The following is a 44790-nucleotide window of genomic DNA, read 5'->3' as shown; positions in this document are numbered from 1 at the left end:
CGCAGACCCGTGCGTATGCGCGGGTCAGAGCAATCTTGAGAAGCGCTTCCTCCCGGGCGTGAACGCCCGGGGTTCCGCGCTAGATGATGCTGAAGAGGGAACAGGCCCGCCTGCTGGGGCAACGGCACGACAGCTGACCAAATGCAACGACGTCTTGAACCTGCACAGGGACGCCCGGCTGCGGGTGTTCATCGACACCCACGACTGCGTCACCTGTTACTTCCTACCGGCCTGTGCACCGGACCTCAACCGCGTCGAGGGCATCTGGTCACTGCTGCGACGCAGCAGCGAGGCCAACACCGCTTTCACTCACCCTGACCACCTGATGCACGTTCTTCGGCAAGGACTTCGCCAGATCCAGTACTGCAGCAACCTCATCGATGCATGTCTCGCCGAAACCGGCCTCACATTGACGACAACACGCCAACAAGGTCCGCAACCGGGGGACGCCTCCTCCGGTCTGGTCGCCGTGAGGCAGTGGCGGTTTCGGTGGGACGGGTACGCGTCGCCCCGCCGAGGCGGTCCTGCCGCGTCCCGGATCGTCGGACTTCTGGGCGCGGCACGGGGCCGATCTGACAAGAGCTCAGACGGCCATGGCAGCGAGTTTCGACGGGTTCATCATGACGAGCACTCGGTCGATGCCGTCTGGGGTGACGCTCACGGTGAGGACGGCGAACACGGTGCCGTCGCGGTACAGGCTCACCGCCGGCCTGCCGTTGGCCTCGACCGGTTCCACCGCGACGCCGGGCCAGAAGCGGTCGGCGAACGCATGGTAGTACTTCGCCACGCGGTGGCGACCCACGACCGGGAACTTCGAAGCCCGCGCGACCCCCCCGCCGTCGGAGTACGAGACGACGTCTTCCGCGAACAGCTTCTCCAGTACGGCCACATTCCCTTCCTGGGCGGCCGCCACGAACGCTGTCAGGAACCTCTGGTGGTCAGCGACCCCGACGCTTGCCCGTTTCTCCGCGGCCAGGTGCTTCCGCGCCCGGCTCACCAGTTGGCGCGCATTGGCCTGCGTCTGGCCGATGATCGCCGCGATCTGCTCGTACGGGTAGTCGAATGCCTCCCGGAGCACGTACGCCGCCCGCTCCGTGGGGGTGAGCTTCTCCAACAGCATCAACACCGCGACTTCCAGTGCTTCCGCGTTCTCGGCGCCCAACGCCGGGTCGCTGCTGGTGTCGACCGGCTCCGGAAGCCATGGGCCGACATAGGTCTGACGGCGGACCCTCGCTGACTGCAGCACATTGATCGCGAGCCTCGTCACGGTCGTCGTGAGAAACGCCTGCGCGTTTTCCACCTTGGACCGGTCGTAGGTCTGCCATCGGATCCAGGCCTCCTGGAGGATGTCCTCCGCTTCGCTGACGCTGCCGAGCATCCGGTAAGCGATCCCGAACATGTAACCACGGGCGTCGTGGAACGCTGCCTCTGCTTCCCGGAGGTCCTCGGTGTCATCCGCTGAATTGTTCTTCGACGGCATTGGGCACAATCCTTGCTGTTCGGCAAGTGCGACGGCAACCGTAACCTCACGCATGAGCGCGAGGATGAACCACGGGGCTCAGATGGACCGTCGGGAATCTCGGCTGCTTCAGGAGAGCCAGTCCGTGTAGTGGGTGGGGGCGATGCGGGCGTCGTTCCCGGCGGTGAGGATGTCACCGTGGACGGCGGCGTACATGCCGGCGGTGTCATCGGTGACGACGGAGCGCCCATCGCCTTTTGCCGTGAGGGTCAGCCGGCCTATCTCGTCGAGCGGGTAGACGTCGGGGCCGGCGATGTTGAGAATGCCGTTGAGCGGGGTGCCGGCAGCCACTTCGGCGACGATGCGGGAGACGTCCTCGGCGGCGATCGGCTGGATCGGCGTACGCGGCAGACGGACGGTCTCGCCGTCGGTGGTCCAGGACAGGATCGCGTCCATGAACTCCATGAACTGCGTGGCGCGAACGATGGAGTACGGAATCGGACCAGCCTTGAGGATGTCTTCCTGAAGCAACTTGGCCCGGTAGTAGTCCAGCTCCGGCACCTGGTCCACGCCGACGATCGAGAGGATGACGAAGTGTCCGACGCCGCCTTTCCTGCTCGCCGCAAGGAGGTTGTCCATCGACGACCGGAAGAAGGCAGGCGAGGTATCGTCGAAAGTCGGCGAATTCGTCAGGTTGATAACGACATCGGCGTCCGCCACGGCTTCCTCGACGCCCCGGCCGGTCACGAGGTCCACGCCTGTGGACGGAGAGTGCGGGACGGCCTGATGTCCGGCCGCGTCGAGGTTCTCCACGACCCTTGACCCGATCAGCCCGGTTCCGCCGATGACTGCGAATTTCATCGTATTGCCCATCTCCCGATAGTTATGTCCAACACATAGGTTTATGCGTTAAACCTACCCTCGCAACGAGTCGATGCGCCTGGGCGGCATTCGATTGCGGTGCGGCGAGAACACCGTGACGCCAGGCCGCCGCACCGCAAGCGGAAAGGCGCCGGGTGCCGTACACACCACGTGAGTGCGGCGCCTGTCAGCCACATCCTTCATACGCTCCGTCAGCGATGCCTCCGGCGTGACCAGGGGGACGCGATACTCCGGCGCTTGCACTATCAGAGGTTGGAGAAGCGGCCCGCCTGGGCGAGGATCTGCTCGGGGTCCTCGACCGGGGAATAGATCCACAGCGTGTCGACGTCGGTCGACCACTGGCGCACGGTGCTGCACGCGCCGGTGCCCGTGGGCTGACGGGGCTTTCCTGGCGCGGTGCCCACCGCTTGGCTGCCCGTGCGCGGCGCGTCCCGGTGCGAGCGTCGCTCATGAGGTGTTGGCGCCCTTCAGATTTTCCGGGCCTTGGCTGCCAATTGGGTAGAATTTGAGCATATGGGAAGGTGGGTGATCTTGGACGTCTATGAGGCGGTCAGGAGCCGACGGGCGGTGCGCGGATTCACCGACCGGCATGTCCCCAGGGAGGTGCTGGAGCGCGTGCTGTCCGCTGCGGCTTGGGCGCCGTCGGGATCGAACCTGCAGCCGTGGCACGTTTATGTGCTGACCGGCGGGCCGCTGGCCGAGCTCAAGAAGCTCGCCGGCGAGCGCGTTGCCTCAGGCGACCCCTGGGACGAGCGGGAGTACGAGATGTACCCGCCCGTGCTGAAGTCCCCGTACCGCGAGCGCCGAACCGCCTTCGGCGAGCAGCGCTACGGCGCACTCGGTATTTCGCGCGAGGACGGGGAGGCGCGCCAGAGGGCCGCCGCGGCGAACTGGGACTGTTTCGGTGCGCCCGCCGCCCTGTTCTGCTACATCGACCGCGACATGGGCCGGCCCCAATGGGCCGACATGGGCATGTATCTGCAGACCGTCATGCTGCTGCTGCGCGCCGAAGGGCTGCACAGCTGCACGCAGATGGCGTGGTCGGTGTATCGCAAGACCGTCGCGGAGGTCCTGGCACCCCCGGACGACCTCATCCTCTACTGCGGCATGTCGATCGGGTTCGAGGACGGCACGATGAGTCACGCCCGCACGGGCCGGGCGCCGCTCGACGAGACGGTCACGTTCATCCAGGGTTAGCTGGTTAGTGGTCAACCCCGACAAGCTCCGCGGCTGGAATCCCAGCGACCACCAGGGGCACCGCCCCGTCGGGCAAGGAAGATGCGGGTTGTCACAGCCGGGAGGCCACTCCGGTCCTTGTGACTCGCCGACGCCCGCGCAGCCGCCCCCTGGGAAAGGTACCAACGGCCGTGGCCTCTTCCTGGTCGGCCGGCTGTCGCGCAGATGGGGCTCCCGCCCGGTATCGGGCGGCAAGGTCGTCTGGGCTGAACAAGACGTCGCCCCCGCACCCTCACACACGCGGGCCTTCGACACACCCCCCGTACTCGAGGAGCGACCGGACTACACCTCCCCATCGCGAGCCTTCGGCATGCGTGTCAACCAACAAGAATGACTGGGCGTGTGCCGGTCTTGGGTGGCGCCCTGCCACCGGCAGGGACCTGGGCCCGGCCGACCGAAGACGCTCGCCCGAACGGCGACGACTCGGCTGCAAGGGCAGTACAGCGCGTGTCATGAACGCCACGCACGGCTCGTGACGCCGGCCCCCGCAGCCGTCTATCAGGCGCTCCTCGACCCGGACGCGGTGGCGGCATGGCGCGTGCCCGCCGGCATGACCAGCCATGTCCATGCACTCGACCCTCGCGAAGGCGGCGCGATCCGCGTCTCACTCACCTACAACGACGCAGCCCGGGCAGGGAAGTCGGACGACCACACCGACACCTACCGCGATCACTTCGCGCGACTCGTTCTCAACGAGCTGGTGGTGCAGGTGACCGAGTTCGGGACATCCGCCGATCGACTGCGCGGCACGATGACGATGATCACGTCACAACCAGCTCTCGAGAAGCAACTGCGGCAGGCGCTGAACGGTGCCGGGCAGCTCCGCCACCGGCGAGCCGAAGTGCGCAGCGCTGTACGCGGAGGCACACGACTGGCCGAGATGACCACCAGTCCTGGCGTCCTCGTCACGGTGTGTTCTGCCGGAAGCTTCAGGCGGAGTTCGTAACCACCGTCGGCCGTCGGACCCGAGGTGACAGAGCCGCCGAGGAGCGCGGCGCGCTGATGCAGGCCGATCGGACCGTAGTGCGCGCCGGGCAGGGGGAGAGCGGGCCGGGTCGGTGCGGTATTGGTGACCGTGACACGCACGGCGCCGCCCTCGTGGCGCATGCGAACCGCCGCGCCAGCGCCGGGGGCGTGCTTGCGTACGTTGGTCAGAGCCTCCTGAACGGTGCGGTGGATGGCACGCTGGACAGTCGACGGAAGGCCGTCGGGCAGGTGCCGTTCGTGTGCGCCGCACCTGTGTGACGCAGCGATAGATGGGCCCAGCTCAGGTGACCAGCCAGCCCCCACACCGATGAGTCGCCCACCTCGCAGGCGGGCGACTCATCACGATGCTGTTACAGCGTCCGGTCGATCTGCTTCTCCTCGATCTGCTCTTCCACCTGCGTCTGCTCGTCGCGGACGGTGTACTTCACCTTGGGTTCCTGACCCCGGATACCCTGGATCTGGCCCGTGTGCTTCTGGTTGTCCCGCCCCTGGTACTGCACGCGATCTCCCTGGTTGTACTGCATTGCTGTCTCCACCTTTCGAGGTTGACTTGGCCGGGCTCGCCTGCCTGAAGTGCGCGGCCCGCCGCGCATCCGCTCTCGAGAGCGGGTCGCGATGTCATGACACCTCGACTGATGACCGTCGGCCACCGCTGTCGGCCGAACGAGGCAACGCGGCCACGTTGGCCGACTGACACTGCTCAAAATGGCCAATTGCCGCTTCCCGCTCCCCCCTCACCTGCAGTGTTCTGGGCGTGACGGGCTTTCCAATGGCGTTTGTCAAGCCGTCTCGATCATCGGGGGTGTTCTGGTGACATTGGCGGTCGCGGATCAGCACCCTTGTCTGCTTGCCCCATGCCCCCGCGGAGGAGAACCTCGCTTCGGCGAGTCCCGAACTGCTGCGCGCCAGAGTCAAGACGCTCGCCGACGCACGCATGTGCGCGGAGGCCGACGCCCTCAGCGGCGCCGAATACGGGCAGGTCGGCGAAGAGAGAGTCAACCACCGCAACGGCTACCGCTCGCGCGATGGGACAGGCGGGCAGGGACGGTCCAGCCGGCCATCCCCGAGGTGCGGCAGGGCAGTTGCTTCCCGTGCCGGCTCCTCGAACGCCGCCGCCGTGCCGAGCAGGCCCTCATCAGCGTGGCCGCCACCGCCTGTCTGCTGAGCGTCTCCCCCGCCGGTCGAAAATCTCGCTCAGTCCCTCGGCGTGACCCAGTTGTCGGAGAACCAAGGCAGCACAATGGCCCGGCTCCTGGACGAGCAGGTCACAACGGTCCACCAGGAATCAGCACGGCTCAACGCCGTACCTCCGTACGTATCCTGCTGCGATCAGCAGTTCAGCGAATTCCGTCGGTTCCCCCTCACCCGTGTTCGCCACAGGCCCGCGTGGTGGTACCCGTGACGAGCGGGGAGAACAAGGCGGTCGGATGGTCGATCGGCAGTTCCGGAGGCCAGGCCGTGGGGCACTGGGCACTCGAGATGAACAGCCTGTTGGGGAGCCGGTCGAGCGGCCATCATCGCCAGCCACCGACGACCTCGCCGGGTCGATCGGCAGGTTCGCCGTTCCAGGCGTCGACTGCGGCGGCCACGCTCGCGAACACGACCTCCTCGGACTGATCGCGCCGCCAAGTGCACTTCGGCTACGGTCCCTTTGCCGCCCTGCTGTTGCTCCACGGGCTGGGCCAGGGCATGTTCTCCTCGCCGAACACACCGTCCATCGTGGACAGCGTGCCGCCCGCGTACCGGGGCGTCGCCTCGGCATGCGCCCCACGTTCCAGAACTCGTACGGAGACGGCCGGCTGAGGCGTGGGTACCGCGGGCACGGTGACCGTTCGCCGTACGGTCGGTTCCGCTGCCGCCTCGAGCCGGAGCGACTGCCTTTTCCAGGCGCAACCACCCGGGCGGGCACACCCTGAGACAGAAGGGGGCGGCGGACCGCACATCGGCCCGGCTCCACCTCCATGTTCACTACTCCCACACATTTCTGTCACCTGACAGGTACGTGTCCGGTATGCTCCGGGAGCTTCATTCGCACCACTGAGGGGGGATCCTCATGCGTATACGCACTGCCCTGGCTACCGCAGCCGCTGCTGGGACGCTCGCTGCCATTGCCGCTGCCCCGGCGCAGGCCACCGAGTACTCTTCCGCGCTGAAGATCAAGGGCGTCCAGTACGACGCGCCCGGCCGGGACTCCAACAGCTGCTCCACCGGCAACACCAGGGACGAGTACCTGACGATCAAGAACTACTCGGCCGGCACAACCGTGAACTTGAAGGGCTACGTGGTCAAGGACGCCACCGGGAACAAGTTCACCTTCCCCGCGAACCACTACCTCCAGCCCGGCGACTACATCAAGCTTCGCGGCGGCCACGGCACCGACTCCGACGCCAACAACGTCGTCTACCGCCAGAACTGCAACTTCATCTGGAACAACGACAAGGACACCATCTACCTCTACAAGTCCTCCGGTGCCCGCGCCGACGTCCACTCGTACACCAAGTCGGGCAACGACCGTGACGGCAATGGCTACATCACCTATCACGGCTGACCTGGCCTCCACGGGCGGTCACTGACGGCGGAGCCCCGCAACGCGTCGGCCGGGATGGACGGCGCGTTGCACCGCAATGGAGGGCGGAGGGCCGACGACGGCGGTGCCGAGGCGCCGACTCTGACCGCGCCGGCCTTCACCATCGCCGGCAGCGCAACACGAACCGTGCCCAGCGGCCACCGACAGTCAGCTGCGTGCCGGCCCGCGTCGCACGTTTCCGGCGGGCCCGCCTGCCACTGTCCGCTTGCCGGCCATAGCCGGGGCGGGGAGGAGAGTGAGCGCGACGATCACAGCGAGGGCGACTGTCCCGGCCGCGGCCAAGTCCCGTTCGTCAGCGCGGGGATGTGCCGACGAAGGGCAAGCCTGCCAGGGCGATCAAAAAAGGTGAGCCTCAACGAGCATTCAAATCGGCGTGATCGTGTGGAGTGCTCGATTCAACTGCCGGTCGCCGCGAGGCGAAAGCAGCTTCGGAGCGGAAGCGCCCGGGGTGCGACCAGCTGACCAGGACCTGAGCGGCTGTGATGGGCCCAACTCCAAGCAGGACGAGGAGTTCCGGAGCCATCTGCTGCACAATGCTGAGGATCTCGTCCTCGATTCCCTGGCCTCGGCTTGCAGAGCCTTGATCCGTTGGGCGGCAGAACGCAAGGCCCGGACCGTCATGCGGCGTTCAATGCACTGCGTGGGGCGATCCCGGAGTTGGGACTTCATCTCCGGCCACCGAAAAACCTGCTCTCTCACCCGCCCCAGAGCGTGACGTACACCGGGGGGCGGAACCGGGAGGGCGGGACGCCCGCGCCGCGCGCGCATAATGCGGGTCGCGGCGGGGGTGTGGAGGAAGTGCAGGAACGCGTCGGTGGCCGGGGAACGGTGCTCGGCTGCAGGACGGTGGCGTGCCACGTGGCGTCAGACGGCGTGGCCGGGGTCTCCAGCATGCGCAGCTCGTCACGCCGGATCCGGGGCGACACCAGATGGGCCAACGCCGGCGCCACCCCCGCGCCCTCGGCGGCGGCCGCCCAGGTCGCAGCCTGGTTGGGGAACACCCACACGTGCCCCTCGGCCACACCGAGTCGACGCAGCAGCCGCCCGGAGTCCGCGTCCGGATCGGTCCCGGAGGAATCGACCAGCCACTACCACTGCGGCGGCGGACCGGGCGGCCGCGGCGACCTGGCGCCGGTCACTACGACCAGCTGGGTGCGAAACAGCGGCTCGCTGACCAGTTCGCCCTGGCTCACGGCGCCGAGATACGGCCCGAGCGCGACGTCCGCCAGCCGGTTCTCCACCAGCACGCGTATCTCATTGCTGGCGGCCACCCCGAACGAGGTCTCGGTCCTGCGCCCCGAGCGGCCGGCGAAAGCCTCCACGAGCGACGGGAGCACGAACTCGGCCAGCGTGCTCGTGGCGACGACCCGCAGCTCGTCCGGCGCACCCCGTGCCGCCCGTACCGCCACCTCGGCATCGGCGCTGAGCGCGACCATCCGCGACGCAACCGGTAGCAGCCGCGCCCCCGCGGGCGTCAGACGCATCCCACCGCCGCCGGTGCGCCGGATGAGCGGATCGCCGAAGTGGGTGCGCAGCGCGCAGTGAGCGCCTGCGACACCGCAGACTCGCTCACGTCCAGAGTCCGCGCCGCGGCGCCCACCGAACCGAGCCGGGCAACCAGCACGAAGGTGCTGAGCTGCGTGATTGTCACTAGTCGATTTTCCCGCATTTAGAGGGATAAGTTAATGCTTATCGACCCATTGCATGGCCGGTGCGGAAGAGCGCAGCATCACTGCACAACGGGCACAGCGTTCCAGTAGGGCCCGATGCAGGTTCCGCCGCACCGGCAGCGGATCCCAGGTGGACTGGTTCACGAACTGCTGCAGGTTCTGCTCGTTGCCATCTGGCAACCGTTCCGCCATGGCCTGGATGGACTTGCGGCGACCGTCCATCATCAGTCCCCGCAGATAGCAGTCACCCTTCGCCTGCTGATCCTTGCGCGGCACCGAAGCGAACACGTCGGCCACGAATAACGCCAACTTCGCCCGAGCACGGTTCACTTCATGTGCGTCCACACCCCCACCATGCTCTCAAACAGGACCGAGAGGAAGACCTAACGGAGTCCTACTAGATGATCGATTCCAAGGGGTGAGCGCAGGGCGGGCTGTCCTGTGTGGTCGTTGTGTCAGGTCGCGGCGGTTATCGCGAGGATTGGTCGCATAATGCGGGCGACGATACTGCCGGGCGTGCGCCTTCAGTGGGTGAAGAGAGCCGAAGGTGCAGTCCTTTGCCTCAGGGAGGCCCCTGCCTGGGTGCGAGGCTTAACTCACCACATTCATAAGAACTGATCGAGTGCGTATGAGCCGTTCGCTCGGTCACTGCGCTACGACCGTGTCGGCCTGCCGCTGCCGTTCTCGGTGAGAGCCGTGCGCGCGGCCTGCAGCAGCTCTTCGGAGATCGGGTTGCCCCGGGTGGCGCGGGCGAGGACGAGGGCGCCGACCATGGTGCAGAGCTGGACTACGCCGTCGTCATCGCCGGTGGCCAGCCTAGCGGCGCGGTTCCGTACCCCCTTGATGTAGACCTGCTGGGAGCGGGCAGCCTGGTCGGGGTCGCGCCCCAGGTCGGTGGCGAATCCGGAGACGGGGCAGCCGTCCTCGGCGTGATCACGGTGCCAGATCGAGAGGTACTGCTCGATCAGCGTCCGGCGGGCGGCCTCGTGCTCCTCCGCGTGCTCCTCAGGCGCCATCGGCGAGTGCGTTGCCGGATCCTCGAAGGCGTGGGCGATAGCCTTGTCTACCAGGTCGTCCTTGGAGGCGAACTGCTTGTAGAACGCGCCATGGGAGAGCCCGACCGCTTTCATCAGGTCGGCGATGCTGACCGCGGTGCCTCTCTCGCGGAACATCCGGGAGGCGGTGGCCACGACCTCCTGCCGCTTCTCCTGTGCCTGCGCCTTGGACACGCGGCCCACGGAATCACTCTCCTCGAATAGCTGTCACTTGCAATCTATTCTATCCCGGGTTTAGTTTGATGGCGACATCTATTTTGCCAGCGAGGCCACCCGCAGGTCAGGCAGGGCCTTGCGCTGCCTCCCGCAGTCCGAGGCCTACGGCCCCCGGCCCGGCAATCGCAGAACCATCGACAGCACTGGAGACGCCCCGTGGCATCACCACCCACTCCCGCCGAGTCCTCGACACCCGCGCCGACCACGCCATCCGTGCCGCCTTCGCAGCGACGAAGGGTTTCCGAGGTGGTCCACCGCCGGCGCTGGGCCATGCTGGCCGTGCTCTCGTGCAGCCTCCTGGTGGTGATGCTGGACAACTCGATCCTCAACGTGGCGATGAAGACCATCGCCCAGCCCGCTCCCACTGGACTGGGCTCCACCCAGAGCCAACTGGAGTGGGCGGTCAACTCCTACACGCTGGTCTTCGCCGGACTGCTCTTCACTGCGGGCCTGCTCGGTGACCGGCTCGGCCGCAAGAAGGTACTGCTCTTCGGCATGCTGGTGTTCGGTGCGGGATCCGCGCTGTCCGCGCTGTCGGCCTCCTCCGGGCAGCTCATCGCCTTCCGTGCCGTGATGGGCTTCGGCGGTGCCTTCATCCTGCCCGCCACCCTCGCGATCATCATGAATGTCTTCGAGCGCGAGGAGCAGCCCAAGGCCATCGGCATCTGGACCGGCGTGGTCGGTTTCGCCCTGGCCGCCGGCCCGATCGCCGGTGGTGCCCTGCTGCAGCACTTCTGGTGGGGTTCGGTCTTCCTGGTCAATGTGCCGATCGTGATCGTCACGCTGGTCGCGATGGTGGCGATCGTCCCCGATTCCAAGGACCCCAGGCCCGGCAGGCTCGATCCGGTCGGCGTGCTGCTGTCGATCGCCGGTCTGGCGCTGCTGGTCTACGGCATCATCAAGGGCGGCCAACTGGGCGACTTCACCAGGCCCGAGGCATGGGCGACGATCCTCGCCGGCCTGGCGGTCCTCGCCGGTTTCGTGGTTTACGAGGCCCGCAGCGACCATCCGGCCCTCGACGTCACCTACTTTCGCATCCGGCGGTTCTCCGCGTCCGTCGCCGCCATCGGCCTGGTCTTCTTCGCGCTCATGGGCGTCACGTTCTTCAGCGTCTTCTACAACCAGAGCGTCCGGGGCTACAGCGTCCTGCAGTCCGGTCTGCTTGTGCTGCCGCTGGCCGCCTCCCAGATGTTCTTCGCCCCGCAGGCCCGGCTGGTCGTCGACCGCTTCGGCGCTCGATCCGTGTGCGCCGCCGGTCTCATCCTGACCGCCGTGGCCTTCGCCGGCTTCCTGCTGCTCGGCCAGGACACCCCCATCTGGGTGCTGGAGGTGCTGTTCTTCCTGATGGGCACGGGGATGGCCCATGTGATGCCACCCGCCACAGTCATGATCATGTCGTCGCTTCCGCGGGAGAAGGCCGGCTCCGGATCCGCAGTCAACAACACCTTCCGACAGGTCGGCGGGGCCATGGGCGTCGCCGTCCTGGGATCTCTGCTGTCCACCACCTACCGCAGCGGCATCAACAGCCACCTGAACCGCCTGTCCGCCTCCGACCGGCACGCCGCAGGTGAATCCCTCCAGGCCACCCTGGCCGTCGCCGAGAAGCTGGGACCGGCCGGCAGGGCCCTGGTGCAGCCCGCGCACGGCGCCTTCATCCATGCCATGCACATCACGGCGATAGGGTCCGCGGCCGTCGCCCTGGCTGGCGCCGTCGTCGTGCTGGCCTTCCTGCCGGGAAAGGATGCCGCCGTGGCCGCCGGCGGTGACAGGTCCCAGCGCCAGTCCGTCGGAGGCCGACAGTGATCACGAGCCATCCCCGCGAGACACCGAGGGCGACCGTCTGTCCGGGGTGTTCCTGCAGTGCCGCTGCCGACACCGGGAAGATCCGCGGCGACGTCGATCTGGAGCTGTTCGGCGATCTGATCGCGGGGGCCGGTGCTCTCGCACGCGATGTTACGGGTGGGCTCCTCGCTGGAGCAGGGGTTGTACGGGCGGATGGTCGACACGGTGCCCGCAGGTGAGCCCCCGCGGGTGAGGCATGCGTCGGCTTCGGTGCCCCTCACCTCGCCAGGCCAACGCCTTGCTGACAACTCCGCTGACTCTCCGATCACAACACGACTCAGTTATTCCACTACCCCGAAGGAGATCGACTGATGGTGGCCAACAACCTTGTTCTCATCCCCGGTACCGGCGGCGCGGGCCGTACGGTCTTCGAGCACTTGCAGGCTCGGGATGTGCCGGTGCGTTTCATGGTCCGGCGTGAGGACGAACGTGCGGCCGAGCTGCGGGCGCTCGGCGCGCAGGTCGTCATCGGCGACCTGACCCAGCCCGAGACGGTGGCGGCCGCACTGCAGGGCGTGGCGCGGATGTACTTCGCGATGCGCGTGTCGCCGGACCACCTGCTGGCGGCGACCGTGGTGGCCTCTGTTGCAAAGGAGTACGGGAAGCTGGAGGCACTGGTCGACCTGTCGCAGATGACGGTGTCGCAGATGACCGCCATCAGCACCGCGGAGTCGCACCAGCAGCGGCTTCACTGGCTGACGGAGCAGGTACTGAACTGGTCCGGCCTGCCCGTGGTGCACATCCGGCCGACGGCGTTTCCGGCCCAGTCGATCGAGGCGTTCGTGGCCGCCCAAAAGGACTTCTACCTGGGCTGAGCCGCCCCGGCCAAGACCGGCCCCGGGGTGACTGCCATCGCGGAGCCGGCCAGGCCCCGGCCTTGACCACCCGACCAGCTCTCATGCTGCTGCGCAACCTTCGAAGCCTCCGTGCTGAGCCTGTTCCGCTCCCGTCTCATCGAGCACGGGCTGGAGCAGACGACGCTGGAGCTGGTGCTGGAACGCCTGCGCGGGCTGGACCTGCTGAAGGCCGGTGGCCGGCAGCGGACCGATTCCACGCACGTGCTGGCGGCGGTGCGGACGCTGAACAGGATGGAGTTCGTCGGCGAGACGGCGGGCCGCGCTGGAAGCCCTGTCCGTCGCGGCCCCGACATGGCTGTCCGGCCTGGTCACGGCCGAGTGGGCTGAGCGCTACGGGCCGCGCGTGGACGACTACCGTTTCCCCAAGGGCGAAGAGGTCCGTGAACGGTGGTCTGAGCAGGTTGGACGGGACGGATTCGTCCTGCTGGAGGCGGTCCACGCTCCTACGGCTCCGGACTGGCTGCGCGAGATCGAAGCGGTGCAGGTTCTGCAGGTCTCCTGGGTCCAGCAGTACCACCGGGACGAGAAGGGGGTGCGCCGGCGGGAGGGCAAGGATCTCCCGCCGATTCATCACCGGTTGTGCTCGCCCTATGACACCGATGCCCGTTACGGGATCAAGCGCGGCTCGGGCTGGACCGGCTACAAGGCGCACCTGACCGAGACCTGCGAGCCGGACGCGCCGCATGTGATCACGCAGATGGCCACCACTGACGCCGTGGTGGCCGACACAGAGATGACCGAACCGGTCCACCAGGCGCTCGCGGGACGGGAGTTGCTGCCGCACGTGCATGTCGTGGATGCCGGTTACACCACTGCTGCCTTGTTCCTGGCCGCGACCGAGCGGGGTATGGAACTGCTCGGCCCGGCCCCGCACGACAGCAGCCGCCAGTCCCGAGAGGACCAGGGCTTCTCCCGCGCCGATTTCACCATCGACTGGGATGACGAGAGCGCCGTTTGTCCAGGCGGGCACCGAAGTTTCGAGTGGTGGGAGCAGAAACACCACCGCAACGGCACTGCGGTCCTCAAGGTGTCCTTCTCCGCCGAGCACTGTCGCCCCTGCCCGAAGCAGACGTCGTGCACCAAGCCCCCGTCCGGCCGCCGGGGCACAGGCATCACCTTCCTGCCACGAGAACGCCACGAGGCCCTCGAAGCCGTCCGCCAGGCCCAGGAGACCGACGAGTGGAAGGACCGTTACGCGATCCGGGCCGGAGTCGAAGGCACGATCTCCCAGGCCGTCCGCGTCACCGGCCTCCGCCGCACCCGCTACCGCAACCTGCCCACCACCCGCCTCGGCCATGGCCTCGCCGCCACCGCACTCAACCTCATCCGCATCGACCGATGGCTGACGGGCACCCCACTCGGCAGCACCCGCACCTCCCGCCTCGAAGCCCTGATGCTTGCAGCCTGACCACCCGAATCGCGCATTCCTCAGCAGAGTCCTTCAGGGCGGAGAGGAAACGGACTCCTGCGGAGCAGGGCAGGCAAAGACGCCGTCAGGGCGGCGTCTTTCAGCCCCAACTGCCCGCAGGGTGCTACAGGTCACCGGTGTCCTGCTCGACCCTGCGGGTCGGCATACGGTATTCGTGTCCCACACGGCTCTGCACGCCACCGCAGTCCGGCCCCCGACGCGACAAAGGAGTGCGCGATGGGAATGTACGAGGATGTCTTCCGCGCCAGCACCGAAGACCCGGAGGCCTTCTGGCTGAAGGCGGCAGAGGGAATCGACTGGGAGGTCACTCCGCAACGCGCCCTGGACTCCTCGAGCGCGCCCTTCTACCACTGGTTTCCCGACGGGCGGCTCAACGTCTGTTTCAACGCCCTCGACCGGCACGTCGAAGCCGGCCGCGGCGAACAGCCCGCGCTCGTCTACGACTCACCCGTCACCGGCACCCGGCGCACCTACACCTACGCGCAGCTGAGGGACGAGGTGGCAGCCTTCGCCGGAGCACTCGCGCAGCTCGGCGTGGGGCACGGCGACCGGGTCGTGATCTACATGCCGATGGTCCCCGAGGCAGCCATCGCGATGCTGGCCTGCGCACGGATCGGCGCGGTCCACTCGGTCGTCTTCGGCGGATTCGCCCCGCACGAACTCGCCGTCCGCATCGACGACGCCGCCCCCAAGGTGATCGTCTCCGCCTCCTGCGGCATCGAGGGCAAGCGTGTCATCGCATACAAGCCACTCCTCGACCGGGCCATCGAACTCGCGGACCACAAACCCGAAAACAATGTGATCCTCCAACGCCCCCAAGAACGGGCCGAGTTGGGACCCGACGATCTCGACTGGGCCGACCTGGTCGCCACCGCACCGCCGGCCGACTGCCTTCCCGTCCCCGCCACCGATCCCCTCTACATCCTCTACACGTCGGGAACGACCGGAAAACCCAAAGGAGTCGTGCGTGACTGCGGCGGCCACGCGGTCGCCCTGCACTGGTCGATGGGCGCCGTGTACGACGTCGGCCCAGGCGAGACGATGTTCACCGGTTCAGACGTCGGCTGGGTCGTCGGCCACTCGTACATCGTCTACGCACCCTTGCTGGTCGGCGCCACGACCGTCCTGTACGAAGGCAAGCCGGTCGGCACCCCGGATGCGGGCCAGTTCTGGCGCGTCGCCGCCGAGTACCGCGTCAAGACCATGTTCACCGCGCCCACCGCCTTCCGGGCCATCCGCAAGGAGGACCCGAAAGGAACGCTCACCCCGGACTACGACCTCTCCCACCTGCGCTACCTCTTCCTCGCCGGCGAGCGCCTCGACCCCGAGACCTATCACTGGGCGAGCGCTCTCCTGGGCGTCCCGGTGATCGACCACTGGTGGCAGACCGAGACCGGCTGGCCCATCGTCGCCAACCCGGCCGGCATCGAACTCGCCCCTCTCAAGCCCGGCTCCCCCACGCGCCCACTGCCGGGGTGGGACGTCCGCGTCCTCGACCCCTCGGGCGAGCCGGTGCCCGCGGACGTCGACGGTGCGATCGTCGTGAAGCTCCCCCTGCCACCCGGCGCACTCCCCACCCTCTGGAACGACGACGACCGCTACGTCGCCTCCTACCTTGCCGCCTACCACGGCTACTACCTCACCGGCGACAGCGGACACATCGACGACGACGGCTACGTCTTCGTCATGGGCCGCACCGACGACGTCATCAACGTCGCCGGACACCGCCTGTCCACCGGCAGCATGGAAGAGGCCCTGGCCGCCCACCCCGACGTCGCCGAATGCGCCGTCATCGGCGTCGCCGACGCCCTCAAGGGACAGGTCCCGCGTGGCTTCGTCGTCCTCAAAGCCGGCACCGGCCGCGACCCGAGCCAGGTCGAGACCGAACTCGTCCAGCTCGTACGCGAGCGAATCGGCGCCATCGCCTCCCTCAAGGACGTCGCGGTCGTGGCCGCCCTGCCCAAGACCCGCTCGGGAAAGATCCTCCGCAAGACGATGCGCGGCATCGCCGACGGACGCGACGAACCCATCCCCTCCACAGTGGACGACCCCAGCGTCATCGAGGTCCTGCGCCCTGTGCTCCGCCGCGCCCATCACGCCCCATAACGGCTGGCTGACGGCCTGGCGGGCTGCCGCGAAGTGGCGCGTCGACCAGACCCCGGGGCCCTGCCCCTGGGCTGGAGTCGGCCGGTGGGGCCGGCCGTCTCACGGCAGCAGGCGCTTTCCCTTCGCCACCGCCACCGCGCCCGCCCGCGTGTCGACGCCGAGCTTGTCGTAGATCCGTCCCAGATGGGTCTTCACCGTCGCCTCGCTGATGAACAGGGCCTTCGCGATCTCGCGGTTGCCGAGGCCCTGCGCCAGCTGAGTGAGGATGTCGCGCTCGCGGTCGGTGAGAGTGGGACGTGGGCTGCGCAGGTTGGCCATCACGCGACTGGCGACCGTGGCCGAGAGCGTCGTGCGCCCCTGCGCGGCGGCGTGGATCGCGGCGAACAGTTCCTCCGGTCGCTCGGCCTTCAGCAGGTAACCGGTCGCGCCCGCCTCGATGGCGCGCGTGATGTCTGCGTCGGTGTCGTACGTCGTGAGGACGAGAACGTGCGGGGCTTCACCGGTGAGAGAGGTGAGACGGCGGGTGGTCTCCACGCCGTCGATGCCGTCGCCGAGCTGGAGTTCCATCAGCACCACGTCCGGATCGAGCTTCGTCGTCAGGGCGAGGGCCTCCTCCCCGGTGCCCGCCTCGCCGACCACCTCGATGCCCGGGGCGCTGTCGAGAAGGGCAAGGAGTCCCGCACGTACGACGGCGTGGTCGTCGCACAGCAGGATGCGGACGGGACGGAACTCGTCGGTCGTGCCAGTCATCAGGGCGGCTCCAGGGGGATCGCGGCGGACAGGACGGCACCCTCGCCGGGGACGGACTCGATGGTCAGGGTGCCGCCGAGCTGGCTCGCCCGGGCACGCATCGCGGGCACCCCGTGGCCGCGGATACCGAACGCGGACGTGGGCAGGTCCGCCGGGGCGAAGCCGCAGCCGTCGTCGGCGATGTCCAGGACCACCTGGTCCTCGAGGAGCGTGAGGGTGAGCGTGGCCGTACACGCACCGGAATGCTCCCGTACGTTGGCCAGGGCGCCCTGGGCGATGCGCAGCAGGGCGGACCGGACCCGCTCCGGCAGCCGGGGCGCGCGGCCGTCGACGTGGACGCGGACGGTGAGCCGGTCACCGGACTCACGGGCGGCCAAGGCGCGCAGCGCCTCGTCGAGACTACTGCCGCGGGCAAGGTCGGCCGGAGCCAGGTCGTAGACAAAACGGCGTGCCTCGGTGAGGTTGTGCTCGGTGACGGACTCGGCCGTGCGCACACGCGCGCGTGCCTTGGCCGGGTCGGAGTCCCACATCCGGTCGGCCGCGTGGAGCAGCATCTGCTGGCTCGACAGTCCCTGGGCGAGCGTGTCGTGGATCTCCATCGACAGACGCTGTCGCTCGGCGAGCGTCCCCTCGCGGCGTTCGGAGGCGGCCAGCTCACGGCGGGCGCGGATCAGGTCGTCGATGAGGGCGCGCTGGCGTGCGGTCTGCCGTTCCATCAGAAGGAAGACGGCGGTGGCGATCGCGGTGACAGCGGGCGGGGCGAGCAGCAGATTCGGGTCAAAGCTGCCTGCGAGGCGGAGCTGCGCGGCGACGACGAAGAGCGTCAGGACCATCACCAGCACGAGGGCGGCACGGGGCAGCATGCGCAGACCCGTGTAGAAGAGCGGCACCGCGCACCAGGCGAAACTGGGCGCGAGCACCACGAGGACCATCCACACCACGACGACGAGGGCCAGCCTGCCGAGTCCCAGCGCGGTGGGTCCCCCCGTAAGGGCCGTCCGGCGCGGCTTCCCGGCCGAACGGCGCCGCCCAGCGCCCCCTCGCACCGGCGGCGCCCGAGGACGGGATGACGTAGAGCAGAGCCAGGACGACGGAGAGCGCAATGATCCACGCCGTGCGGGCCTCTCCGGGGTGGCGCAGCAGGAAGCGGGCGAGGGCGCCGCCGAGCAGAAGGAAGAACGCCACATGCATCACGGCGCCGAGTCAACGGGTGTCCGCGTCGTACGCCCGGTCCGTGCCCACACCCCTTTCGTACGCCCGTTCCGCGCCCGCGTGCATGTCGTGCACCTCCTCCACCGCTCCGGCCTGGCCGAACACTCCCATTGTCGCCAGTCACGGGCACCCCGGGGTCAACCGATCGGATGACCCGATGGTCGGCTGGTCGGCAGCCAGTCACCAGCCGGAACGCCGACCGGACCGGGCCGCATGCGGGCCCAGGCTTGAGAGCGGAAGAAGCGACCGCCTCCCCTCGCAGGAGTCGACCTCTTGACTTCTCCCCCTCGTGAACGAGGGGATTCTCACGGCTCGCGCTGTGAGGGTTTCTGTTTCACCGCCGACTGCCCGCCCGGAGTGCTCCGTTGAGGTCTTACACCAGCTCCGCAGACCGACACCGCCAGCCCGGCGGCCTTGAGGTTGATGGCCGCGTTCACGTCCCGGTCATGGACCGTCCCGCAATCGCAGGTCCAGGACCGGACATTCAGCGGCATCTCCGCCTGGAGACTGCCGCAGGCGGAGCACAGCTTGGAGGACGGGAAGAAGCGGTCCACCACGATCACTTCCCGCCCGTACCAGGCGGCCTTGTACTCCAGCATGCTGCGGAACTCCGCCCACGCCGCGTCACTGACGGCGCGGGCAAGACTGCGATTCCTGACCATGTTGCGCACGCTCAGGTCCTCGATCACGAGCGTTTGGTTTTCACACACGAGTCGAGTGCTCAGCTTGTGCAGGTGATCCCTGCGGCGGTCGCCGATCCGGGCATGGATGCGGGCGACCCGGCGCCGGGCCTTGGCCCGGTTGGCACCGTGCCCCTTGGCTTTGCGGGCAAGGGCCCGCTGGGCGTGGGCGAGGCGGGCGCGATCGCGGCGCTCATGCCGCGGGTTGGTGATCTTCTCCCCGGTGGAGAGGGTTAGCAGATGGTCCAGGCCGACATCGATGCCGACCGTGGTGTCCGTCGCGGGCAGCGGCATGATGTCGGGGTCTGCACACAGCAGGGACACAAACCAGCGCCCCGCGCTGTCCTGGGACACGGTCACCGTGGACGGCTGCGCGCCCTCGGGGGGCGGCCTGGACCACACAATCGCCAGCGGCTCGCTCATCTTCGCAAGCGTCAGCCGGCCATCCCGGTAGCGGAACGCGCTGGTGATGTATTCGGCAGACTTCCGCGATTTCTTGCGGCTCTTGAACCGCGGATATTTGGCGCGCTTGCCGAAGAAGTTTGTGAACGCCGCCTGCAAGTGCCGCAGCGCCTGCTGCAACGGTACCGACGACACCTCGCCCAGATAGGCGAGCTCTTCGGTCTTCTTCCACGCCGTCAGCATCGCCGACGTGGCGCCGTAATGGAGCCGCTCCTGCCGCGCCCACGCCTCGCTACGCGCAGCGAGCGCCAGGTTGTAGACCTTGCGCACACACCCGAACGTGCGCGACAGCTCTGCTGCCTGCGCATCAGTGGGATAGAAGCGGTACCGATACGCCCGCTTCACAGGGCCGGTCTTCACCTCTCACAAACTATCAAATCAACTCGTGGTCCCCTGCGCGTAGTTGGGGATGAGCGACGATCCGCCCTGACAGCGAATCGTCTTTCCCCGCCCTGCTCCGCAGGAGTCCGTTTCCTCTCCGCCCTGAAGGGCGGACTATCCACGGAGGTAACCAGATGAAGAAGCTGTCCCGCCGCGCCCGCATCGCCGCCGGCGGTGCCGTGATCGCCGCTGTCGCCGCGGCCACGTTCGGCACTGTGTCCGCGAACGCCTCGTCGTCCGCTCCCACCGCGGCCGGTGCCGTGGCGAACGTGACCAGCAGCAGCACCACGACGTCCACCCATCTGACGGTCGACGCCGCCGTCGACGCCGCCCAGGCGGCGCTGGACGCCGCCGAGAAGGAACACCAGAGGGTCACCGTCGCGGTCGTGACCGCAACGGCAACACCATCGTCACCCTCCGCGGCGACGGCGCGGGCCCGCAGTCGTACGAGTCCGCGCAGCGCAAGGCGTACACGGCCGTCTCTTGGAGCGCACCCACCTCCGAGCTCGCCAAGCGCCTGGAGCAGACGCCGAACCTGAAGGACATCCCCGGCACGCTGTTCCTCGCGGGCGGTGCGCTCGTCACCCACAAGGGCGCCCCGGTCGCCGGGATCGGCGTCGCAGGCGCGCCCTCCGGCGACCTGGACGAGAAGTTCGCCGCCGCGGGCGTGGCGGCGCTGCGCCGCTGACCTGGTGACGCGGCGGGACCGCCCCGCCGCGTCCTCGGCCCGTCTTCGACCACACCATCACGGCCCTGACCACCGCCAACGCCGCTTCGGGCGCAACCGCACACCCGCCACCGCGGCCCGAGCACTCCGCCCGGACCAGGGAGCGGGCGCTCGGCTCCAGGTGCTGGCCAAAAGCACCAACACGATGCTTGAGCCCGTGTCAGTGAGAGTCAGCCTCACGCACCCGTCGAAGTCTCTGCCGTCCTGCCCGCCCGCAACTACGGCATCCACGTCGAGGGCTGAGACGAGGCGGATACCCGAACCCCCGAGCGACGGACCGACATCCACGTAGCCGTCCCCAACCTGGCCTGCTGCCTCATCACACATCGGCTGGACCCAGTCATTGCACGGCCAACTCCGAACTTCCACAGCGGGCACGCGGCCACGCGGCTTGGCGCATAGGCGAGTCCGGGATCATGCCCGCTTTGCATACTGACTGGCATGGCCACCTATGACGCGCTCGGCACAACGTATGCCCGGACACGACAGCCTGATCCGCGGATCGCCGCGCAAATCCACGCTGCACTCGGGAACGTCACGGACGTGATCAACGTCGGAGCGGGCACCGGTTCGTACGAACCACCGCAGACGGTCCTCGCGATCGAGCCCAGCCAGGTCATGATCGCCCAGCGTCCCCAGAGATCCGCGCCCGCCGTGCAGGGGGTCGCAGAAGACCTCCCACTGCGCGACAACGCCGCCGATGCCGTCATGGCACTGCTGACCGTCCACCACTGGACCGACCTGACAGCCGGAATCAGCGAACTGCGCAGGGTCGCCCGCTCCCGCATCGTCATCCTGACCTGGGACCAGCACATCTTCCGCGAACGGTTCTGGCTCGTACGCGACTACCTTCCGGAGGCAGCCGCGTTCGACGACGCCCGCGCTATCCCGACCGACCAGCTGGTTGACCTGCTCGGCGGGGGGCGTCAGGAACCGGTCTGGGTCCCCCACGACTGCACGGACGGATTCGGCGCCGCATTCTGGCGTCGCCCCCACGCCTATCTCGACCCGCAGGTACGCGCGGGGATTTCCATGCTGGCCCAGACCAGCGAGGACGCCATGACAGCCGGCCTGACTCAACTCGCGGACGACCTGCGGACCAACCGCTGGCATACCCGTCACGCTGAGTTGCTTGCCCTGGAAACCATCGACGTTGGTTACCGGCTACTCGTGATCGATCATTGACCCACGCACGGGGCCCCGGTCGTGGCCGCTCAGACAAACCATCTGATTCCGTCAGCAGCTGTCAGCCGGTCTGCGTCGGCCCGTTGTTCAGCACGCCGCTCGTGTGGAGCTTGCCGATGACCACTGAAAGTCTCCGTGCCCTGGGACAGAACAGACAACACCTGAGGCACGGCGCGGGGTCGGCGACGGGTCGCCGGGGCAGCTCGCGACGGGCGGAAGGCCGTCGGCCAGGGCGAGGGTCTGGGCCGGGCGTGACTGAGAGGCGGCCGTCGGGGTCCGTAGCCATGATCGGCAGGTGCACGAAGACCGTATGGTCTTCGGCCGGTGGCTCCCAGCAGCTCACGTCGCCTCGGATGAGCACCGCCCGCACCTCTGCATACACCGGATGCGCCGGCAACCCGGGCTCGGAACGGCCGGCCGGCCGTTCCGGGCAAGGATGTCGACACATGACTCCCCCATCCCGTCGACCGGTACGCCGGCATCCAGGACGAATGAAGCGGCAGGGGCCCGTCCTACTCGTCCGCGACGCGTACGACGGCCAGCGTGACGTTGTCGGGGCCACCCGCCGCGATGGCGGCCTTCCCCAGCTCGAAGACCGCCATGCCGTCGTCGTGCTCCCGCATCACCTCATCGAGCACATCCGTTGTCACCGGGTCGGTCAGACCATCGGTGCAGATGAGGTAGCGGTCGCCGGACGAGAGGGACGCTGCGCTCACATGGGGGTGGATGGCGCGGTAGCCGGAGGTACCGCCCAGGCACTGGGTCACGAGGAACGTGGTGCGCTGCCCGGGTTCGAGCCGAGGGCTGTCGTCGACGCTCACCTGACGTAGCCCGTCGCGGGGGGCCGCGAAGACCCGGCTGTCGCCCACGTTGAACACCAGCAGCGAGCCGGGCTGTACGACGACGCCGGCGACCGTCGTCCCCATGGTGACGAGCCTGTTTCCCTCGTCGCCGCCGGCAGCCTCGTACACGGCACGGTTGCAGGCACTCAAGGCGTCACGGACGGCCTCCTCGCTACTCAGGGCGGGACCGATCGACGCGATCCGGCGCACGACCAGGGCGCTGGCCACGTCCCCACCGGGCTGCCCGCCGAGACCGTCGGCGACGGCGACGACGAGGGGCGGCCCGAGCGGGAAGACCAGGGTCTGCGGATTCGCCGTCACGGCGCCGCACAGAATCCACGGCCCGATGACGAGACTGTCCTCGTTCCGTTCGCGGCGCAGCCCGGGATGGCTGAGCGCACTCACCACGACGTAGGGCATGGAGCGCCACCGCCTTCCCGCACCGGGCACACCGCCAGAGGCCGGGCTTCCGCTCCAAGTCTAGGAACGGCGGCAGTCGGCCCACCAGTGCAGTTGTCCAGCAGGGGCCGTCCACGAGCTCGGCGCGTACTGAGAGTCGGATCCCTTGTGGTGCGTGTGTCGGACGCTGCGGTGCACGGCAGGGTTCCGTGCGACGGCCCTCAGGTACGACTCTCGGCGTGCCACTCGGCATTCGCGGGCTCTCCCCCGGGGCCAAACCGTCCAAGGCGGAGGAGGGTCTTCATTCAGGCCGTCCGGTGTTGTTTCGCGACTGCGGTTCTCCGTGGCTTCGGCGGTATTCGCCTGGGGGCATTCCGTAGCGTGTCTTGAAGGTCCGGCTGAAGGCGGTGGCATCGGAGAAACCGGCGCGGATCGCGATCTCGGCGACGCTCCGGCCGGCCAGACGCGGGTCGGCGAGGTCGGCCCGGCAGTGCTCCAGCCGTTGCTCGCGGATGAATTCGCCGACCGTCTTGCCGTTCTCCCGGAAGAGGTAGTGCAAGGCGCGCAGTGAGATGTGGTGGGCCGCGGCGACGGCCGTGGGGGTGAGCTCCGGCTCGCCGAGCCGGGCCCGGATGAAGGACTTGATCTGGTGTAGTTGTGCCACCCGCCGTGCCGCTTTGGTCTGCGGTCCGTCAGCGTCGCTCAGACTCGCCAGGAACGCGGTGGTCAGGTCGACCACGGCAGATGCCAGCCGGTGGGTCTGACCGGCCTCCAGCTTCGGCCCCTGTTCAACGAGTCCACCGAGCAACTGGCTCAGCAGGGCGCCGAACCCCGTCCGGGACGGCAGCGCGGTTGCCACCATCCGACGCAACGCCTGCTCCGGAACGGGTACCGTGCGCCGGGGCAGGTGCAGGACGATGGACTGGGCGAGGTCGTCGGTGGCGATCGATGCCCAGTACGGCTGAGAGGTGTCGTAGAGCACCAGGTCACCCGGGCGCGGGTTTACGTGGTTGCGGCCCTGCTCCCTCTGCATGGTCCCTTTGACGACCAGGGCCAGTACCCACAGTTCGGGGTCAGAACGCTGAATGAGGCGTCGCGAGCGTATTGACTGCATAGCAGGGAACGCGACGCTGGAGACACCGATCCCGTCGCCCAGCGACAAGAGCGTCGCCGAGGCTGGAAAGTCCGATACGTGCTCGGTGACGATGTCATGCGGTGCCATGTCGCGGGCCACCAGGTCGCAGAACCAGCTGAACCGCTCGGCTGCCGGCAGGTCCCGGCTGCAAAGCGTCATCACCCTATTAGTCCCACCATTAGTCCCATCCCGTCTTGGCAGCCGCCCCAGACAGACGGCGAGGCGCTGCTTCCACCCCACCTGCATAGTCCTGCACCGTAAACGGCCTGGGGAAGCGCCTTATGCGTCAAGGACAGCCGTGCCGAGTCCGATGGCCGCGGCGTTCGACGCCTCTCTCCGCCCCGTGTCGCTGGAGACTGACATCTGGTCGGCCACTCCGCGCACGAACCCGTCCAGCAGCGCCCGGCAATCGAAGCGCTCGGCCGTCGGCACGCCACGAATGCCGAGTTCGACCCCGATCACCCCCGCATACCGTGCGCGGATCATCAACAGTTCCTGCGCTGGCGATCAATGACCTGAAGAGTCACGGGCGGCGAGGATAGGGCCCGTCGACCACACCGGACGGACCGTGGTACGGAGCGGCCGCGGGCCGCCAGGCGGAGCCCGGGGATTTCAGGGGGAGGTCCCCCGGGCCCCGCCTGGCCCAGACCCTGTCTGGCCGAATCCGGGCCCGGTGCCGGCCGTTCCGGTGGTGTGCCGTCAATCACCGGGCCTCTTGGGGCTCGTGGCCCTCGGTGCCTCGTGCGGCGGAGAGGCTGCCACACAGCAGTCAGGTCGCTGGAGCGCAGACGCCGTCGACAATCAGGACACCTACTACGACGACCTGGCGGGCATCCTGGAGAAACGGGACCAGGAACTGCGGGTGCGGACCGTCCACGGTCCGAACGGTATGCGAACCGTGCTTACCTTCAAGGACACCACGGTGGACGCATCTTCCGGTTCGAAGCCTGAGCACGAAACCAGGGTCGAGGACTCCCAGGAGGCGCACTCCATCCCGCAGAGCCTCGGCTACATTCCGGCGATCGCCTTCGAGAAGCGGTGCCGTAACTAGGACTTCGAGGCCCACGGCCGGCAAATATTCTCCCTCTCCTTTTGGCAGTCCACGAAGTACGGCCTGCTCGTCACCGCAGCGACGGTGACCAGCCGTACCCACATCACTGCCAGGGACCAAAAGAACCTACTGAGTTCGCCGGTCCGGGAAGGCGCCGCTGATCCCCCCGATGTGGGTCAGGGCCTCGGTGGCGTGCTCGCGAGTGCCGCCCATTGAGGGGTCGGCGGCGAGGGCAGCGAACAGGGCGGCTCCCTCTTCGGCGTGCCCGGCCAGTCGGTACAGGATCCAAGCGGATTTCACTCTGGCATGGGGAACCGCCTTCCCTTCCAGCCGGTCCGCAAGCTCGCGCAGCTTCTTGATCACGGCCAGGGCGGCCAGCGGGCGGATCTCGCCCAGTTCTGTGACCGCATAGGTTCGCCGGGTTGGTGGTCGTGGCGGTTGGATGTGCGGTGACGTCAGATCCGATCGCTGGAGGCGCGGTGGCCGAGCCCTGTCCACGTGCACAGACGGACCGACCAGGAGGGCCAACGGCTGCAGCAGATCGTGCGCCGGGGCAGGACCAGTTCGGTGCGCTACCGGCGCGCGATGATGCCGCCGGCCTCGGCCGACGGGAACCGCGTCCCGGCGATCGCCCGGCTGGTACAGGCTGACAAGGACACCGTGCGCGATGTGATCCACCGCTTCAACGAGATCGGCCTGGCCTGCCTGAACCCTCAGTGGGCGGGAGGCCGTCCCTGCCAACTCAGCCCTGATGACGAGGACTTCCTCGTCCAGACGGCCACCACCCGCCCGGCCAAGCTCGGCCAGCCCTTCACCCGCAGGTCGATCCGCAAACAACGCCGTTTACTCCCCCCGTGGCGCTACCTTCCAGCGCACCAAGACGTGGAAGGAGTCGGTCGCGTCATCGGGCCACAGCGGTTGTTGCTGTTCGGCAGCAACGGCTCCGGCACTGCCCCTGGCTCCCCCCCTCACCGGTCAGATCCCTCAGCCGCCCACAGCGCCACGCTGGTCTGCCGCCCCGGCGTGGCCGGTACGGTGTCAGCGGCCCGGGGCTCGCTGCCTGACCTCCTGGAGGACCCATACGTTGCCGTCCGGGTCGCTGAAGGTGGCATAGGAGCCGTAGTCGGCACGGTCGGGGTGTGGGCCTGCCAACTGGCCGCTGCCCTCGACGTCATGGATGACCCCTTTGGCGTCGTGACTGTGAAAGAAGAGTCCTCCGGCGTCGTGGAATACCTCGCCCACCTCAATGCCGCGGCCGAGGAGATCCGCACGGGACTCTTCGATGTCGGAGACGATGAGATACAGGCCCTGAAGCGAGCCGGGCTCGGCGGAGGTCATGCCTTTGCCGAATATGATCGAACACTCGGAGCCTGGTGGCGTGAACTGCACGCCCCGGAAGGCCTCACCCGCGGAAACGTCGATGTCCAATCGGAATCCTGCCGTCTCGTAGAATTGCTTCGCTCGATCCACGTCGGATACGGGCAGTATGACGACTTCGAGTTTCAGCTCCATGAGTATTTCCTTTCTTCGCACACTGCCTGTGAATTTTCTGCATTGCGCAGGTGGCTTCGCGCAATTGTTGCCGTACGCCGATTCGCAGACCAGACGTCCCCTTCGAGTAGAAGCGCACCGCCGCGCTGCCTGTTGGCTCCGGCTTGTGTGTCGCCCTCTGCGCTGGCGTCCGCATGGAACGACACGTACATAACTCGGGCCCCAGTGCGCCGCCTTATGGGCGAAAGTGCTGTTGACGGAAAGCCGCGGTCTGGCGATGCCGGGAGTTCCGCCTCCCGTTGGGAGTCGCGATGGCCGACGCGAGGGGGCGCTGACAGGGGAGGAGGGGAGGCCAACGGCCGCGCTCAGGCGTCATGGAATGCGCTTGCGCATGACGCTCTTCCCGTCAAGGCGGAGATGTTCCTTTCGCATGTCAACTTACCGGTCTATGCGTTTTGGTGCGCGGCATGCCTCTCCTGTCCGCCACCAGATGCGCGGCCCGAGAAGCTCCCTCTTCTCATAGGGAGCAGCCCCGGCCTTTTGACCTGGGCATTCCGTGCGTTGCGCGAGCCGGGTAGGGGAAAATGGCGCGCATGTCCAGCCGCTCGGTATCGGCTTGCCGGAACGCCGGTGTGCACGTAGAGCGACGGGAGGAACGCGGCAGGTCAGGCGGAAGCAGGCTGCGAGGGCAAGGGGTCGGTGGTCGCTTGCTGGGACAGCGGGTGGCGTGCGCCAAGTCGAGGTCGGCAGCTTGCGGGGGCGGCCCCGTCCTACTCGCTGGGTTCACCGGGCTGTCCCTGAGGTGCACGCACTCACGAGGGTGTTCTGGACGGTTCCCTGATCCGCAGGTCGGATGGAGCCGGCAGCCGCGGCTCAGTGGCCGGCGCTCTGGCCACCGTCGACGTGGAGAATTTCGCCGGTGACGAACGGGGCGTTCTCGAGGTAGATCACCGCATCGACGACGTCACTCACCTCGCCCATGCGGCCGACCGGATGCAGGCTGGCGAGCGTCTCGTGGTAGCCCTCGGTCATCGGTGTCTTGATGGTGCCCAGAGCGAGGGCGTTGCTACGGATGCCGCGGGTGGCGTACTCGATGGCCAGAGCCTTCGTGGCGGACTGCAGGCCGCCCTTGGTCAGGGAGGCGAGTACGGAGAGCACGTTGGAGTTGGCATATTCGGCCAGGGTGCTCGTGATCTGCACGACGTGACCGCCGCCCTGGGTCAGCATCTGCTGGATCGCGAGCTGGGTGATCCGGAAGAAGCCGGTCAGGTTCACGCCGACCATGGCGTTGTACTGTTCCTCGGTGTACTCGGTGAACGCGTTCCCGATGTAGATCCCGGCGTTGTTGACCAGGGTGTCAATGCGGCCGAACCTCTCGATTCCTGCGGTGATGACGCGCTCAGCGGTGGCCCGATCGGCGATGTCACCCTGGACGGTGAGGACCTCCGCGTCTTGCGACTCGGTGATGGTGCGCGAGGTGGCGACGACGGCGTAGCCGAGTTTGCGATAGGCGGCGACAATGCCCGCTCCGATGCCCTGCGAAGCACCGGTAATGACCGCGACCTTCTGACTCTGACTGCTCATGATGACCTACTCCGCAGGAGATGGGATGGTCTGACCGATCACTAGCCGCCAGTCATCGGCAGTTCCCAGAGATAGTTGCGAATCGCCAGGTCAGTGCCTGTGTAGGCATTCTCTCATGTCATCGACGTGGGGGCCTCTCGCCGAGGATGATGCGGGGCCGCCGGCTGAGTTCCCGGGGCCGTGCAGTCGGCCGCCAGTGCTGTGACCGCATTGAGACGTTGCCATCTTGAAATGTGCTGGTCAGTGGGGCTGGTGTGAGCCGGGGGTGGGGTGCTCGTGCTGGTCATCCGACTGATCGTGCTGGGATGATCGTCTGCCGCGTCGAGTCAGCGGCTCGTCTCCGCGTTCGTCAGGACGAGGAGGGCACGCATGAGGATGGTGGTGTGCTTCGCGTTCAGGCGGAGCTTGGTGAGTACGCGCCAGTTCTTCAGGTCGGCGAAGCCGTGCTCGTTCGCCGCGCGTTCCCGGCTGACCAGCCGGTTCGCCTGCTTCTCGGCGGCGGTCAGCGGCTTGTTCCGCGACGCCTGCGCTACCGCGCACCTCGGTCGGCTGTGTCGCGGGGAGACGGTCAGCGGGAGGTGAGGGGGGTTTCGGACTCAACGCGGGTGAGTTTTTCGGGGTTGCGGACGTAGTAGAGGCCGGTGACGCGGGCGTTCTCCACGCGGAAGGCCAGCACGCCGTCGATCACGCCGTCCACGCGCAGGATGAGTCCGGGGTTGCCGTTGACCGTCGTGGGCTCGCTGGTGAACGTGCCGCCGGCCTTGTCGACACTGCCGGCCATGTAACGGAGCACCTTGTCGGCGCCGACGACCGGCCGCAGGGCCGCCAGCTTGAGGCCGCCGCCGTCGCTGACGAAAACAACGTCCGGGGCGAGTACGTCGAGCAGTCCCTGCAGGTCCCCGGTCTCGAGCGCGGACTGGAACGAATTCAACGCTGCCCGGGTTTCTTCCGGGGAAACCGATGTGCGGGGCCGGCGGGCGTCGACGTGCTGGCGGGCGCGGTAGGCGATCTGGCGTGCGGCGGCGGGGCTTTTGTCGATCGCGGCCGCGATGTCCTCGTAGCCGAAGTCGAAGACCTCGCGCAGCACGAAGACGGCGCGCTCGGTCGGTGAGAGGGTTTCGAGGATGAGCATGAGCGCCAGCGACAGGTTCTCGGACAGTTCGACGTCCTCGGCCACGTCCGGCGCGGTGAGCAGGGGCTCGGGCAGCCAGGGGCCGACGTAGGCCTCCTTGCGCCGGTTGAGGGTACGGAGCCGGTTGAGGGCCTGTCGGGTCGTGATCCGTACCAGGTAGGCGCGCTGGTCCCGCACCTGCTCCAGGTCGGCCTTGACCCACCGTAGCCAGGCTTCCTGGAGGACGTCCTCTGCGTCCACCGCCGATCCGAGCATCTCGTAGGCGACGGTGAACAGCAGGTTGCGGTGGGCGACGAAGGCCTCGGTCGCGGGGTCGGTGACGGGGTCGTTCATGTCGTGCACTTCACTCTCTCGTGGTTGGCCCCGCATGCCGGAAACCGGCCGTGGAAATGTACCCGCTCCGATGACGGGGTTGTCGGCAGCAGCCGTCCCACTGATCAGGCCACGCGGGGTGGGCGGGCGGGTGGGCTGGCGCCCCGGCGCCCGGCCATGGCATACGGGACCGCGGCGTTTGGTGCTCGTCCCTCCGGCTCCGTCCCTCTTGGGCCGGACCGGTCGGTCCGGCCCAAGAGGGACTTGGCGGCTAGGCCGCGCGTCGGGTGCCGGGCGGCGTCATGGGGTGTTCCGGCTGAGACGTTTCCTGGCGGTCGGTGCTGTCGCCGTGGGCTCCGCGGGAACTGGCCTTGCGTGCCCCGGACACCAACTTGTTGAGGGTGAACCGGCAGGCGATCTCCTTGACGCCGGCACCGGTCCGCCCGCTGATGCGGAGCGCGTTCACCCTGTCGTTCGGGTAGGAGAACTGGGTGACGCCTTCGTTCCGGCCGAGGCTGAGGCACTGCCCGGCGAAGAACATCCGGACGGGAGCGGGGGTCTTCCCCGCGATCCGGCGCAGGATCGTGTCGGCGGCCGCCGGGCCCAGCTGCACGGCGGCCTGGCAGCTCATCCGGAAGGGGTGGTCCGGCATCACCCCCGCGTCCCCGGCGGCGACGATGCGCTCGTCGTCCACGCTGGTCAGCGTCGTGTCGGTGACCAGCCGGCCTTCGGCGTCGGTGCGCAGCCCGCTGCGGGCGGCCAGGTCCGGGACGCGGAATCCTGCGGTCCAGATCGTCACCGCGCTGGGCAGCGAGCGGCCGTCGTCGAGCCGTACGGCGTCGCCTGTCACTTCCGTCACCCGCGCGCGGGGGCCTTCGAGGACGGTCACCCCCAGCTTGGCGAGCCGGCGGGCGACCGGGCGGCGGACCCGGGCATGCAGGGAGGGGCCGAGCACGCGGCCGCAGACCAGGGTGACCTTGCGGCCCGCTTCCGCCAGCTCGGCGGCGGTCTCCAGGCCGGTCGGGCCGGCCCCGACCACGGTCACCGGAGCCGACGCGGACGTCGTATCCAGCGCCGACCGCAGTCGTTCCACCCCCTCCAGGGTCGACACCCAGTGAGCGAACTCCACCGCTCCGGGCACACCTGGATCGGCGGCGCCGCTGCCCACCGCGTAGACGAGGTAGTCGTAGGAGACCGTGCCACCGCCCGCCAGCGACACCCGGCGCCCGGCAGCGTCGATCCGGGTCGCGGTGTCCACCACCAGCCGGACATCCCCGCCCAGAACCTCACCGAAGCCCTCGATCGCGTCGTCGGAACCGGTCACGAGCTGGTGCAGGCGGATCCGCGAGACGAAGTCGGGACGCGGATTGACCAGAGTCACCGCCACACCATCGCGCCGCGCCAGGCTGTTGGCCGCCGTCACGCCCCCGTACCCGCCGCCGACGACGACTACCTCGACGTTCCCGTTCATCATGTCTCCTCGTGTTGTGGACCCGGCATGGAGACACCAGCCGCCCATCCGCTGTAACAGCCCGCGCATGAGACGTGGCGCACATCGGACGCGGCGGAAACGCCGCCCCTTCCGCCGCAAGTGGTGTAACGCAGCCCTGACGAGGTCGGGCAGGGGCCGGGGGTCTCGCAGTAGCGGGCGAGTGGGGCCCAGCTCGCTGTATTCGGCCTGACACGGCTCGGTGGTGGCCGCGCGGGCGACATTCATGGAGCCGAGGGGCACGACGTGGTGCCGGCCCCGTTCCCTCAGTGTCCGGCCAGGAGCCATGCCTCCGACGTCGGTGAGGTCCACATCCGGCAGGTATGAGACGGCAGAATCGCCGCCCTGGAGTGCCACGTCGCCACCTCCCCCCTGCTTGCGTCGGTGACGCCCGAGCAGTGGGGCGTGGTCGCCCAATGCAACGGAAAACCGTGGCCCCTGGAGCAGGAGGCACCACCTACTCGGGGGCCACGGGCCGTTCACCGGCACATGGTTGCTACAAGCCACTGCCGCCGACCGGCTCTGCCACAACCGAGCAGCGTCGCGGCGGAAAAGGGGCTCACCGCATTCGCTGGAAGACACCGCGAACGGCCGCCGGAAAGCCGAGCGGCGGCCGTTCTGCGTCAGTCGGCATCAGCGTCGCAGGGCCAGGTCGTTGCGAGCCAGCTTGACCGCGGCAAGAAACGCGGCGACCACCATGCCGAACAGGTTGATCGTCATCATCGTCTCGTTGATCGCATGCCCGCTCCAGCTGACCGAGGCCCCGTCCTTGACCATGTCACCGGAGGCGCCGATGAAGTAGGGAACCGAGCTCAGCCCCAGCGCCCCGTAGAAGAGCACGTTCTGCGCCAACACCCCCCGCCCCTCGGTCCGCACCGACACCGAGGTCGACGCCGGCTGACGCTTCATCAAATACAGTGCGAAGATCTGGAAGTAGAGATAGGTGACAAACCACCAGCCCAAATAGTTGGTGTAGGGCACCCCGAACACCCCGCCCCCATCTTCCCAGACCCAGACCCGCTTCACGGTGGCGGCGATCGAGTCGACGCCGAGGTCGAACATGGTCATCAGTGCCGCGGCCAGCATCGGCAGTGCCACCACCTCGACCCGGCCGGCGACCGACCCGGACGAGCCGCCCAGACAGCTGTCCGCCTCGTCGAGCAAGGTGTTGGCCACCTGCCAGCAGACGTAGCCCAGACCGAAGTAGATCGGTCCGATCTCGATGGGCACATGAATCAGCTGCGGATGGCCCGTGTAGTGGTATTGGCCGAAGGGGAACCCGGTGGAAACGCTGAGGTTCTCGAAGAAGTTGCTCACCACCAGGGTCACGATCAGAAAGAACAGTAGCGTCCGCCACCCGTATCTCCGCACCCCATGGATCAGCGCGAACGGGACCGACAGCAGCAGCATCGGCACCGCGATGTGCGTCCCGGTCAACGGTACGGTGAGGCCCACTACTGCGGCGGCGGCTGCCAGCAGCCAGAGGACGCGGTTCCATGGGTTCATTCCTGCCGGCCCGCCGTCACTCCCCCATCCCCGCCGCCAGCAACCACCGCGCTCGGCGTTCCCGCTCATCATCTCTCCCCATGCCGTGGACTCGGCATCAAGACACCAGCCACTCCTCTGCCGTAACAGCCCGCGGATGAGACGTAGCGCACACCGGACACAACGGAACGCCGTCCCTTTCCTCGGGCGGCAGTTGGGCATGAGTGCTCAGACGGTCATCAGAGGGCACCGCCGACAGGCCGCAGGGGCGGCCTGCTTGAGGCCACCGCCGTAGCCGGCGGAGCTGAACAAACTGGATGAAGGCCGACGGCTCGCCGGCACGCGAGCCTGCTCACGGATGCTCCGACACCGCAGGCTGTGCCGGGGGCTTCAATCTTCCGCTCGGGCTACTGGCAGGTCGAGGCGGTGCTCGCGAAGCTGAAGCGGCTCGCAGAGCGAGGCTGGCTGCACCGCACCCCGGCGGGTCGCTATACCAGCCGGACGGATCGGTAACCGTGGCCGGATCACGGCGTAACCGGTGGACCCCCGACCGAAGTTGGGACGTCCATGTCGAAGAACTCCCAGTCGGTCGAGGGCCCGGACACGCTCGTCTAGGACCGACGAGCAGGGCAACCTGTTGTGGATCTCGGCGGCCCGGCCGGGCCGCTCCTCGGAGATCACTACCGCCCGCTACAACCGAATCTGCGCCAGGCTGCGCGAGGCCGGTCTGGGCGCACTGGCCGACCTGGGCTTCGTCGGGCTGGATGACGACCCGGACAACCCGTGGTCATCACCGGCCGCAAGGCGTCGCGGAACAAGCCGCTGACCGCCGCCGAGAAGCAGGCGAACCGGCTCAGCCGGGAACGCGCGGCGAACGAGTACGGCTTCGCCGACCTGAAGAACTGGCGCGTACTCACCAAGCTCCGCCTGAACGCGAAGCACGCCACCATCCTCATGCGTGCCCTCCTCGTCCTGACGAACGCGGAGACGAGCCGCTGACTCGACGCGGCAGACGATCATCCCAGCACGATCAGTCGGATGACCAGCACGAGCACCCCACCCCCGGCTCACACCAGCCCCACTGACCAGCACATTTCAAGATGGCAACGTCTCATTGGTTCGCCGGGTTGTGTTCAGGCCGCGGCGGCGGCGCGAGGGCCTACGGCGCGAGATCGGCGACGGCACCATCCCTCTGAGTGATCCCACGGAGTCGTCCGGCGTCCTGGAAGCCCTCAGCCTGGTGCTCACTCGAGCCCCGAACCAACGTCCCAACGCCGCGGAGCTGCTGAGACTCTGAAGCACCAGGCCAACGCTGATTGGAACGACCACCACCCCATGCATGCGTCCCCAACCGGTTGCAAAGAGTAAGTCAAGCGGCCGATCCCCCATTGAAGCTAGATCACGTTGGCACCTTGCCATGGGAACGGACGGGAACGGTAGTTGTGGACCCGGGTCGCACACTTCAACTCAACTCCGCGTCCGAAGAGCTGGAGGACGAATGTGCCCCGCTTCATGGCCGTCATCAGCATCGCCTGCGCCCTCATCTGTTATCGCCGCCTCGTCAAGCGAGACGGGCTGCAGAGGTGCTGGCAGACGAAGTCGCGCCAGAGGGTGATGGCGATGGGCTTGGTCTCGGTGTGGGTACCGGTGTAGCCGGCCAGTTGTTTGTCCCGCGATCCGAGTGCGTCGAAGAGGCCCAATTGGCCGTCCCTGGGGAAGACCTCGTCCTGCCACTGGATGTGGAACAGGGCTGGGGAGGTAATCCGTTGAGCGTCTGCAGCAATACCTTCCGGCACGTCCAAGCCTTTGTGCAGGGCTGGTCCTTGCCGGAGGTCGAACTCACCGAGGACCACACAACGGAGTTGGTCGCCCAGGGCAGCCGCCAGGGGAATGCCGAACCGCGTACCCATAGACATGCCCAAGTAGGCGAGGTTGTCACCGTCCACGACGCCCAAGACCCGGAGGGCGTCAACGGACGCCCGCCAGTCGTCCACCATGCGATCGAGAACGAGGTCGATCCCCTCAGCGGCGATGCGGACCTGGTACTCCGCGCCTGGCAGCGGGCTGGGGACCCGACCCCCGTGGTATGGCCCGTCGATCGCGAGTGCGGCAAAGCCACGGGATGCGAACCAGCGGGCCAAGCCGCCGATCCGCTCGCTTCTCTTGTGTCCGCTACCCCCGTGCCCCAGCAGGACCAGGGGAGGAGGTGTTGACTTCTCCCCCTCGTGAACGAGGGGGATTCTCACGGCTCGTGCTGTGAGGGTTTCTGTTTCACCGCCGACTGCCCGCCCGGAGTACTGTAAGTGCAGGGCACAGCCATGTGTTGGTGGCAGCAAGCAGCGCGGTCTCGTAGTAGCGGAGGTTGAGTTTGTTCTGGAGGCCGGCCAAACACTCGCTGGTGATGTCAGGGTCTGCAGCGCACGCGGCGCACCAAGTCTTGGGCGGCCTCCGGCCACTGGGCATGGTCGAAGTCGAAGCCCGCTTCGAGCAGGCGGCTGGGGACGACGCGGCGACTCTTCAACAGCAGCTCGGTGTCCGAGCGCAGCGCGAACGCACCGATTTCCGCCATCCATTTCGTTGCGGGCAGGCCAACGGGAACACCCCACGAGGCGCGCAGCGCGCGCATGAACGCGCGCTGCGGCAAGGGAAGGGGAGCGGCGAGGTTCACCGGCCCGGCGAGGTCCTCCCGGGCGACCAGGAATTCGACTGCGCGGACAAAGTCGCGGTCGTGGATCCAGGACACGTACTGCGCACCGCCCGCGACCGGACCGCCGAGGCCAAGTCGCGCCAGCCGCAGCAACACATCGAAGACGCCGCCGCGATCGGGGCTCATCACCATGGCAGAACGCAGGGCGACCTTGCGGGTGTACGGGGTTTCGGCGCGCTCTTGCGCCAGTTCCCAGGCTTTGGCGATCTCGACGCTGTAGGCCCAATAGCCCGGGGCGCCGGGTTCAGTGCCGCCGAGCACGCCGGTCGCCTCGTCGTGGGGTGCATCGAAGCGGTGTGCGTAGACGGTTGCAGTGCTCATCTGCAGCCAGATTCGTGGAGGCCGCGCGGCGGCTGTGATCGCTTGGCCCACCACTTGGGCGGAGTGCACGCGTGAATCCATCATGGCCTGTAGGTTGGCCGCGCTGTACCGGCAACTGACGCTGCGTCCGGCCAGATTGATCACGACGTCACTACCGTCGATCACCTCAGCCCAGGGGCCCAGAGTCGCTCCGTCCCAGCCGACTTCGCGGTCGCGCACCGGTCGTCTCGTCACAACCACGACTTCATGGCCTGCGGCGGTCAGCGCGCGGTTCAAGATCGCGCCCACCTGCCCAGTTCCTCCGGGTATCACTATCTTCATCGAGCTCCCCCTTGGGCATGTGGAGCGAGCCTAACGCATAATTGAACGCGTTCAAGAGTGAGCGGTGTGCAGGGGGCCAGGCGCCCGGCAAAGGTGCCGGTGGAGACGGGCTCGGGTTCCCAGCAAGGTGCAGATCCGTGCGAACCCACGGCCGAGCTCGGCCCTGATCGAAACTGTCCAAGTGCTGTCCCGCAACTACTGGTCGGAATCTCGACTGGATACCTGGTCTGTTCGTCACCCTGAGGTTGTTCGCCACGAGCCGGGGACTCCGGCCGAGCGCGTCTGCGCTGACGCCGCTACCCCTCGGACACCACCGCCGCTGGGCCGACGCTGATCGAGCCCCTACTACCGGTCCCGGCCTGTCAGACCAAGAAAGGAGGCAGGCCGGAAACCCACCCACGACGGGAGACCGTGAATGCGATCCGCTACGTGGTGGACACCGACTGCAACTGGAGGACCCTCCCGCGCGACTTTCCGCCCTGGTCCACGGTCGACAAGCTCTTCGCGCGCTGGGCGACGGCCGGAGTCGTCCGTCCTGCGCGACGAGTTCCGTCGCAAGATCCGCGCTACAGTCGGCAAGACGCCGCAGGCCTTGGCTGTGATCATCGGCTGTCAGTGGGTGGAAGCCGCCGAGACCATCGGCCGCGAAAGCCGCGGCTACGCCCCGGCGAAGAAAATCAACGGCCGCAAGCGCCACCGCGTGGTCAACACCCGCGGATTACCTCTGCTGATCATGGTCCCCCCGCCGACCTGACCGACCGCGACGCTGCAAAGAAGTTCCCCTTCCGCCTCCGGCTCATGTACCCGGAGATCACCGTGGTCTGGGCCGACTCCGCATACGCCGGCCAGCTGATCGAGTGGGCGAAGAAGACCTTTGAAGCTGACGATCAAGGCCGTCTCCCGGCCTCCGGGCCACCCTGGCCTCGTCGTGCTGCCCCGCTGCTGAATCGTGGAACGGTCCCTGTCGTGGATCATGCGAGCGGCGCAAGGTCAGAGACTATGAACGACTGCTCCAGCACTCGGACGCGCACATCACCTGGCCGCGATCACTCTGATGACCAGACGACTCACCCGGCGGTCAGTGCCGGGATCCCAGCTTGGGTAGGGCCAGCGAGCCGCTGCTTGACCTGCGCAGATACAGCCCACGCTGTGGCCCTGCACTGATGTCTTGATCTGCCCCTCTGGTGGGCCGGACGCTGGATTGCTCGTAGATTGGAAGTACAGGCGGTCATGCTCGCGAGCCACGGAGCGCGTGATGACAGCGGACATCGATTTCACGGCGTTCTTCGAGGTCACACCAAGCCCGTACCTGGTGCTGGACACGGACCTGGTGATCCGCTACGTCAACGTGGCATACCTTCAGACCACCGGGCGGACCAGAGACGAGCTGATCGGGAAGTACTTCTTCGACGCCCTGCCGGAAAACCCCGACGCCCCCGACGAACATTCTGGGCACAACGTGAAGACGTCACTGCGCCGAGTTCTGGACACCGGGAAACCGGACACCCTGGTGCTGCAGCGCTACGACATCCCCGCCCCCAACCTGCCGGGCAGGTTCGAGGAGCGATGGTGGTCGGAGATCCACACCCCGCTTCCCGGTCAGGACGGCGCAGTGAAGTGGATCGTCCAACGAGCCGAGGACGTCACCGCCTTCGTCCACTCACGAAGGGTGCGCGAACTCACCGAGGAGTTCACCGAACGGGAAAAGGGCATGGCCGCCGAGCTCTACGTGCGGGCCCGCGAGCTGCACCGGCTCAACCAGGAACTGCGCCAGGCCCACGCCCGCGAACGCCAGATAGCCATCGCCCTGCAGGAAGCCATGCTCCAGTCCCCCGACCTGATCCAGCACCTCGACAACATCGCCGTCCGGTACCTGCCCGCGACGAAAACACTCAACGTATGCGGCGACTGGTACGACGTCGTCGACCTGCCACCCGACCGCTACGCCGCGGCGGTCGGAGACGTCGTCGGCCACGGCCTGCAGGCCGCGGCCGTCATGGGTATGCTCCGCAGCGCCCTGAGCGCAGCCATCCGAGCCATCCCCAGCCCCGCCCAGGCCCTGGAAGTCCTCGGTCTGTACGCCCGCTCCGTCGAAGGCGCGACGGCCGCAACCGCGGTCAAGGTACTCATCGACACCCGCAGCAGATTGATCATCTACAGCAACGCAGGGCACCCACCCCCGGTCCTGCTCCACCCCGACGGGACCTGCGAACTGCTGGACCAGGCCACCGATCCGCCGCTCGGCGCCCGCCCTTACCACGTCCCCCGCCCCCAGGCCGGCCTGCCCTACACCCGAGGGGACACTCTCGTGCTGTACACCGACGGTCTCATCGAGCGCCGCGACGAGGACATCGACGCCGGCCTGGCACGTCTGACCAAAGCCCTGGCGCAGAACAGCACCCTCGCCCCCGATCAGCTGGCCGACACGCTGCTGGCCAGCCTCAACCTCGCTGGCGGCGCCCCTGACGACATCGCCCTCATCATCATCCGCCTATAGCGCGGCCTCGCGACTGCTCGCGGCGCTGCAACTCCCGTGACTGCGCCAAGAGTTGGAACACCGGCCGGACGGCCCTGTCCATGGGGCGAATTCGGGAACCCGAAGTGATCGCACCTTCTTGCCCCCGACAGAACAGGGCGTGTCCGTAGCCGAGGTTGTCCAGCGCCACGGTCTCGAAGCCGCGCTGGGCCAGCGGGGCGCCCAGGATACGGGACATCTGATGCCCGTTGTCCCCACGCCGTGGTGCAGGACGGCATTCGCCTTCGCCGCCGGGTTCACATAGCAGTCGAGGTGGAAGCGGGCGAGACGTGCTTGAAGGAAGCCGCTGCCGGCCTGCCGAGCGACTGGCTCGCTTCGTGCACGAGCTGCCATCCGTTGAGCGCGTCCAGCAAGTTTATGAGGGATGGTTGTCCGTGCAGCACCCGAACCGGCCATCGGTGGGGTGTCACCGGCGCGGCAGGTGCCGCTGCCTGGTGCGGGTTGGTTCCGTAGCGCAGTTCCACGTCCTGGCCTCCTCAGCGGGGCATCGCTGACGGAGGCGCCCAGGCGGTCGACGCCCGCATCGGAACCTGGCCGCTCCCCGGTGGTGGTCCACCCTCGCCAGTTGCGGCCGGGCCCAACTCTATCGGCAGGCAGTACGGCGTGACTGCTCAGGCTGCAGATGCGTTGGCTCGTCCGCCCCAGCCGACGCCCTTCTCGCTTCGTATGCGGGCACGTTGCTTGCGTTGGGCCGCCAGGACGTCGAGGTGGCGGGCGTTGGCGTTGCGCCCGGCGCAGGTAGGCATGCAGGGCGCGAGTCTGCACGGTGTGGTTGGGGTGGTTCGAGTTGGTGACGGTGAATTGCCTCGGCGGTCCGACGTGGGCTTCGATGGGGTTGGCCCACGAGGCGTAAGTTGGGGTGAAGCACAGTTCGACCCGGTGCCTTGTGGCCCAGCGGCGGATGTCGGTGCCCTTGTGGGCGCACAGGTTGACCAGGATGACGTAGATCGGTGCGCCGTCGGGTCGAGCAGCGCGGATCGGCTTCAGGGCGGCCAGGGTGTTCGCGGCGTCCTTCTTGCGGCGGTTGACGCCCCACAGGCGGTCGTCGCCGACCGAGTAACAACCGTGGAAGTAGCGCACCCCGTGAGTGCGGTGGCAGGTGGCGGTCATCCGGTCAGGGGCTCCCTGTGCGGCCCAGCCCGCGCCGGCGGTGGGCCTCATCTCGAGCGGTCCGAAATCGTCGAACGCGAAGACCCGAGTCGGAAGCTATGCAGGAGCTCCTCGATCCGGTCCAGCTTTGCCTCGCGGTTGGGGTCCGAGGACTCCTTCCACGTCTTCGTCCGTGGGCAGGTGACGCCGCGGCGGCCCCGTAGACGCCGGCGTCTTTGTGCGAGCGCAGCGCTGCCTCTGACGGCCCGGGCGTGGCCGGTCGGTGACCGGGGCGGGCCCGCAGCAGGCTGGGGCGGGCACGGAGTCGGCAGGAGCTGTGTCAGCGTGCGGGGACGGGCAGGAGGCGGTAGGCGTCCTGGTGTGTGATCACGCGGCCGGCGGTGGGCGGCGCGAAGTGGGTGCCGAGGACGAGGGTGTTGGTACTGGCGAGCGAGGCAAGCAGTCGTCGGCGCGTGGCTTCGGACTGCTGCGGGTCGATGTCGACGCGGGAGCCGATGGCGGGGTGGGCAAGCTGGACCGGGTGGTGGATGCAGTCCCCGGTAATCAGCGCCGCCTCCCCCTGGCTGGTGAGCTCGACGGCGATATGGCCGGGGGTGTGACCGGGCGTGGGCAGCAGCCGCAGGCCCGGCGCGATCACCGCACCCTCGGCCGGGACGTCGACGAGGTCCAGCAGGCCTGCCTGCTCGACCGGTAGGACCGAGTCGCGAAACATCTCCTTGCGGGCCTCCTCCATGTCGTAGCCGGCCCAGAACTCCCGCTCGCTGCGGGAGGTGACGTAGCGGGCGTGGGGAAAGGTGGGGATCCACTGGGCGTCCACCTCCTGAGTGTTCCAGCCGACGTGGTCGGCGTGGAGATGGGTGAGGATCACCAGGTCGACGGAGTCCGGCGGGAAGCCGGCGACGGTGAGGCGCTCCAGGAAGTCGGTCTCCAGATTGTGCCAGGCCGGGTTGGCCCGCTGCTTGCCGTTGCCGATACCGGTGTCGACGAGGACGCGCAGCCCGCCGACGACGAACGCGAAGGTGTGGCTGTCGATGTGCAGGGTGCCTTCGTCGTCGGCGAAGTGGGGGCGCAGCCAGTCCTGTCCGGCCACAACCTCGGGAGTGGCCTCGGGCAGGAGCCATGGTCCGGTCGCCGGCGGAAGGAGGATCTCGCCGACACGGTGGACATTGACGTCGCCCACGGCCCAGGAAGGGACGGGGGGAGCGGGGGAAGTCTGCATAGCCTCGTTTCCTTTGCTCTCTTCAGCGGAGATGGTCGTCTGCGCGGTGGGTTGCCGCGCGCCGGGCTGCCGCTGCCGGCGACCGCCACGCCGCAGTCGCGGCGGTCGCCGACCACATCCACTCCGTCGTCGCGGGAACCGGGCTTCGGACAGACCCCGACCGCTGCGGCCCACGACGCGAGCGAGGACAAGAACGATGCAGCCGTTTGAACTGTCCCTCACAGCGGCCGTCGACGCGATCCAGGTGCGGAACAGCGGAAACCGATCGGATCGAGCGGGTGGAACCGCACGTCGGGGCTTACGGCAGGTCGCCGCGGAGCAGGTGCGCCCGTCCCGCGCTTCATCCGGACGGTCCCCGCAGCGCAGATCACAGCGGCCGTCGCGTGCCAGTCGGTGCGCGCGATATTCGCACAGGTGTCACCAATCGGGTCCAAGCAGCCCTCCTGGCCCGCGATCCATCGGCGCAGGCGAAGGAACGGATCACTCCGTCTTGCCGACGGCAGAACCGCTGATGGCGCGTGCGAAGCAGGTGTCGGCCGGCAGCGGCTGGTGCATGGGCATTTCGGTGCGCAGGATGTTGGCCGGCACCAGCGCGTCGCCGGGGCCGGACTTCTCGCGGGAGGCGCCGTACCGGTCGCGGTAACGGGCAGCGGCCATTGGATTGATCGCGAAGATATGCCGGCCCTGGTCGGGCAGGCGATCGCCGGACATGCCGACTTCAACGCCCAGTTTGTCACCGACCAGCTCCAGCAGATCTCTCTCGGCGAGTACGTCACCTCGTCCGACGTCGCCAGCTGACCGGGCAGCTCCCCTTGGCCCTGGCCAACGTCGCCGCCCGCGCGGGGTCGACGTGTCGGAGAACTGGCAGTCGGAGTACCTGAGTTCTTCCCCTACGCCGGCGTGACCGTCTGGCTGTTGCAACGCGGTTCCCCGGAGACCAAGAAGCTGCACAAAGCCGGCACCGAGACGGACAAGGACCAGCTCGTCGGCGAGCCCGCCAAGGAGGGCTCGCCCCGGTGGGCCAGGGCTGGCGGATGGCGGGGCAGGGTTCGCACTCCCTGCTGCTGGTGATGGCCACGATCTTCCTGCTGTGCTGGCTGGTCCAGTCGATCACCGCTGTGGCCGCCTACAACGGACAGCGGCTACGGCAGCTGCAGGCCCCGCTGAGCTGGTTCGACTACCTGGGCGCGGCGGACTTCTGGAACCGCACCCTGCAGAACTGGCAGTCCGAACTGCCGGCCGCCGACTCCATGGCGATGCTCTCGATCTACCTGCGGCAACGCGGCTCCCCGGAGTCGAAGCCGGTGGGCGCGGCCCATGGCGTCACCGGCGTGGAAGGCTGAGAACCCAGAAGCTGAGTCCGCTATGTAACGAATTCACGTATGGATGGCTCCAGGCCGGATACCCGAGCGGAATGGTGCGCACAGTGAAACGGCATGGGCGGCACGGCGAGCGCTCCTCGGTCGGCGGTGAGGACGAGACCGTGCGGGCCCCGGACGCCGGGCCGGACGAGCAGGTGGAGCGGCAGGCTCCGGACAAGCCGACGGACCTGCCCAGACACTCCTGGGGAGCGGTCCTGAAAGGCACCCTGAAGGAGTTCAAGAAGGACGAGTTGGCTGACCGGGCCGCGGCGCTGACGTACTACGCGATCCTGGCGCTGTTCCCCGCACTGCTGGCACTGGTCTCGCTGCTGGGCGTCGTCGGGCAGTCGACGACGCAGGCGGTGCTGGACAACATCCAAAAGCTCGCTCCCGGCCCTGCGCAGGACGTCCTGCGCAGCGCCGTCCGGCAGATGCAGGGCAACGGCGGCCTTGGCTCGCTCATGGCGATCGTGGGCCTGGTGCTGGCGGTGTGGTCGGCGTCCGGTTATGTCGCCGCGTTCATCCGCAGCGCCAACGCGGTCTACGACGTCCCGGAGGGCCGTCCGGTGTGGAAGGTGCTGCCGGTGCGGGTCGGGGTGACTGTCGTGCTGATGGTCATGGCCGTGGTCAGCGCGCTGATCGTGGTGTTCACCGGGGTTCTGGCACGGGAGGCGGGCACCGCCCTCGGGGTCGGTGACGCGGCCCTGACGGCGTGGTCGATCGCGAAGTGGCCGGTGCTGGTGGTACTGGTCACGGTCATGATCGCGATCCTGTACTGGGCCACTCCGAACGCGCGCGTCCACGGCTTCCGCTGGATCACCCCGGGCAGCCTCCTCGCGCTGGCGATCTGGATGATCGCCTCCGCCGGGTTCGCGCTGTACGTGGCGGGCTTCGCCTCGTACAACAAGACCTACGGAGCGCTCGCGGGCGTGATCGTCTTCCTGGTATGGCTGTGGATCACCAACCTGGCGATCCTGCTCGGCCTGGAGTTCGACGCGGAACTGGTCCGCCAGCGCGCCATCGCCGGGGGCTACCCTGCCGACGACGAGCCCTACGTCCAGCCGCGCGACACCACGAAGTGGGACGAGGAGGACCGACGGCGTCTCGGACACTGAAGGCCGGTTCCTCAGGTTCGACCAATGGACGCGGAGGGGTCTGCGCGAAGAGGAACGCCGGGTGGCCAGGCGAGCGATCGTGTGGGGGTCGTCGTGGCTGCGGCTGTTCGCACCCGCGCTGGAGGAGGCGACCGAACACGCCAAGGTGAGGTGAGCGACCGCCGTGGCGAGGGCCGCGGGTGGCGGGGTCGTGCAGCCGCCGTCGCCGGAGTGGCATCGCCCATTCCGAGCCACCCTAGCTGCGCACGGGTCGGGGTCCGATGCCACTCGCGCTGATCACGGGCGCGGTCGCGCTGATAGCGGTCAGGCCGATTGCCATGGCAGTGGCTCTGATGGCGCAATGCGGACGTCGGCTGAGGCGGGGGGCCTCGAGGACCGGGGGGCGTGTCTCCCGTCTCGCGTTGTCAGGCCACACCCCGGAATAGCTGCGACATACACCTAATACGCACAGCGGGATAATTTTTCCCAACGTGGTGGCGCACAGGCACCGCCCCCGTCGAACAGGCAGGTCCGCCCATGGCGAAGAAACCCCACGCGTCCGAGCCGCCGCACGGTCAGGGCCCGAGCCGCCACCAGGGCACCGAACAGCACGGCTGGTCTCCCGACGTGGACGAGACACGCCAGCAGGACAACCCGAGCACCCATCGCTCGTTCCGGACCGCCGAGCACGGCGGCGGGAAGGGACCGGGACGGACGAAGTCCAAGGAAGAGACGAAGTCCGTACCGGGCGACACGGTGGAAAGCCACACCCAACGCGGCGAGGATTATGCCGGCGGGGACGAGAAAGGCCGCCGGGACACGGGGCGCAAGGGTCGCTCTCAGCGCCCCAGCGGCACCAAGGACGCCTCCGCGACGACCGGCGTGGATCCGCAAGACCCCTCCTCCGGGCGCCGCCCAGGCTAGGTGCCGAGACCCCGGCAGTCCGAGACCGCCAGGATGCCACAGGCCAGTTCGGTGGCACCCTGGTTCGGACGCGACTGCCCCGACACGCCACTTCGTCGAGCGCCTTCACTCGTCGCGCGCGCCATGACTTGCGCGTCGGACGCGGAAGCTCCTCCGAGCCCACCTCCGCCCCGAGTACTCGTGCAATCACACCCTTCCGGCCAACGCTCGCTTCGTGGACACGGCAGCTCTTTAGACGTCATCTCATTTGGATCGGTAGCCTGTCGGTCGTGGTTTCGATCGTAGAGCGGCTGGTGCCGGATGAGTTGTGGGAGCTGTTCCAGCGAGTGGTCCCAGAGGCTCCGTCGCGGCCTCAGGGCGGCGGCCGGCGCCGACACGGCGACCGGGAGGTGCTGGCGGCGATCGTGTTCGTGGCCACGTCGGGCTGCACGTGGCAGCAGCTGCCGTCCGCGTCGTTCGGGCCGTCGGGAGCGACGGCCCACCGGCGCTTTACCGAGTGGTCGAAGGCCAGGGTGTGGGCCAAGCTCCACCGCCTGGTCCTCGACGAGCTCGGC

At 68.0% G+C, this 44790-nt stretch carries 42 protein-coding genes, 9 pseudogenes and 1 riboswitch; of the genes and pseudogenes, 21 read left to right on the top strand and 30 right to left on the bottom strand.

Features of this window, described 5'->3' with window-relative positions; translation table 11 throughout:
- Positions 1-583 precede the first annotated feature (583 nt).
- From ACIBK0_RS47180 to ACIBK0_RS47170, 3 genes are all read right to left on the bottom strand, one after another.
- Positions 584-1480: an RNA polymerase sigma-70 factor gene (locus ACIBK0_RS47180; protein ID WP_399095187.1), complete on the bottom strand. Its 897-nt coding sequence runs from the start codon at positions 1478-1480 to the stop codon at positions 584-586.
- Positions 1481-1588: 108 nt separating this feature from the next.
- Positions 1589-2320 (bottom strand): SDR family oxidoreductase, encoded by a 732-nt coding sequence (locus ACIBK0_RS47175; RefSeq protein WP_399095184.1) that lies wholly within the window; start codon positions 2318-2320, stop codon positions 1589-1591.
- 266 nt (positions 2321-2586) lie between these two features.
- Positions 2587-2745, bottom strand: coding sequence for a hypothetical protein (locus tag ACIBK0_RS47170; protein ID WP_399095181.1), 159 nt, complete (start codon positions 2743-2745; stop codon positions 2587-2589).
- Positions 2746-2872: 127 nt separating this feature from the next.
- Between ACIBK0_RS47170 and ACIBK0_RS47165 the strand changes: the two genes are divergently transcribed.
- Positions 2873-3538, top strand: coding sequence for a nitroreductase (locus ACIBK0_RS47165; protein ID WP_399095178.1), 666 nt, complete (start codon positions 2873-2875; stop codon positions 3536-3538).
- A gap of 511 nt (positions 3539-4049) precedes the next feature.
- Positions 4050-4523: an SRPBCC domain-containing protein gene (locus ACIBK0_RS47160; protein ID WP_399095175.1), complete on the top strand. Its 474-nt coding sequence runs from the start codon at positions 4050-4052 to the stop codon at positions 4521-4523.
- Here the strand turns inward: ACIBK0_RS47160 and ACIBK0_RS47155 are convergent.
- Both ACIBK0_RS47155 and ACIBK0_RS47150 read right to left on the bottom strand, forming a co-directional pair.
- Positions 4493-4792: pseudogene (locus tag ACIBK0_RS47155) on the bottom strand (sensor histidine kinase); the annotation flags it as partial. The gene ACIBK0_RS47160 and the pseudogene ACIBK0_RS47155 overlap by 31 nt on opposite strands.
- A 122-nt stretch (positions 4793-4914) precedes the next feature.
- Positions 4915-5088 carry a hypothetical protein gene (locus ACIBK0_RS47150; protein ID WP_399095172.1) on the bottom strand — a complete coding sequence of 58 codons (174 nt, stop codon included), beginning with the start codon at positions 5086-5088 and terminating at the stop codon, positions 4915-4917.
- 323 nt (positions 5089-5411) lie between these two features.
- On the opposite strand from ACIBK0_RS47150, the gene ACIBK0_RS47145 reads away from it, so the two are divergent.
- On the top strand, positions 5412-5729 hold the full coding sequence (locus ACIBK0_RS47145) for a transposase (RefSeq protein ID WP_399095169.1): 318 nt from the start codon (positions 5412-5414) through the stop codon (positions 5727-5729).
- A gap of 475 nt (positions 5730-6204) precedes the next feature.
- Here ACIBK0_RS47145 and ACIBK0_RS47140 read toward each other — a convergent pair whose 3' ends face one another.
- Positions 6205-6387, bottom strand: a complete 183-nt coding sequence (locus tag ACIBK0_RS47140; protein ID WP_399095166.1) for a hypothetical protein — start codon at positions 6385-6387, stop codon at positions 6205-6207.
- 230 nt (positions 6388-6617) lie between these two features.
- Between ACIBK0_RS47140 and ACIBK0_RS47135 the strand changes: the two genes are divergently transcribed.
- Positions 6618-7112: a lamin tail domain-containing protein gene (locus ACIBK0_RS47135; RefSeq protein ID WP_399095163.1), complete on the top strand. Its 495-nt coding sequence runs from the start codon at positions 6618-6620 to the stop codon at positions 7110-7112.
- Between the two features lie 391 nt (positions 7113-7503).
- Here ACIBK0_RS47135 and ACIBK0_RS47130 read toward each other — a convergent pair whose 3' ends face one another.
- The 5 genes and pseudogenes from ACIBK0_RS47130 to ACIBK0_RS47110 all read right to left on the bottom strand — a co-directional run bounded on the left by ACIBK0_RS47130 (position 7504) and on the right by ACIBK0_RS47110 (position 10059).
- Positions 7504-7674: a transposase gene (locus ACIBK0_RS47130; RefSeq protein ID WP_399095206.1), complete on the bottom strand. Its 171-nt coding sequence runs from the start codon at positions 7672-7674 to the stop codon at positions 7504-7506.
- A gap of 565 nt (positions 7675-8239) precedes the next feature.
- Positions 8240-8635 carry a LysR substrate-binding domain-containing protein gene (locus tag ACIBK0_RS47125; RefSeq protein WP_399095160.1) on the bottom strand — a complete coding sequence of 132 codons (396 nt, stop codon included), beginning with the start codon at positions 8633-8635 and terminating at the stop codon, positions 8240-8242.
- Positions 8626-8820, bottom strand: a complete 195-nt coding sequence (locus ACIBK0_RS47120) for a LysR family transcriptional regulator (protein WP_399095157.1) — start codon at positions 8818-8820, stop codon at positions 8626-8628. Before ACIBK0_RS47120 ends, ACIBK0_RS47125 begins: the two co-directional genes overlap by 10 nt.
- Positions 8821-8902: 82 nt before the next feature.
- Positions 8903-9166 (bottom strand): annotated as a pseudogene (locus tag ACIBK0_RS47115) (transposase); the annotation flags it as partial.
- Between the two features lie 308 nt (positions 9167-9474).
- The gene (locus ACIBK0_RS47110) at positions 9475-10059 is read right to left on the bottom strand and encodes a TetR/AcrR family transcriptional regulator (protein ID WP_399095154.1); all 585 of its coding nucleotides are present in this window, start codon (positions 10057-10059) and stop codon (positions 9475-9477) included.
- A gap of 303 nt (positions 10060-10362) precedes the next feature.
- Here ACIBK0_RS47110 and ACIBK0_RS47105 point away from each other — a divergent pair, with 303 nt between their 5' ends.
- From ACIBK0_RS47105 to ACIBK0_RS47085, 5 genes are all read left to right on the top strand, one after another.
- Positions 10363-11895 carry an MFS transporter gene (locus ACIBK0_RS47105; RefSeq protein ID WP_399095203.1) on the top strand — a complete coding sequence of 511 codons (1533 nt, stop codon included), beginning with the start codon at positions 10363-10365 and terminating at the stop codon, positions 11893-11895.
- Positions 11896-12245: 350 nt separating this feature from the next.
- Positions 12246-12749, top strand: a complete 504-nt coding sequence (locus tag ACIBK0_RS47100; RefSeq protein ID WP_399095151.1) for an NAD(P)H-binding protein — start codon at positions 12246-12248, stop codon at positions 12747-12749.
- A gap of 111 nt (positions 12750-12860) precedes the next feature.
- Positions 12861-13118: a hypothetical protein gene (locus tag ACIBK0_RS47095; protein ID WP_399095149.1), complete on the top strand. Its 258-nt coding sequence runs from the start codon at positions 12861-12863 to the stop codon at positions 13116-13118.
- 16 nt (positions 13119-13134) lie between these two features.
- Complete coding sequence (locus tag ACIBK0_RS47090; RefSeq protein WP_399095146.1) at positions 13135-14199, top strand: transposase; 1065 nt, start codon at positions 13135-13137, stop codon at positions 14197-14199.
- Between the two features lie 237 nt (positions 14200-14436).
- Positions 14437-16326, top strand: coding sequence for a propionyl-CoA synthetase (locus tag ACIBK0_RS47085; protein ID WP_399095143.1), 1890 nt, complete (start codon positions 14437-14439; stop codon positions 16324-16326).
- Positions 16327-16425: 99 nt separating this feature from the next.
- Here ACIBK0_RS47085 and ACIBK0_RS47080 read toward each other — a convergent pair whose 3' ends face one another.
- From ACIBK0_RS47080 to ACIBK0_RS47070, 3 genes and pseudogenes are all read right to left on the bottom strand, one after another.
- The gene (locus tag ACIBK0_RS47080) at positions 16426-17076 is read right to left on the bottom strand and encodes a response regulator (RefSeq protein WP_399095140.1); all 651 of its coding nucleotides are present in this window, start codon (positions 17074-17076) and stop codon (positions 16426-16428) included.
- A pseudogene (locus ACIBK0_RS47075) lies at positions 17076-18267 on the bottom strand (sensor histidine kinase). Before ACIBK0_RS47075 ends, ACIBK0_RS47080 begins: the two are co-directional and overlap by 1 nt.
- Before the next feature lie 326 nt (positions 18268-18593).
- Positions 18594-19790, bottom strand: coding sequence for an RNA-guided endonuclease InsQ/TnpB family protein (locus ACIBK0_RS47070; RefSeq protein WP_399095137.1), 1197 nt, complete (start codon positions 19788-19790; stop codon positions 18594-18596).
- Between the two features lie 155 nt (positions 19791-19945).
- On the opposite strand from ACIBK0_RS47070, the pseudogene ACIBK0_RS47065 reads away from it, so the two are divergent.
- A pseudogene (locus tag ACIBK0_RS47065) lies at positions 19946-20499 on the top strand (heme-binding protein).
- Positions 20500-20979: 480 nt separating this feature from the next.
- Complete coding sequence (locus ACIBK0_RS47060; RefSeq protein WP_399095134.1) at positions 20980-21723, top strand: class I SAM-dependent methyltransferase; 744 nt, start codon at positions 20980-20982, stop codon at positions 21721-21723.
- Positions 21724-22235: 512 nt separating this feature from the next.
- On the opposite strand, the gene ACIBK0_RS47055 is transcribed toward ACIBK0_RS47060, so the two are convergent.
- From ACIBK0_RS47055 to ACIBK0_RS47045, 3 genes are all read right to left on the bottom strand, one after another.
- Positions 22236-22985, bottom strand: coding sequence for a PP2C family protein-serine/threonine phosphatase (locus ACIBK0_RS47055; RefSeq protein ID WP_399095131.1), 750 nt, complete (start codon positions 22983-22985; stop codon positions 22236-22238).
- A 280-nt stretch (positions 22986-23265) separates the two neighbouring features.
- Positions 23266-24339, bottom strand: coding sequence for a helix-turn-helix domain-containing protein (locus ACIBK0_RS47050; protein WP_399095128.1), 1074 nt, complete (start codon positions 24337-24339; stop codon positions 23266-23268).
- 39 nt (positions 24340-24378) lie between these two features.
- Positions 24379-24585, bottom strand: coding sequence for a hypothetical protein (locus tag ACIBK0_RS47045; RefSeq protein ID WP_399095125.1), 207 nt, complete (start codon positions 24583-24585; stop codon positions 24379-24381).
- Positions 24586-24823: 238 nt separating this feature from the next.
- On the opposite strand from ACIBK0_RS47045, the gene ACIBK0_RS47040 reads away from it, so the two are divergent.
- A complete protein-coding gene (locus tag ACIBK0_RS47040; protein ID WP_399095200.1) occupies positions 24824-25150 on the top strand; it encodes a CYTH domain-containing protein in 327 nt (108 codons plus the stop codon).
- Positions 25151-25276: 126 nt separating this feature from the next.
- Here the strand turns inward: ACIBK0_RS47040 and ACIBK0_RS47035 are convergent, their stop codons facing one another.
- A complete protein-coding gene (locus ACIBK0_RS47035) occupies positions 25277-25513 on the bottom strand; it encodes a hypothetical protein (RefSeq protein ID WP_399095122.1) in 237 nt (78 codons plus the stop codon).
- Between the two features lie 222 nt (positions 25514-25735).
- Here ACIBK0_RS47035 and ACIBK0_RS47030 point away from each other — a divergent pair.
- Positions 25736-26045: pseudogene (locus ACIBK0_RS47030) on the top strand (transposase); the annotation flags it as partial.
- Positions 26046-26188: 143 nt separating this feature from the next.
- Here the strand turns inward: ACIBK0_RS47030 and ACIBK0_RS47025 are convergent.
- The 6 genes from ACIBK0_RS47025 to ACIBK0_RS47000 all read right to left on the bottom strand — a co-directional run bounded on the left by ACIBK0_RS47025 (position 26189) and on the right by ACIBK0_RS47000 (position 32733).
- On the bottom strand, positions 26189-26662 hold the full coding sequence (locus ACIBK0_RS47025; protein ID WP_399095119.1) for a VOC family protein: 474 nt from the start codon (positions 26660-26662) through the stop codon (positions 26189-26191).
- Between the two features lie 852 nt (positions 26663-27514).
- Entirely contained in the window at positions 27515-28225 is a 711-nt protein-coding gene (locus tag ACIBK0_RS47020) for an SDR family NAD(P)-dependent oxidoreductase (RefSeq protein ID WP_399095116.1), read from the bottom strand.
- A 326-nt stretch (positions 28226-28551) separates the two neighbouring features.
- Positions 28552-28797, bottom strand: a complete 246-nt coding sequence (locus ACIBK0_RS47015) for a transposase family protein (RefSeq protein WP_399095197.1) — start codon at positions 28795-28797, stop codon at positions 28552-28554.
- The gene (locus ACIBK0_RS47010; RefSeq protein ID WP_399095113.1) at positions 28794-29690 is read right to left on the bottom strand and encodes an RNA polymerase sigma-70 factor; all 897 of its coding nucleotides are present in this window, start codon (positions 29688-29690) and stop codon (positions 28794-28796) included. Before ACIBK0_RS47010 ends, ACIBK0_RS47015 begins: the two co-directional genes overlap by 4 nt.
- 250 nt (positions 29691-29940) lie before the next feature.
- Complete coding sequence (locus tag ACIBK0_RS47005) at positions 29941-31140, bottom strand: NAD(P)/FAD-dependent oxidoreductase (RefSeq protein WP_399095194.1); 1200 nt, start codon at positions 31138-31140, stop codon at positions 29941-29943.
- Between the two features lie 651 nt (positions 31141-31791).
- Positions 31792-32733 (bottom strand): carotenoid biosynthesis protein, encoded by a 942-nt coding sequence (locus tag ACIBK0_RS47000; protein ID WP_399095110.1) that lies wholly within the window; start codon positions 32731-32733, stop codon positions 31792-31794.
- A 693-nt stretch (positions 32734-33426) separates the two neighbouring features.
- Here ACIBK0_RS47000 and ACIBK0_RS46995 point away from each other — a divergent pair.
- Positions 33427-33642 (top strand): hypothetical protein, encoded by a 216-nt coding sequence (locus ACIBK0_RS46995; protein WP_399095107.1) that lies wholly within the window; start codon positions 33427-33429, stop codon positions 33640-33642.
- 548 nt (positions 33643-34190) lie between these two features.
- Here ACIBK0_RS46995 and ACIBK0_RS46990 read toward each other — a convergent pair.
- The gene (locus ACIBK0_RS46990) at positions 34191-34889 is read right to left on the bottom strand and encodes a dienelactone hydrolase family protein (protein WP_399095104.1); all 699 of its coding nucleotides are present in this window, start codon (positions 34887-34889) and stop codon (positions 34191-34193) included.
- A gap of 158 nt (positions 34890-35047) precedes the next feature.
- Positions 35048-35992 (bottom strand): DUF1731 domain-containing protein, encoded by a 945-nt coding sequence (locus ACIBK0_RS46985; RefSeq protein WP_399095101.1) that lies wholly within the window; start codon positions 35990-35992, stop codon positions 35048-35050.
- Positions 35993-36322: 330 nt separating this feature from the next.
- On the opposite strand from ACIBK0_RS46985, the pseudogene ACIBK0_RS46980 reads away from it, so the two are divergent.
- Together ACIBK0_RS46980 and ACIBK0_RS46975 are read left to right on the top strand one after the other, a co-directional pair.
- Positions 36323-37082 (top strand): annotated as a pseudogene (locus ACIBK0_RS46980) (IS5 family transposase); the annotation flags it as partial.
- Positions 37083-37247: 165 nt separating this feature from the next.
- The gene (locus ACIBK0_RS46975; RefSeq protein ID WP_399095098.1) at positions 37248-38489 is read left to right on the top strand and encodes a PP2C family protein-serine/threonine phosphatase; all 1242 of its coding nucleotides are present in this window, start codon (positions 37248-37250) and stop codon (positions 38487-38489) included.
- A gap of 275 nt (positions 38490-38764) precedes the next feature.
- Here the strand turns inward: ACIBK0_RS46975 and ACIBK0_RS46970 are convergent, their stop codons facing one another.
- From ACIBK0_RS46970 to ACIBK0_RS46955, 4 genes and pseudogenes are all read right to left on the bottom strand, one after another.
- Positions 38765-38938 (bottom strand): hypothetical protein, encoded by a 174-nt coding sequence (locus tag ACIBK0_RS46970; protein ID WP_399095191.1) that lies wholly within the window; start codon positions 38936-38938, stop codon positions 38765-38767.
- 84 nt (positions 38939-39022) lie between these two features.
- Positions 39023-39107, bottom strand: a riboswitch (ZMP/ZTP riboswitch).
- Positions 39108-39139: 32 nt separating this feature from the next.
- A pseudogene (locus ACIBK0_RS46965) lies at positions 39140-39841 on the bottom strand (transposase); the annotation flags it as partial.
- A 116-nt stretch (positions 39842-39957) separates the two neighbouring features.
- A complete protein-coding gene (locus ACIBK0_RS46960; protein ID WP_399095095.1) occupies positions 39958-40857 on the bottom strand; it encodes an MBL fold metallo-hydrolase in 900 nt (299 codons plus the stop codon).
- A gap of 507 nt (positions 40858-41364) precedes the next feature.
- Positions 41365-41538, bottom strand: a pseudogene (locus ACIBK0_RS46955) (IS110 family transposase); the annotation flags it as partial.
- Between ACIBK0_RS46955 and ACIBK0_RS46950 the strand changes: the two are divergent.
- The 5 genes and pseudogenes from ACIBK0_RS46950 to ACIBK0_RS46930 all read left to right on the top strand — a co-directional run.
- Complete coding sequence (locus ACIBK0_RS46950; RefSeq protein ID WP_399095209.1) at positions 41533-41655, top strand: DUF6766 family protein; 123 nt, start codon at positions 41533-41535, stop codon at positions 41653-41655. The pseudogene ACIBK0_RS46955 and the gene ACIBK0_RS46950 sit on opposite strands and share 6 nt — an antisense overlap.
- A gap of 102 nt (positions 41656-41757) precedes the next feature.
- Positions 41758-42200, top strand: a pseudogene (locus ACIBK0_RS46945) (DUF6766 family protein).
- Positions 42201-42271: 71 nt separating this feature from the next.
- Positions 42272-43333 (top strand): YihY/virulence factor BrkB family protein, encoded by a 1062-nt coding sequence (locus tag ACIBK0_RS46940; RefSeq protein WP_399095092.1) that lies wholly within the window; start codon positions 42272-42274, stop codon positions 43331-43333.
- 516 nt (positions 43334-43849) lie between these two features.
- Positions 43850-44236, top strand: a complete 387-nt coding sequence (locus tag ACIBK0_RS46935; RefSeq protein WP_399095089.1) for a hypothetical protein — start codon at positions 43850-43852, stop codon at positions 44234-44236.
- 269 nt (positions 44237-44505) lie between these two features.
- Positions 44506-44790 (top strand): transposase (locus ACIBK0_RS46930; RefSeq protein ID WP_399095086.1); only part of this gene is annotated, 285 nt, incomplete at its 3' end.

The sequence above is a fragment of the Streptomyces sp. NPDC050564 genome, from assembly GCF_044457265.1.
GTDB lineage: Bacteria > Actinomycetota > Actinomycetes > Streptomycetales > Streptomycetaceae > Streptomyces.
Note: the sequence above shows the minus strand (reverse complement) of the source record. Positions and strands in the feature narration are given on the sequence as shown.

Excerpts from the sequence above, each read along its gene's own strand:
- ACIBK0_RS47180 (WP_399095187.1), bottom strand. The coding sequence starts at position 1,480 with ATGCCGTCGAAGAACAATTCAGCGGATGACACCGAGGACCTCCGGGAA.
- ACIBK0_RS47175 (WP_399095184.1), bottom strand. The coding sequence starts at position 2,320 with ATGAAATTCGCAGTCATCGGCGGAACCGGGCTGATCGGGTCAAGGGTC.
- ACIBK0_RS47150 (WP_399095172.1), bottom strand. The coding sequence starts at position 5,088 with ATGCAGTACAACCAGGGAGATCGCGTGCAGTACCAGGGGCGGGACAAC.
- ACIBK0_RS47135 (WP_399095163.1), top strand. The coding sequence starts at position 6,618 with ATGCGTATACGCACTGCCCTGGCTACCGCAGCCGCTGCTGGGACGCTC.
- ACIBK0_RS47130 (WP_399095206.1), bottom strand. The coding sequence starts at position 7,674 with ATGGCTCCGGAACTCCTCGTCCTGCTTGGAGTTGGGCCCATCACAGCC.
- ACIBK0_RS47125 (WP_399095160.1), bottom strand. The coding sequence starts at position 8,635 with ATGCGTCTGACGCCCGCGGGGGCGCGGCTGCTACCGGTTGCGTCGCGG.
- ACIBK0_RS47120 (WP_399095157.1), bottom strand. The coding sequence starts at position 8,820 with ATGCGGGAAAATCGACTAGTGACAATCACGCAGCTCAGCACCTTCGTG.
- ACIBK0_RS47105 (WP_399095203.1), top strand. The coding sequence starts at position 10,363 with ATGCTGGCCGTGCTCTCGTGCAGCCTCCTGGTGGTGATGCTGGACAAC.
- ACIBK0_RS47100 (WP_399095151.1), top strand. The coding sequence starts at position 12,246 with ATGGTGGCCAACAACCTTGTTCTCATCCCCGGTACCGGCGGCGCGGGC.
- ACIBK0_RS47085 (WP_399095143.1), top strand. The coding sequence starts at position 14,437 with ATGGGAATGTACGAGGATGTCTTCCGCGCCAGCACCGAAGACCCGGAG.
- ACIBK0_RS47080 (WP_399095140.1), bottom strand. The coding sequence starts at position 17,076 with ATGACTGGCACGACCGACGAGTTCCGTCCCGTCCGCATCCTGCTGTGC.
- ACIBK0_RS47060 (WP_399095134.1), top strand. The coding sequence starts at position 20,980 with ATGGCCACCTATGACGCGCTCGGCACAACGTATGCCCGGACACGACAG.
- ACIBK0_RS47055 (WP_399095131.1), bottom strand. The coding sequence starts at position 22,985 with ATGCCCTACGTCGTGGTGAGTGCGCTCAGCCATCCCGGGCTGCGCCGC.
- ACIBK0_RS47045 (WP_399095125.1), bottom strand. The coding sequence starts at position 24,585 with ATGATCCGCGCACGGTATGCGGGGGTGATCGGGGTCGAACTCGGCATT.
- ACIBK0_RS47025 (WP_399095119.1), bottom strand. The coding sequence starts at position 26,662 with ATGGAGCTGAAACTCGAAGTCGTCATACTGCCCGTATCCGACGTGGAT.
- ACIBK0_RS47020 (WP_399095116.1), bottom strand. The coding sequence starts at position 28,225 with ATGAGCAGTCAGAGTCAGAAGGTCGCGGTCATTACCGGTGCTTCGCAG.
- ACIBK0_RS47010 (WP_399095113.1), bottom strand. The coding sequence starts at position 29,690 with ATGAACGACCCCGTCACCGACCCCGCGACCGAGGCCTTCGTCGCCCAC.
- ACIBK0_RS47005 (WP_399095194.1), bottom strand. The coding sequence starts at position 31,140 with ATGAACGGGAACGTCGAGGTAGTCGTCGTCGGCGGCGGGTACGGGGGC.
- ACIBK0_RS47000 (WP_399095110.1), bottom strand. The coding sequence starts at position 32,733 with ATGAGCGGGAACGCCGAGCGCGGTGGTTGCTGGCGGCGGGGATGGGGG.
- ACIBK0_RS46985 (WP_399095101.1), bottom strand. The coding sequence starts at position 35,992 with ATGAAGATAGTGATACCCGGAGGAACTGGGCAGGTGGGCGCGATCTTG.
- ACIBK0_RS46975 (WP_399095098.1), top strand. The coding sequence starts at position 37,248 with ATGACAGCGGACATCGATTTCACGGCGTTCTTCGAGGTCACACCAAGC.
- ACIBK0_RS46960 (WP_399095095.1), bottom strand. The coding sequence starts at position 40,857 with ATGCAGACTTCCCCCGCTCCCCCCGTCCCTTCCTGGGCCGTGGGCGAC.
- ACIBK0_RS46950 (WP_399095209.1), top strand. The coding sequence starts at position 41,533 with ATGCCGGCCCTGGTCGGGCAGGCGATCGCCGGACATGCCGACTTCAAC.
- ACIBK0_RS46940 (WP_399095092.1), top strand. The coding sequence starts at position 42,272 with ATGGTGCGCACAGTGAAACGGCATGGGCGGCACGGCGAGCGCTCCTCG.
- ACIBK0_RS46935 (WP_399095089.1), top strand. The coding sequence starts at position 43,850 with ATGGCGAAGAAACCCCACGCGTCCGAGCCGCCGCACGGTCAGGGCCCG.